Genomic DNA, 56046 nt, shown 5'->3' with positions numbered 1-56046 from the left:
GCGGGTGAAGGCGGCGGGTACGGTCAAAACATCCGCGCCGGACATGGCCTCAGCGCGGAACAGTTGCGGGAAACGCAGATCATAGCAGACCGCGAAGCCAAGCCTGGCGCCCGCGATCTCGGTCACGACGGCCTCGGTGCCCGGTTCGTAAGCGGCGGATTCGCGCCAGCTCTCGCCATTGTCGAGATCGACGTCGAACATGTGGATCTTGTCGTAGGTGGCGAGCGTGGCGCCGTCGGGTCCGAACAGCAGCGCCCGGTTGGCGAGCTTGCCGTCGGCACGCAGGATCGCGGTCGAGCCGATATGCAGGAAGACGCCGAGTTCGCGCGCCAGCCTGCGCGCGGTCGCGACAACGATGTCCTTGTCTTCGGAGGTGAAGGAAGCGGCACGCGCTTCCTTGTCGCGGATCAGCGCTCCGGTCATTTCGGGTGTCTGGATGTAGGTCGCGCCTTGCGCCGCGGCCTCGCGCACCAGCCGTTCGACATCGACCGCATTGCGCTCCGGGCTCTCGCCTGAACGCATCTGGACCGCAGCAGCCTTGAAAACACCCATCGTCACACCCTCAAATCGTCGCGCCGTTGGCGAGAAGCCTGTCCAGCCGGCCTTCGGCCTCCAGCTCATGGAGTTCGTCGCAGCCACCGACATGCGTATCGCCGATGAAAATCTGCGGAAAGGTCGTGCGCCCGTGAGCACGCGAAATCATCTCTTGCCGCAGTTCCGGCGAAAACGAGGCATCGTGCTCGGTATAGGCGACGCCCTTGCGCTCCAGCAGCCGCTTGGCTGCCGTGCAGTAGCCGCACATCATGCGCGTATAGATCGTGACATCGGCCATGACGAATTCCGTAGTCTCTTCCAAGCTCATACGTCCATTGCCGACTTATATAGTCGCGGACTCGTCCGCCCGAAAGTCCCCCGGCAACACACGGGCAAAGGTCAGCACGTCGACTGCGGCAGCACCTCCCTTTTTCAGCGCCTTGGTAGCGGAACGCACGGTGGCGCCGGTGGTGTAGACATCGTCGACCAGAAGCACCCTGCGGCCGGCAATCTCGATCTCGGCTTCCACCGGCACCCGGAAAGCGGCGCGCACATTGTCCTCGCGTTCCTGCCGCTCCAGCCCCACCTGCTGCCGCGTGAGCTTGACGCGCTGCATCGCCGAGGGTGCGAAAGACAGGCCGCTGAGTTCGCAGACCGCGCGCGCCAGTTCCGCCGACTGGTTGAACCGCCGCCTGAAGAAACGCCGCCAGTGCAGCGGCACCGGCACCACCACATCGGCCTCGGCGATGAGGTCGGCGCCGGCGCGCACCATCCAGCGCGCCATCCATGGCGCAAGATCCGTACGATCCTGGTATTTCAGCCCCTGCACCATCTGGCGGGCAACGCCGGAATAGGCAACGGCCGCCCGCGCCCGGTCGAAGGGCGGCGGATCGGCAATCGCCTCGGCCGACAGAAAGCCTTCGCCCATGTTGTGCGTGAACGGCGTGCCCATCACCGGGCACCAGGGCCGCTCCAGGAGCCGCAGCTTCGGCCAGCAGGCGCCGCACAGCACGCCGGGCTGCGAGACATGCCGGCGGCAGCCGGCGCAAACCGGCGGAAACAGGATGCGCGCCGGCCAGCCGAGGGCCGAGCGGGCCAGGCTTCCGATCTCGACGGACTTGATCTTGGACCTCGGATCGGCCACGTGGTTGGTTCTCCGTACCGGCTATACCAGGTATATCAGGGCGCGGACAAACAAGGATCCGCCCGTTGCAGCTGATAATGGATACCTCTCTGTGGCTGGCGCACAAGCGGCGCGCGCTTGACGCTCCGGTCGACGGTGCCGATTTCCTCATGAACCGCACTGCCGAGGATCTTGCCGACCGGCTGGGTGCCGTCGAACGCAGGTTCGGCAAGGCGGCGGTGCTGTTTTGCCAGACACAGGCCGCGGCCAACGTCCTCGCCGCGAGCGGCAAGGTGACGGAGATCGTCCGCGTCGAGACGGACGCGGCTTTCCTGGACGGTGCCGCAGGCATGATCGCACCGCTGGAAACCGTGCCGTTCGAGCCGGAAAGCCTCGATCTGGCGGTGTCGCTTCTGTCGCTGCAGGCGATGAACGACATTCCAGGTATGCTGATCCAGATCCGCCGCGCGCTGCGGCCGGACGGACTTTTCCTCGGCGCCTTCGCGGGCGCCGGCACGCTCGGTGAATTGCGCGAAAGCCTGCTTGCGGCCGAGACCGAGCTTTACGGCGGCGCCAGCCCGCGCGTCATCCCATTCACCGACGTGCGCGATGCCGGTGCGCTTTTGCAGCGGGCCGGTCTCGCCCTGCCGGTCGCCGATGTCGAAACCGTGACAGTGCGCTATGCCAACCTGTTTGCCCTGATGGCCGACCTGCGCGCCATGGGCGAAACCAGCGCGCTTGCCGACCGCAGCCGACGGCCGGGTTCACGCAAGCTGTTCGCGCGTGCCGCCGAAATCTACGCCGAGCGGTTTTCCGACCCTGATGGCCGGATAAGGGCGAGTTTCTCGATCGTCTGGATGTCCGGCTGGGCGCCCGATGCGTCGCAGCAAAAACCGCTGAAGCCTGGTTCGGCAAAGGTCTCGCTGAAGACTGTGCTGGAAGGGCCTGAAAAGCATTGAACTGTCCGCGACGCGGACAAGCCAAGATCAATGCGCGCCAAGATCAAAGCGCGCCAGGGTCAATGCGCGCCAGGATCAATTCGCAAAAGCGTTGGCAAGCCTGCTGCCATTGTCGCTGAACAGCCAGGTGATCGAGTTGAAGACTTGGCCGATGCCGCCAATGATGGTCAGCGACAGCACGCAGACAATCAAGGCGTATTCGACGGCGGTGGCGCCGGTCTCATCCGTCAGAAAACGCAGCAGCACTGTTTTCATCGCCTCGATCCCTCTTGCCGGAACCCTACCGCCGATCTGTTAAGAAAGGTTAACGGCAAAGGCTTAACGGGCGGTGAAATCACCGCCCTCTGGTAAATCTCTTAACCATATCAGCAGTCGCCGCTGCTCCTGCCGTCGGACCGAATGATGCAGACTGAACTTGGCTGAGCCTGCAGCACGCTGCGACGCACCGTATAGATGCTGCGATGACTGACCGAACCCGTGGCCGTCATGTCGAGACCACCGGAAAAATCGTCACGAACCGATTGCGAGCGCGTCCGGCTGTCGAGGAAAGGTGTCGCGATCAGCGCCAGTGCCACCGCGGCCGAGCCGAACAGCAGCGTGATGCGCAGCACCCCCATTCCGGCATCGGCGACACGAAAGCTGCGGTCGGACCGGATCGAGTCCCAATCCCTGTCTAGGCTCATGCTGTCGCTCCCCAGCGAATCGGCGGCACGGCCGCGACAACACGGCCACGCATCAACTTTTCATGATGAGATAAATCTTCCATTAACGCCGGCTGATATGGCCCGATACCGTGGATCTGGCTCGGCCACCGGCGGCATGTGGCCTTGCCCTGCTCACAGAAGATCGATGAGGAACGGGATCAGCGGAGCATCGGCCGGAGGCATCGGATAGTCGCGCATCTGCTTGGGCCGCACCCATTTCAGCGCCTGCCCTTCCCTGGGCTGGGCAATGCCGCGGAAACGGCGGCAGATGAACAGCGGCATCAGAAGATGGAAGTCGTCATAGGAATGGCTGGCGAAGGTGAGTGGCGCCAGGCATGGGATCTCGGTCTCGATGCCGATCTCCTCCTGCAGTTCGCGGATGAGGCATTGTTCCGGCGTCTCGCCGGGCTCGACCTTGCCGCCGGGGAATTCCCACAGGCCGGCAAGCTGCTTGCCTGGCGGTCGCTGCGCCAAGAGCACGCGGCCATCGGTATCGACCAGCGCACAGGCCGCGACCAGCAGCAGGCGCTTGCCCGTGCTTGCTAGATCATTCATGTATTCACCAGCTCATTCCTGCCCAACGTCACTCATGACCGGGCGGCCGGCGGTAGTGGTAGCGATAGACTTCCTCGAAGCCGAGCGAATGGTAGAGTGCCAACGCCGGCACGTTGACGGCCTCGACCTGCAGCCAAGCCTCCCGCGCGCCGCGCAGCCGTGCCCATTTCAGCGCCGACAAGATCAGGTTGCGGCCATGGCCCTTGTTGCGCGCCGACCTGTCGGTCGCCACCTCGAACAGCCCGGCAAGATCGCCATCATGCACGCAGATCAGCGTCGCCAGCGGTTCTGCCCCGTCTTCGAGCGCGAACAGCCCGGCTTCGGGCTGAATGGCGCCGATGATCTCCGACAGGCCGGGCCGCAAGGAAACATCCGAGCCGCTGACCTTCAGCGAGGCGCCGATGAAGCGGCTGATGTCCTTGAGCGGTATCTGGTCCATGGCGGTGTCGAGCTGCGCGGCCGCCAGCGGCAGCCGCATGACCAGGGATTCGTCGAACCGGTTCCAGCCCTCCTTGTCGAGATGACTGGCCAGATCAGGCCCAGACAGCGGCGACATGCGGAAGGTCAGCGGCCGGCCATAGGCGTCGAAACGGCGGCTGGCGCGGCCGATACGGTCGGCCATGTGCTGCGTGTCGCCGGGATCGAGCGGATTGACCGAATTCAGGCGCTTGGCCGGATGGCCGGCGGTCAGCCGCACCACCCAGGTACCGTCGTAATGGACCGCGGCCGCCGGCCAGGCGCGAAAGCCGGCCGCCTCGTAGCGGCGCACGGTTGCGAGCATGCTTGCCGGATGGCGCGAAACCAAGGCGATCAGCTCCTGTAGTCGCCGTTGATGGCGACATATTCCTTGGTGAGATCGCAGGTCCACACCGTCGCCTTGCCGCGGCCGATGCCGATATCGGCGCGGATGCGGATGTCGTCGCGCTTCATGTAGGCCGAAGTCTTCTCTTCCGAATAGGCCGCATCGCGTTCGCCCTCATGCGCCAGCCGGTTGTCGCCGAACCAGATCGACAGCCTGTCGCGATCGGCTGGCTCGCCGGCCTTGCCGACGGCCATGACGACGCGGCCCCAATTGGCGTCCTCGCCGGCAACCGCCGTCTTGACCAGCGGCGAATTGGCGATCGACAGCGCGATGCGTTTGGCCGAGCGCGCCGATTTCGCGCCGGTGACGGTGACTTCGACCTGCTTGCGGGCGCCCTCGCCGTCACGCACCACCTGCAGCGCCAGCGACTTCAGCACCTTGCCGAGCGCCCGGCGGAACGCGCCGAGACGGGCATCCCTGGGATCGGTGATTTCAGGCGCGCCGCGTTGGGCGGCCTTGCCGGTGGCAAAGATCAGCAGCGTGTCGCTGGTCGAGGTGTCGCTGTCGACGGTGACCGCGTTGAAGGTCTTGGCGGTGCCGCGCGACAAAAGATCCTGCAGCACGGGAGCCGCGATCGGCGCATCGGTGGCGACGAAGGACAGCATCGTCGCCATGTCCGGCGCGATCATGCCGGCGCCCTTGGAAATGCCGTTGATGGTGACATCGGTGTCGCCGAGCTTGACGGTCTGCGTGGCCACTTTCGGATAGGTGTCCGTGGTCATGATGGCCTTGGCCGCCTCGGTCCACAGATCCGGCTTGCCGTCATTGACCAGGCCGGCGAGCAGATGGCTGAATTTCGTGGTGTCGAGCGGTTCGCCGATGACACCGGTCGACGCCAGAAAAACCTCTCCCGCCGTGCAGCCGGCCGCCTTGGCCGCCGCCTCGCCTGTCAGCGCGGTGGACTCGCGGCCCTTCTTGCCGGTGAAGGCATTGGCGTTGCCGGAATTGACGACCAGCACCCGGGCCTTGCCGGGGCCGAGGTTCTGCCGGCAGAAATCGACCGGCGCCGAGGGGCATTTCGACTTTGTGAACACGCCGGCGACCGTGGTGCCTGCGTCGAAGACCATGGCCAGGAGGTCGGTGCGGTTCTTGTACTTTATCCCCGCTTCGGCGGTGGCGATGCGCACCCCTTCGACAACAGGCATCTTGGGGTACTTCTTCGGCGCGAGCGGCGAAATCGTCGTGGACATGGGGACCTCGGGCGGGAAAATCGCAAGGGGAAGGCCGGTTTGCCCGATACGAAGCCCGTGCGCAAGGGCGTTTTCGCCGCGCCTGCCGGGCGTGAAATCACCACGGGTCAAGCTTGCGTTTCAAATCTGTTGGCATCGCCGGGGACTGTGGCGCTATCATCGCTTCCCATGGGCAGGCTTGCGATCCTCGCTTGGGCGTTTCTGGGACTTTTGCTGCTGAGCGCCGACGCTGAGCCGCAACGGCGCGTCGCGCTCGTCATCGGCAACGGCACCTATGCCGAAGCCGGCACTCTGGCCAATCCGGTGAACGACGCGCTCGATATCGCCGACAAGCTGCGCTCGATCGGCTTCGAAGTCATCGAAGGCAACGATCTCGGCAAGCGCGAGCTCGAACGCAAGATCGGCGAGTTCTCGGATGCCCTGCAGGGCGCGGGCGCCGGGCTTTTCTACTATGCCGGCCATGGCCTGCAGGTCGACGGCCGCAATTATGTCGTGCCGGTCGATGCCAGGCTCGACATGCCGGTGAAGCTCCAGCTCGAAGCGGTGCCGATCGACGAGGTCCTCGACATCATGGAACAGCAGACCAAGGTCAGCCTGGTGTTTCTCGATGCCTGCCGCAACAATCCGTTTGCCCGCAGCTTGAGCCGTACCGTCACCACCCGCTCGGCGACCGCTCTGGCGGGGCTGGCGCAATTCGATTCGACGCGCGGCTCCTTCATCGCCTTCTCGACCGCGCCGGGTGCGGTCGCCATGGATGGGACCGGGCGCAACTCGCCTTTCGCCGCCGCATTGCTGCGGCACATCGCCGAGCCCGGCCAGAGCATCAACGACATGATGATCGCGGTGCGCCACGATGTGATCTCGCAAACGCGCGAGGCCCAGCGACCATGGGAACAGGGTTCGCTGCTCGAACGCTTCGAGTTTGTGCCGGGCGGCGAGCCGATGCTGTCGCCCAAAGTGGCGGCGGCACCCGCGCCGGCCCCGCAGGTCGCTGCACTCGAGCGCTCCGTGGGCGACGACAAAGCCTCGATCGAAAAATTCCTGCGCCAGGATTATCTGGCGCCGGACACCAGGGCGATGGCCGACACCGTCCAGCGGCTCTACGGTTCGTCCGCCTCCATTTTCGGCGCACGCTACGACGCCGCCGCCATCCTCAAGATGAAGGCCGACTGGTTTGCGCAATGGGCTTCGTGGTCGCTTGGCCTGGAATCCGGCAGCCTGGAGATCACGCCGCATGGGGAGGATCGCGCCGATGCCGCTTTCGCCATGCGCTACGACTATGTGCCGAAGGACAAGTCGGCGGCACGGCTGACCGGCAAGGCGCGCATCACGCTCGGGCTGGTCAAGGCCGAGGACGGGTGGCGCATCGAGTCGGAAACCTCTCAAGCGGTGCAATGAACGGCGGGACGATCGCCCTGCGGCTTCGCCTGATTCGTTGAAAAACGGCCCGTTTCGTTTCATCGCGTGCTCACCTATGATTGCCGCGAAAGTGTTGGCGAGGACGACGGGAATGGCCGAGGACGCGGATCCGGCACGCAAATCGATTGGCGCCAGGCGCAATCCCGACAGCGCCGAAGCCATTCTGGAAGCCGCCGAAGCCGTGCTGGTCGAGGCCGGCTATGCCGGTTTCTCGATCGAAGCCGTGGCGCGCCGCGCCCGTGCCGGCAAGCCGACCATCTACCGCTGGTGGCCGAGCAAGGCGGCATTGCTGCTCGACGTCTACCAGCGCCAGAAACGCGTTGACGTGCCCGATACCGGAAAACTGGAGGAGGATCTCGTCGGCTTCCTGGAGAACCTCTTCGCGCATTGGCGCGAGACATCGTCGGGGAGCGTGTTCAGGTCGCTGATCGCCGAGGCGCAGACGGACGAAACCGCGGCGACAGCCCTTGCCGGCTATGCCGGCGGACGCCGCACCCATACCGGGCAGATCATCGAGCGCGCCAAGGCCAGGGGCGAGATCGCCAACGATATCGATCCGGCCGTGGTCGCCGATCTCGTCGCTTCCTATGCCTGGCGGCAGCTCCTGACCAACCGGATCGATGAGCCCGAGGCGACGATACGCAAGGTGGTCCACTATCTCCTGCAAGGCATAGCGGCATCAGGCAGATAGCGGCGGCTAACAAAAAGGGCGCGGCAACCCTTGGCTGCCGCGCCCCTTTGAAAACGTCGTTCAGGCTTACTTGCCGGCTTCCATCGTATCGACGGCCTGCTTCAGCTTGGCATCGGGGATCTCGACCTTGGCCCCGGCGCGCAGTGACTTGACCAGGGCGAAATACTTGTCTCGGATGACCGCCTGCTTGGCCTGGTCCTTGACGTCGTCGAAGGCCGGCGGCTGCTTGGTGCGCTTGTCCTCGAGCTTGATGACATGCCAGCCGAACTGCGTCTGCACCGGCTGCTCGGTGTATTTGCCGACCTCGAGCGCGAAGGCAGCCTTGTCGAATTCCGGCACCATCTGGCCAGGTCCGAACCAGCCGAGGTCGCCGCCACTGGTCTTGCCCGAGGGATCGCTGGTGTGCTCGTTGGCGAGTTTCTGGAAATCGCCGCCGCCGTCGAGCTGCTTGATGATCGCCTCGGCCTCTTCCTTCGTCTTCACGAGGATGTGACGGGCATGCACCTCGTTGACCGGTGGCGTGCTGGCGATCTCCTGGTCGTAGCGGGCGCGGACTTCGGCATCGGTGACCTTGGCAACGACGCCCTTCTCGACCATCTCGCCATGCAGGGCGCGCTGCTGCAGGAAGGCCATGCGTCGCTGGAAGTCGGGATCCTTGTCGAGACCGTCGGTAACGGCCTTGGCTGCCATGACGCGGATCTCGATGGCCGCCGAAAGTGCCGCGGCGCGGCGCTGTTCGGGCGACAGCTGCGCGAACTGCTGCGACAGCTCGCCTTCGGCAAGCGTGAGGTCGGCTTCGGTCAAGGGCTGGCCGTTGACGGTGGCGACCACGGCATTCGGGTCGACCGGTGCCGCCGCGGGTGCTGGAGCCGCCGCATCGGCCGGCGCGGGAGCAGGAGCGGTCTCCTGCGCCATCAGCGGCGACAGGCTAAGAGCCGACAGCCCGAAAGCCAGACCAAGGCTGGCAAGCGACGCACGGCGGAATAACAAGGACATAAGGATGACTCCGGTGGAGGATTGTAAGGAGGGACGGCTTCCAGATCAGCCAGATTGTGGCGGAATTTGGCGCGACCGGCAGGGCCAGCGCGGCGTTGACATCAGTTGAGCCCCCTCTTATCTGTCCAACGACTTGGCGTCCAGAACCGTTTTCCGGGCGCTTTTTGTGTTTGCCCGCATTCAAGCGGTGCGTTCACGCGGATTTGATGGGGCCGGCCGGCGCCTGTCTCAAGATTGAGAATTCTATCGAAAGGACCATTGGATGGTCAGTCTCGGCGGTCTCGCCCGTAAGGTTTTCGGTTCCTCCAACGACCGTCGGGTCAAATCGACCCGGCCCCGCGTCGAGGCGATCAACGCCATGGAAAACGAGATGCGGGCTCTTTCCGACGCCGAGCTTGCCGGCCGCACGGCAAAGTTCCGCCAGGATATCGCCAATGGCGCCAGCCTTGACGACCTTCTGGTCCCGGCCTTCGCCACCGCCCGCGAGGCGGCGCGCCGCGTGCTCGGCATGCGCCCCTTCGACGTCCAGCTGATCGGCGGCATGGTGCTGCACAATGGCGGCATCGCCGAAATGCGCACCGGCGAAGGCAAGACGCTGGTCGCGACGCTGCCGGTCTACCTCAACGCACTCGCTGGCAATGGCGTCCATGTCGTCACCGTCAACGACTATCTCGCCACCCGCGACTCCGAATGGATGGGCCGGGTCTACAAATTCCTCGGCCTCTCGGTCGGCGTCATCGTCCACGGCCTGTCGGACGAAGAGCGCCGCGTCGCCTACGCGTCCGACGTCACCTACGCCACCAACAACGAACTCGGCTTCGACTATCTGCGCGACAACATGAAATACGAGCGCGCCCAGATGGTGCAGCGCGGTCACAATTACGCGATCGTCGACGAAGTCGATTCGATCCTGGTCGACGAGGCGCGCACGCCGCTGATCATTTCCGGTCCGCTCGAGGACCGTTCGGAAATGTACAACACCATCGACACCTTCATCATCCAGCTGCAGCCGCAGGATTATGAGATCGACGAGAAGCAGAAGACCTCGATCTTCACCGAGGAAGGCACCGAGAAGCTGGAGAACCTGCTGCGCGACGCCGATCTTTTGAAGGGCGAGTCGCTCTACGACGTCGAGAACGTCGCCATCGTCCACCACGTCAACAACGCGCTGAAGGCGCACCGCCTGTTCCAGCGCGACAAGGACTACATCGTGCGCAACGGCGAGATCGTCATCATCGACGAGTTCACCGGCCGCATGATGCCGGGCCGCCGTTATTCGGAAGGCCTGCACCAGGCGCTGGAAGCCAAGGAGCATGTGGCGATCCAGCCGGAGAACCAGACGCTGGCCTCCGTCACCTTCCAGAACTACTTCCGTCTCTACAAGAAGCTTTCCGGCATGACCGGCACGGCGCTGACCGAGGCCGAGGAATTCGGCAACATCTACGGCCTCGAGGTCACCGAAATCCCGACCAACCTGCCGGTCATCCGCATAGACGAGGACGACGAGGTCTACCGGACGGTCGAGGAGAAGTACAAGGCGATCGTCAAGGAGATCCGCGAGGCCAGCGCCAAGGGCCAGCCGACGCTGGTCGGCACGACCTCGATCGAGAAGTCCGAGCAGCTGGCCGAACGCCTGCGCAAGGAAGGCTTCAAGGACTTCGAGGTGCTGAACGCCCGCCACCATGAGCGCGAGGCGGCCATCGTCGCCCAGGCCGGCAAACCCGGCGCTATCACCATCGCCACCAACATGGCCGGCCGCGGCACCGACATCAAGCTCGGCGGCAATGCCGAGATGCGCATCGCCGAGGAACTGGGCGACATGCCTGAAGGCCCCGAGCGCGAGGCGCGGGAAAAAGAAATCAACGCCGATGTCGAACGGCTGAAGGAGAAGGCGCTGGCCGCCGGCGGCCTCTACGTGCTGGCCACCGAACGCCATGAATCGCGCCGCATCGACAACCAGCTTCGTGGCCGCTCAGGCCGCCAGGGCGACCCCGGCCGGTCGAAATTCTTCCTGTCGCTGCAGGACGACCTGATGCGCATCTTCGGCTCCGAGCGGATGGACGGCATGCTGCAGAAGCTCGGCCTCAAGGAAGACGAGGCGATCATCCATCCCTGGATCAACAAGGCGCTGGAAAAGGCGCAGAAGAAGGTCGAGGCGCGCAACTTCGACATCCGCAAGAACCTGTTGAAATATGACGACGTCTCCAACGACCAGCGCAAGGTCGTGTTCGAGCAGCGCATCGAACTGATGGACGGCGAAGGCCTGTCGGAAACCATCGGCGAGATGCGCGAGGGCGTCATCGAAGAGATCGTCGCCAAGGCCATCCCCGAAAACGCCTATGCCGAGCAATGGGATGTCGCCGGCCTGAAGGCCGAAGTCGCCGAATTCCTCAATCTCGACCTGCCGATCGAGGACTGGGCCAAGGAAGAGGGCATCGCCGAGGACGACATCCGCGAGCGCATCACGCAGGCCGCCGAGGCCGCCGCCAAGGAACGCGCCGAGCGCTTCGGCCCCGAGGTGATGACCTATGTCGAGCGTTCGGTCGTGCTGCAGACGCTCGACCATCTGTGGCGCGAGCACATCGTCAACCTCGACCACCTTCGCTCCGTCGTCGGCTTCCGCGGCTACGCCCAGCGCGATCCGCTGCAGGAATACAAGAGCGAGGCCTTCGAGCTGTTCCAGGCGATGCTGGGCAATCTGCGCCAGGCCGTCACCGCGCAGCTGATGCGCGTCGAACTGGTCCGTCAGGCCGCCGAAGCGCCGCCTCCGGAAGCCCCCGACATGTTCGGCAGCCATATCGACGGCACCACCGGCGAGAATGATTTCGGCGACGGCGAGACCGCCCTCCTGGTGCGCCAGGAGCAAAACGCCATCGTCGCCCCCGAGGACCGTGACCCGAACAACCAGGCCACCTGGGGCAAGGTCGGCCGCAACGAAGCCTGCCCCTGCGGCTCCGGCAAGAAATACAAGCACTGCCACGGCGCGTTCGCGTAAGGACCGCGCTCTTCCTTCTCCCCGTTCCACGGGGAGAAGGTGCCCGAAGGGCGGATGAGGGGCGGCGCTGACGTCTGCGATTGTCACACGCAGCCCCATGAAACCATTTCGTCCGGGATAATTTCCCTGCCCTGCCCGCATCAGCGCAAATCTCCCAAACCCAGCGCTGCCCCTCATCCGCCTGCCGGCACCTTCTCCCCGTATAGGGACGGGGAGAAGGACACCCCCGCCCACGTTTTCTTAATGTGTCTCCGCTACACCCAACCCTGAAAAAGAGGCGGAAAACGGAGAAAATTCGGGGTGCGCTTTTCCGCGGCCACGACTGCCGGGCGGTTCTTGCCGCAGCGCTTGGCGCTGCGCATGGGACCGTTGCTCGACCGCATCGACACCGTGCTGTTCACCGCCGACGAGCGCGGCGAAGCCGGCCGCATGTCAGTCATCGCCTTCTCCATCCGCATCGTCAGTGCCGTCATCGCCTTCGTGAGCCAGGTGCTGATGGCGCGCTGGATGGGCTCGTTCGAATACGGCATCTTCGTCCTCGTCTGGGTGACGATGGTCATCGTCGGCAACCTCGCCTGCCTCGGCTTCCACACCTCGGTCATCCGCTTCATCCCCGAATACCGCGAGCGCGGCCTGATGGATGAGCTGCGCGGCATCGTCGTGGCCAGCCGCCTGTTCGTGCTGATCGCCTCGACGATCATCGCCGGGCTCGGGGCGCTTGGCGTCTGGTTGGCCGCACCATGGATCGAGAACTACTACGTGATACCGTTCGTCCTGGGCGTCATCTGCCTGCCGATGATCGCGCTGTCGGACCTGCTGCAAGGGCTGGCGCGGGCCAATTCATGGGCGCTGTTCGCCTTGTCGCCGACCTACCTGATACGCCCCGTGCTGATCCTGCTGTTCATGGCGCTGATGCTTTTCGCCGGCTACGCGCCCGACGCCAAGACAGCGATCTTCGCCTCGATCGCCGCCACCTACGTCACCACGCTCGCGCAACTCATCGGCGTCACCCAGCGCATGGAGCGGAAGATCCCCGCCGGGCCGATGAAGGTGCATTTCGCGCAATGGTTCGTCGTCTCGCTGCCGATCTTCCTGGTCGAAAGCTTCTTCTTCCTGCTCACCAACGCCGACGTGCTGATGGTCGGCGCCTATATGAATCCCAACGACGTCGCCGTCTATTTCGCCACGGTCAAGACGCTGGCGCTGGTGCATTTCGTCTATTTCGCGGTCAAGGCCGGCGTCGCCCAGCGCTATGCGCAGTTCACCCATGGCGAGCCGGAAAAGCTTGCCGCCTTCGCCCGCGAGACGGTGTCGTGGACCTTCTGGCCGTCGCTTTTGATGGCGCTGCTGGTGCTGGCGCTGGGCGAACCGATGCTGGTGCTGTTCGGCCCCGAATTCACATCGGGCTATCCGCTCTTGTTCCTGCTCGTCTTTGGCGTGGTTGCGCGCGCCGCCGTCGGGCCTTGCGAGAGCCTGCTCACCATGAGCGGCAACCAGAACATCTGTGCCGCCGTCTATGCCATGACATTGGCCTTCAACATCGGCCTCAACGTCGTGCTCATCCCGCTCTTCGGCTTGTGGGGCGCGGCGATGGCCACCGCCTTCGCCATGATCTTCGAGGCCAGCGCGCTGTCTTTCACGGTCTGGCGCAAGCTCGGCATCGTCATGGCGATCTTCGTGCCAGCCAAAGGAGCCGTGTGATGGCCGCAGTCCCCCTGCTCGAGGAAACCAGCGGCGGTACGGCCGGCGCCATGGTGTCCGGCCTTGCCGGGCTGGCGCGCGATGCCGACCCCGCCCATATCGAGATCCTCGCCAACAACCGGCCCGAGCGCAAGCTCGCCATCTATCCGGCATCGGCCGGCTTCGACCTGGTCGAGGAGCTGGATTATCTCTGCGCCCGCACGATCGAGCCGAACGTCTTCTTCAACCCGCGTTTCCTGGCCCCGGCCATGCCCCGGCTGGAGGATCGCGAGGTACGGCTGGCGGTGATCCGCGACGGCGACGAATACCGCAACCGGCTGCGCCTCCTGGTGCCGTTCTCGGTGGAACGCCCGGTGGTGCCGCTTGGCGTGCCTGTGATGCGCACCTGGTCGAGCCCGTTCGGTCCGCTCGGCACGCCGCTGATCGACCGCGACGATCCGGTCGGCGTCGTCGAGGATTTCTTCGCGATGCTGTCGCGCCCGCACCTGAAACTGCCGAAAGTCTTCGTCCTGCCCGACATCAGGCTCGACGGTCCGGTGGCGAGCCTGCTCGGCACCGTGGCCGAGACGCGTGGCCTGATGCTGGTCACCACTGGCCAGACCCAGCGCCCCGCCCTGGAGAGCGAGCTCGACGGCGACGACTATCTGAAGGCCTCGCTGCGCGCGCACCACCACCGCGAATTCCGCCGCCTGAAGCGGCGCCTCGGCGACCTCGGCAAGCTGGAGCATGTGGTGGCGCGCGGCCCCGAAGAGATCCGCCACGCCATCGAAAGCTTCCTGACGCTGGAAGCGTCCGGCTGGAAGGGCCGCGAGCGCACCGCCATGGCGATCGACCGTTTCCGCGCCGCCTTCGCCCGCGAGGCCGTGCATCGGCTCGCCGAGCAGGACATGTGCCGCATCCATTCGCTGACGCTCGACGGCCGCACCATCGCCTGCCTGATCGTCTTCGTCGAAGCCGGCGTCGCCTATACCTGGAAGACGGCCTATGACGAGACGTTGGCCGCCTATTCGCCGGGCACGCTGTTGATGATCGAAGTGACGAAGCAGCACCTCGACGATCCCAACATCATGATGACCGATTCCTGCGCCGTACCCGACCATCCGGTGATGAGCCGGCTGTGGACCGAGCGCAAGCCGATCGGCACGCTGGTGATCGGACTGACGCCCCACGCCGACCGCCTGGCACGCCAGGCTGCTTCGCAACTGCATCTCTACCGCGAGACCCGCAACATGGCCCGCCTGCTGCGCAACCGCATGAGGAGCCTGTTGCGGCGGCGGTGATCCTCCTTCGCCAAGGCCACGGAGGACACTCTCTCGTCCATCGAGCTTCGAAGCTCCAAGAGGGTGGCGTGCCACCCGAAGCTCAAAGAGCGAAGGGTGGTGCCCCTAGCCGGGATCGAACCAGCACTCCTTGCGGAACTCGATTTTGAGTCGAGCGCGTCTACCAATTCCGCCATAGGGGCTCAGGCCGGACGGCCTGGATGGGCGCGGACTATACGGTCGGAGGCCTGTTCGTCAACTGGCCAAATCTCGGGATCGCCCGGATGCGACCAAACTGCGCCTTTCGATTTCGTGGCTGTGCTGCCATTGTGCAGCGCGGAAAATCTTTCTAGACAGGCGGCGTGTCAAAGCGATGCCCATCTGAACACGGATGGATGCCCTGCGCTTTGGGTCCTTGTTCTGTCCCGAAACCGATACATAGCTTGCGGGCGACATGCATTAGGAGTGCCTATGCTTCGTGGACTGTACGACTGGACCTTGTCCCTGGCTGCCCGCAAATCCGCCGAATGGTGGCTGGCCTTCATCGCTTTCGTCGAAAGTTCTGTGTTCTTCATCCCGGCGGACGTACTGTTCCTGCCCATGGCGTTGGCGCGGCCAGAACGCGCCTATCGCTACGCGCTGACCGCCACTGCCGCGTCCGTGCTGGGCGGTATTGCCGGCTGGCTGATCGGCTACTATGCCTACGACACGATAGCACGGCCGATCCTGGAGCACTTCGGCGGCATTGCCACATTCGAGAAGTGGCAGTCGTCCGGCACCGGGCTGATGCTGGTGCTGCTCGTCACGTCCGGCGTTGCGCACCTGCCGCCGATCAAGGTGGTCACTATTCTCGCCGGGGCGCTTCACATCAATCTTGTGGTCTTCATCGTCTCGGCGATCTTGGCGCGAGGCGCTCGTTTCCTGCTGCTTGCCTGGCTGCTGCGCCGCTATGGCGAGCCGATCAGGGAGTTCATCGAGAAGCGCCTGGGATTGATCGTCGGCGCCGGCGCGGCTGCCCTGATTTTGCTCTATATATTGGTCAAATACGCGTTCTGATCCATGTCGCCCAAAACTGTGTAGCGGCTTTGGGACAACGACACGGACAAGGAAATAGCCCGACGAATTCAGCGGACGAAAGACCCCATGACAGCCATCATGAATGCCGACACCGGACGCCAGCGGACGCGAACCGCCCTGTTTCTCGCCGTCGCCATGGCCGCCACCGTCGGCTCGGCGCTCTGCTTCCAGTATATCGGCGGCTACATCCCCTGCCATCTCTGCCTGGAGCAGCGCACCCCCTACTATATCGGCGTGCCGTTGATGGTGCTGGCGGTGATTGCATCGATGCTGCGCGCACCCGCCTGGCTGACGCGCGGCCTGCTGGGCATCGGCGGCCTGCTGATGCTCTACGGCCTCTATCTCGGCGTCTACCACTCCGGCGTCGAATGGCAGTGGTGGGCGGGCCCGACCGATTGCACGGCGGGCGCCGGGCCTGTCGACACCGGTGGCAAGGGCGTGCTCGACGCGCTCGACAAATTCGTGCCGCCCTCCTGCGACAAGGCCGCCCTGCGCATCCTCGGCCTGTCGCTGGCCGGCTGGAACGCCATCGCCAGCCTTGTCCTCGCCGCCGTCGCCTTCCGCGGCGCACTTTCCCGCGACTGAGCCTATTCGCGTGAGTGGCGCGACGCAGAGTTAGAGCGAAGATTCAGCAGGCTGAATTGCATGGCTCGGCTTTCGACGTCCGAGCAGGTCGACCCCCACTCCGTCGCTGCTTCGCAGCGCCACCTCTCCCCCGATCGACGGGGTAGAGGAAGGGCGCGAGCTTGTGTGCCGGGAGGCTCCCTTCCTCTCCCTCCGGAGGGGGGAGAGGTGGCGCTGCGAAGCAGCGACGGAGTGGGGGAAGCCGGTCCTTAAACGCGAAGGCGCTGATAAGCGAGACGGCCAGCCTCCCGATCTCGAACGATCTCAGGGTTCCAGTTCGACGTCCCAATAGAGATAATCCATCCAGCTTTCATGCAGATGGTTGGGCGGGAACAGGCGGCCGTTGTTGTGCAGATCGTGCACCGTCGGCTGGTAGGGCTTCTGCAGCGGCCACATCTTGGCATGCGCCGGCATCATGCCGCCCTTCCTCAGATTGCAGGGCGAACAGGCGGCGACCACATTTTCCCATGTCGTCGCGCCGCCGCGATGGCGCGGGATGACGTGGTCGAAGGTCAGGTCGTCGGGCGTGCCGCAATATTGGCATTGGAAGCGGTCGCGCAGGAAGACGTTGAAGCGCGTGAAGGCCGGATGCCTGGACGGCTTCACATAGGCCTTCAGGCTGACCACGCTCGGCAGCTTCATCGAGAAGGTCGGCGACGACACCGCGTGCTCGTATTCGGCGACGATGTTCACCCGGTCGAGGAAGACGGCCTTGATGGCGTCCTGCCAGGACCAGAGCGACAAGGGGTAATAGCTGAGCGGACGGTAATCCGCATTCAGCACCAGTGCTGGAAGCCCATCCGGAGATACGGCAACCGTCACGTGTTTACCTCCTTGGTTCTAGACCCGAACGGCGGGGATACTGTAAGCCTGACATGACAGGGATGTGAAGCGGATTGTCGCGTCGCCGAAGCGTCAAAAACGCATGATTTTAATGCTTTTTTGCAGATTCAGGCCGGCGGCGCGGCGTCCCGGCCCCTGGTTTCGCGATAATAGGACCAGAAAAGCCGCGATGCGACACCTCGCCAGGGGCTCCATGATTCGGCCAATGCGATCAGTGCTTTCTCGGGTGGGCGCGGGTCGATGCCGAGCGCATGACCGACCGCCGTTTGCAGCGCGACATCACGCGCGGGGAAGATATCGGGGTGGCCCGCGGCAAACAACAGATAGACTTCCGCCGTCCAGGGACCAATGCCCGGCACCGCCGTCATCGCCGTAATGGCTTCGACAGCGTCGAGCGAACAAAGGTGATGAAGGTCGAGGCCGTCGGCCACGGCCTGGGCAACCGCGACCAGGCCGCGCTGCTTGGGCCGTGACAGGCCGGCTTCACGAAACACGGCCTCGCCGGCGGCCAAGATCGCCTGCGGCGTCAGCGGGTCGACAAGCCTGGTCAGCCGGCCGAAGATCGCATCTGCACTGGCGCGCGACACCTGCTGCGAGACGATGATCGAGGCCAGGCTCCTAAATCCAGGCTCGGAAAGCCTGAGCGGCACCTCGCCCGCCATGCCGCGCACCTTGTCCAGGCGCGGGTCGATCGCGCAAAGCGCGTCGAGCCCGCGGGCGATGTCGTCGAGTGTGCCGATGCGTTGCATGGTATCCTTGTCCGCGAATGTGCCGCAAGGTAGCAACTGCCAAAACCGCCGCACAACCCGATTGCCGCTCGAGACATGACGCTCCTGACATTCCGCTTCGCGCCCAGCCCCAACGGCGAACTGCACCTTGGTCATGCCTATTCGGCGCTGCTCAACCAGAAATTGCAAAGGCGAATGACGGTCGCCTGCTGCTGCGCATCGAAGACATCGACACGACGCGCTGCACGCGGCAATTCGAGGCGGGCGTGCTGGCCGATCTGGAATGGCTGGGTCTCGATTGGGAGGAGCCGGTGCGCCGCCAGTCCGGGCATTTTGCCGAGTACGGGACGGTGCTCGACCGGCTGATGAGCGAGGAACTCGTCTATCCGGCCTTCATGAGCCGTGGCGAGATCCGCGCCTTCATCACCGACAGCGAAATGCGCGGGCGCGACTGGCCGCGCGACCCTGACGGCGTGCCGCTCTACCCCTCGGCCGACAAGGCGCTGCCGGTCAGGGAACGCAAGCGGCGGATAGCCGAAAATGCTCCCTTCGCCTGGCGGCTCGATGTCGGCGCCGCCATGGCGCGTGTCGGCAGGGATCTCGCATGGGCCGAATTCACCGACGAGACGCTGTCGGCGACGCGCGCGGTCGCCGCCCGCCCGCGGGACTGGGGCGATGTGATCGTGGCGCGCCGCGACATCCCGACCAGCTACCATCTTGCCGTCGTCATGGACGATGCCCTGCAAGGCGTCAGCCATGTCGTGCGCGGCCAGGACCTGTTTTCCGCAACGGGCGTGCAGCGCCTGCTCCAGGAGCTTCTGGGGCTACCGCAGCCCACCTATTTCCACCACCGGCTCATCCTCGGGCCGGATGGGCGAAAACTGTCGAAGAGCCTCGGCGACACCGGCCTTGCCAAGCTGCGCGATGCCGGCGCATCACCTGATGATATCAGGCGAATGGTGGGGCTTTGACCTCTCGGCTGGTCCAGAAAATCGCACTGCCCGTTGAATTCCAGTGATGCATGGATCAATCGTTTCGTTTTGCGCGCCGGTTTGAACGGTACTAGAGCAGCGCCACGGTCAATTCTCACCAGCGTGGCGGTCTCCGGAAAAATGCGCAGCATCAAGCGGTTCATCCCCGCCACCTTCGTCGTCTTGTGGGCGACCGGCTTCATCGGCGCCCGCTACGCCATGCCATGGGCGGAACCGTTCACCTTCCTTGCCGCACGGTTCGTGATAGCCGCGATCCTGCTGGCCGTCCTGACGCTTGTGCTGGGCTCGAAACGAGCCACCCGCAAGCAGGCACTGCACGCCACCGGCGCCGGCGTGCTGATGCATGGCGTCTATCTCGGTGCCGTCTTCTGGGCCATCCACAGGGGCATGCCAGCCGGTTTTTCAGCCTTGATCGTCGGCCTGCAGCCGCTGATCACGGCCGTGCTTGCCGGGAAGTTCCTCGGCGAGGCCATCCTGCCGCGCCACTGGCTTGGCCTCGGCATCGGCCTGATCGGCATCGTCATCGTGCTGTGGCCCAAGCTCGGCGCGCTCGGCGGCGGGGTGACGGCGGCGACATTGATCGCTTCGCTGGTCTCGGTGCTCGGCATGAGTGCCGGCACCATCTGGCAGAAGCGCTTCGCTTCCGGCGGCGACCTCGTCGTAGCCACCATGTGGCAATATGTCGGCGGTGCCTGCCTGATGATCCTTGCCGCGCTCGCCATCGAAACCCACACCGTCATCATCAACGGCGAACTGATCTTCGCCATGGCCTGGCTGGTGCTGGTGCTGTCGCTCGGCGCCATTTTCCTGCTGATGGTGATGATCCGCGACGGCGAGATGTCGAAAGTCGCCTCGCTCTTCTACCTGGTGCCAGCGGTGACGGCGATCATCGCCTGGGCACTCTTCGACGAGCAGCTCAACGCCCTGCAGATCGTCGGCATGGCGATCACGACCTTCGGCGTCGGCCTGGCAACGGCTCGGCAGGCCAAGGGAAGAACTGTGGAATTGAGGAATTGAGGAATTGAGGAATTGAGGAATTGAGGAATTGAGGAATTGAGGAATTGAGGAAGAAGCATACAGCGCCAGATATGGCCCGCTTTTTCTTCAATTCTCCAATTCTTAAATTCCTAGTTCCTCAGCCGTCATCCCACCCGCGCACGTGCCTCCAGATAGCGGCTGATCGCGGCATTGAGCTCGCCACCGAGGATGAAGATCGCCGAGACGATGTAGAGGAAAACCACCGCGATCATGATCGAGGCGAGACCAGCATAGGTCGTCACATAGGACGAGAAATGGTCGAGATAGGTGGCGAATATGGTCGAGCCGATAAGCCATGCGGCCAGTGTGAAGATGATGCCGGGCACCAGCGAGACGAAACGGCGCTGGCCGGCCGGCAGCCAGTAGTGGACGGCAAACAAGCCGCCGATGATGACGGCTGAGGCGATGACGTAGCGCCACAGCGTGATCGTGCCGGTATAGGGCTTGATCCACTCGAAATGGGCTTCCGCCAGCCGCGCCAGCAGCGGCGCGAACACCAGGAGCACGCTGATTGCCAGGAACCCGGCGGTCGCGATCAGCACGAAGAAGATGCTCTGCACCCGGCGATAGATGATGCCGCGCGTCTCCGTGACGCGGTAAGCCCGGTTGAGCGACGTGCGCAGCGCCTCGATGCCGTTCGAGGCGAAATAGGCCGCCAGCAGCACGCCGTAGGTCAACAGGTCGGTGCGCCTGACGGTCAGCACGTTCAGCACCTCATGCGCGATCGGCTTGGCGATCTGATCCGGCCAGGTGTCGAAGACCAGATGCACGGCCGTGTCGGCGAAGGCCTGGGCGCCGAGGAAGCTGCCCAGCGTGGTGGCGAAGATCAGGAACGGAAACAGCGCCATCAGCGAGGTGATCGCCAGATGGCTGGCCATCGCCCAGCCGTCATCGGTATTGAAATGGCCGATCGCGTCGTAGAGCACGCGGCGCAGGGCGACAATATTCCGCAGCAAGAACGCGCGCTCCCTTCGATTGTCTCGACGCCGCGAATATGGGAAGTGAATGCGGCAAATGGCAACCCTTCGTCAAACCACGAATTCGCCCGCAACAGAGTTGCGCACCATCATCGTCACCGGTGCGTCCTCCGGCATAGGCGCTTATTGCGCACGCGCATTGAAGGCCGAGGGCTGGCGGGTGTTCGCGACGGCGCGAAAACCCGAAGACATCGCCGCTCTCGAAACCGACGGCATCGAGGCCTTCCATCTCGACTACAGCGATCCGGGTTCGATCGCCGCCCTGGTGACTTCAGTGCTCGAACGCACCGGCGGAAGGCTGGACGCGCTGTTCAATAACGGCGCCTACGCGCAGGCCGGCGCCGTCGAGGACTTGTCCGTGGCGGCGCTCAAGCAGCAGTTCGAGGTCAATTTTTTCGGCTGGCATGACTTGACCCGCCGTCTGGTGCCGGTGATGCGCCGCCAGGGCCATGGCCGCATCGTCCATTGCTCGTCGATCCTTGGCCTGGTGCCGGTGCGCTTTCGCGGCGCCTATTCGGCATCGAAGCATGCGCTCGAGGCCCTGATGCTCTGCCAGCGCCAGGAACTGGAAGGCAGCGGCGTCCATGTTTCGCTGATCGAGCCGGGGCCGGTGAAATCGAAGATCGCCAGCAACGGCCTGCCCTGGTTCCTGAAAAACATCGACCTCGAGAATTCCGTGCATCGCGTGGACTATGCGGCACAGTTGGAGCGGCTGCGCGCCGGCGGCAGCCAGTCGGCGCTGAAGCCCGGGCCGGAAGTGGTCTACAAGGTTCTACGCCATGCACTTCTGTCGCGGCGCCCGCGCCCGCACTATGTGGTAACAGTGCCGGCCAGGATCGGCGCGGCGCTCAAGCGCTTGCTGCCGGCATCGATGCTCTACCGCCTGATGGCCAAACGCGCCTAACCCGAAACAACTGGAACGCAACATGGCAACCGTCTTCAACATCCTCGCCATTCTGGTCATGGTCGCCGTGGCAATCGTGCTGGTCCGCGGCCTCATCAACATGATGCGCGGCGGTTCCGGCGTCACATCGAACAAGCTGATGCAGGCGCGCGTCATGCTGCAGGCCGTGGCGCTGTTGCTGATCCTGCTGGCGGTGTATTTCACCCGCAAGTGACGTCGTTCAGGAGGCGATGTGGTCAAGCTCAACAAGATCTACACCCGCACCGGCGATGACGGCACAACGGGCCTCGGCACCGGCGAAAGGCGGCTGAAATCCGATCTGCGGGTGGATGCCTACGGCACGGTCGACGAAGCCAATGCCTGCATCGGCATGGCGCGCGTGCACACGGCGGGAACCCACCCGGCGATCGATGCCATGCTTTCGCGCATCCAGAACGACTTCTTCGACCTCGGCGCCGACCTGGCGGTGCCCGACGACGGCAAGCCGCTCGGCTATGAGCCCTTGCGGATCACCGCCGCGCAGACCGACCGTGTCGAGAAGGACATCGACCTCCTCAACAAGGATCTCCAGCCGCTCAAATCCTTCGTGCTGAACGGCGGCACGCCGGCGGCGGCGGCCCTGCATCTCGCCCGCACGGTGGCGCGGCGGGCCGAACGGCTGATGGTGGCGCTCGCCCAGGATCCGGCGGAACACGTCAATGGCGACGGGCTGAAATACATCAATCGCGTCTCGGATTTCCTGTTTGTCGCCGCCCGCGCGGTCAATGACAACGGAAATGCCGACGTGCTATGGGTTCCCGGCAAGAACCGCTGAACGGATCGAAAAGCGGAAGGGAACCAGACACGCATGTTCATCCCGCTTTACGACACCAACAGGCTTCGCCATATCCGGCTGCAATATGTGACGATCGGCCTGATCGTGGCCAACGCGCTGGTTTATTGCGCCACCGCACTCGGCGGCGAGAACTTCACCAATGCCGCCGTGCTCGGCCTCGGCTTCATCCCGTCCGTCGTCCACAACACGGCGGAACTCGACCCGCGCTTCATCGTCATCCCGGAAAGCCTGAGCTACCTCACCTACTCCTTCCTGCACGCCGACATCTTCCACCTCGGCGGCAACATGCTGTTCCTGTGGGTGTTCGGCGACAATGTCGAGGACGCGCTCGGCCATATCCGCTACCTGATCTTCTATCTCCTGTGCGCCGTCGCCGGCGCCGCCTTCCAGGGGCTGGTCGCATGGGACTCCCAAGTGCCGCTGATCGGCGCGTCCGGCGCCATCGCCGGCGTGGTCGTCGCCTATCTGATCCTTTATCCCAGGGTGAAGGTCTGGGTACTGGCCTTTGCCCGCATACCCCTTCGCATTCCGGCCTTCATTCCGCTCATCCTGTGGGTGCTGTTCCAGATCGTCATGTTCGCCGCTGGTGGCGAGGACCAGATTTCCTGGGCCTGCCACATCGGAGGCATCATCGCCGGAGCCGTACTGGTGCTTGTCCTGCGCAGCCGTGGCGTGCCGCTGTTTGCAGTCGCCGACGAGGATATCCCGGCCGCCGCTCCCGAGCCGCCGCCGCTCGCGGCCCGGCCGGCAACGCCCGAGCCGTCCGCCGCGACGACGCGCTGGGGCCGGGGAAACCCTTCCGGCCCGAACTGAACCGATTTGAGCCGCTTGCGGCGTATTGACGTCAAGGGTTGCCGCAACTACGGAAACGTCTCCGCCGCAGCCTAAAGGCGGGCAAAGACCAGAATTTCCATCCGGCCAGAATTCCGTCTGGCCGGAATTTAGTCAGGAATGTCGGCTTTCGACAACTCAGAAGGGGCGCAGGCTGTTATAGCGCGCCCAACTAGCGTGAAGAGGTGACAGGCAAATGAAGATCCTTGTGCCCGTGAAGCGGGTTGTGGATGCGAATGTGAAGGTTCGCGTGAAGGCTGATGGTTCGTCGGTTGAACTCGCCAACGTCAAGATGGCGATGAACCCGTTCGACGAGATCGCGGTCGAAGAGGCGATCCGGCTGAAGGAAGCCGGCAAGGCCGAAGAGATCATCGTCGTTTCTATCGGACCGCAGCAGGCGCAGGAAACCTTGCGCACCGCGCTCGCCATGGGCGCCGACCGCGCCATCCTGGTCAAGACCGACGAACAGACCGAGCCGCTCGGTGTCGCCAAGGTGCTGAAGGGCGTGGTCGATGCCGAGCAGCCCGGGCTCGTCATCCTCGGCAAGCAGGCGATCGACGACGACAGCAATCAGACCGGCCAGATGCTGGCCGCGCTTCTGGGCTGGGCTCAAGGGACATTCGCCTCCAAGGTCGTGCTCGACGGCGACAAGGCCAAGGTGACGCGCGAGGTCGACGGCGGCCTGCAGACGGTGGAACTGAAGATGCCGGCGATCGTCACCGCCGATCTTCGCCTCAACCAGCCGCGCTATGCTTCGCTGCCCAACATCATGAAGGCCAAGAAGAAGCCGCTCGACGAGAAGAGCCCGGCCGATTACGGCGCCGACGTCAAGCCGCGCCTCAAGGTCATCAAGACCGAGGAGCCGAGCGGCCGCAAGGCGGGCGTCAAGGTCAAGAGCGTCGCCGAACTTGTCGACAAGCTGAAGAACGAAGCCGGCGTGCTCTGAGATCGGAAGGAACAGATAACATGACCATTCTCCTCATCGCCGAACACGACAACGCCACCCTTTCCGACCAGACCGCCAAGGCGCTTTCGGCGGCCCTGCAGATCGGCTCGGACGTGCATGTGCTGGTGGCCGGCAAGAGCGCCAAGGGCGCGGCTGACGCCGCCGCCAAGCTCAAGGGCGTGAGCAAGGTGCTGCTCGCCGAGGCCGACGAACTCGCCGAGCACCTCGCCGAGCCGACCGCGGCACTCGTCGTGTCGCTGGCTGGCGGCTACGACACCATCATCGCGCCGGCGACCTCGTCGGGCAAGAACGTCACGCCGCGCGTGGCGGCCCTGCTCGATGTCGCGCAAGTGTCCGAGATTATCGAAGTGGTGTCGCCTGATACTTTCAAGCGGCCGATCTATGCCGGCAACGCCATCCAGACCGTGCAGTCGACCGACGCCAAGAAGGTCATCACCGTGCGCACCGCCTCCTTCCAGGCGGCACCCGAGGGCGGCTCGGCAGCGGTCGAGACGGTGAAGGCCGCAGCCAACCCCGGTCTGTCCTCCTTTGTCGAAAACAAGCTGTCGGAGACCGACCGTCCGGAACTGACCTCGGCCAAGATCATCATCTCGGGCGGCCGTGCGCTCGGCTCCTCGGAGAAGTTCCAGGAGGTCATCCTGCCGGTCGCCGACAAGCTCGGTGCCGCCGTCGGTGCGTCCCGCGCCGCCGTCGACGCCGGCTATGCGCCGAACGACTGGCAGGTCGGCCAGACCGGCAAGGTCGTCGCCCCCGATCTCTATATCGCGGTCGGCATTTCCGGCGCCATCCAGCACCTTGCCGGCATGAAGGATTCCAAGGTCATCGTCGCCATCAACAAGGACGAGGAGGCGCCGATCTTCCAGGTTGCCGACTACGGCCTCGTCGGCGATCTCTTCGTCGTCCTGCCGGAGTTGCAGAAGGCGCTTTGACGCTCTCTGGCAAAGCGTATTAAATACCAGGGGTGGGGTAGACGAAGTCGCCCCGCCCTTTTAGTTTGCACCGCACAAAAAGCAGGCCGCAAAGGCTAAAAGCAATTCCAGCAAAAGTGCGCAGCGGTTTTGCGTCCGGAATTGCGGTAAGACAAAGAGGTGGAGCGCTTTCGCGGTTCAGGCGGAAGGGCTCCGGACGGGATCGGTGTAATGAGCAAGATCGAGACGATCGGCATCATCGGCGCAGGCCAGATGGGCGGCGGCATCGCCCATGTCTCCGCGCTATCGGGCTATAAGGTGCTGATCTACGATATTTCGCCCGACCGCATCGAGAAGGGCATCGCCACCATCAGCGGCAACATGGCCCGCCAGGTGGGGTCCGGCAAGCTCGACGAGAAGCTGCGCAACCAGGCGATGGCGCGCATTGCGTCCGCACCGGCGATGGCCGATCTGGCCGGCGCCGATCTGGTGATCGAGGCGGCCACCGAGGACGAGACGGTCAAGCGCAAGATCTACGCCCAGCTCTGCCCGCAGCTCAATCCTGAAGCCATCCTGGCGACCAACACCTCGTCGATCTCGATCACGCGGCTCGCCGCGCAGACCGACAGGCCGGAACGCTTCATCGGCATACATTTCATGAATCCCGTCCCGCTGATGAAGCTGGTCGAACTGGTGCGCGGCATCGCCACCGAGGACCAGACCTTCGAGGCGGCAAAGACCTATGTGAAGCAGCTCGACAAGACGATCACGGTCTCGGAGGATTTCCCGGCCTTCATCGTCAACCGTATCCTGCTGCCGATGATCAACGAGGCAATCTACACGCTCTATGAGGGTGTCGGCTCGGTCGATGCCATCGACACCGCCATGCGGCTCGGCGCCAACCACCCGATGGGACCGCTGCAGCTGGCCGATTTCATTGGGCTCGATACCTGCCTGTCGATCATGCAGGTGCTGCATGACGGCCTGTCGGACTCGAAATATCGCCCCTGCCCGCTGCTGGTCAAATATGTCGAGGCCGGCTGGCTCGGCCGCAAGACCGGACGCGGCTTCTATGACTATCGCGGCGAGCACCCCGTTCCGACGCGCTGACGCAATTCCAGGAAAAAGTGTGACGCGTCGGCCGTTCAGGATGCTGCGGCGAGCGGCTTGGATGGTTCCGACCTGTCGTCGTTGATCTTATCGTCCAGCGCCACGGAAACGCATCCGCGGCCGGCCGCCTTGGCCGCATAGCAAGCGGCGTCGGCCCTTGCGATGATCTCGTCGACTTCGCCGCAATCGGCGCAGATCGCGGTAAGCCCGATGCTCGCGCCGATCGCGTGCGGCCGATCATCCCAGGTGAAATCCAGGCCGGCTATCGCATCGATGATCGAGCGTGCCGCGATCCCGGCGCTAGCGGTCGAAGCCGATTTCAGGATGACTGCGAATTCGTCGCCACCCAGCCGCGCCACGATATCTTCAGGGTCGAGCACGCCGCGAACAGCCTCGGCGACCCGCTTCAGCAAAGCGTCTCCGGCAGCGTGACCGCCGGTGTCGTTGACCAGTTTGAAGTGGTCGAGGTCGATGAACATGAACTGATGCCTGCCGCCTCCAGCCGCCGCGGCGTCCTTACGGGCCTGATCGACCAATTCCTCCATGGTGCGGATGAAGCTCGAACGATTGGCAAGGCCGGTCAGCGCGTCGTGCGCGGCGGCATGGGCAAGCTGCCGCTGCAGGGCCCGCGCATCCGTGAAATCCTGGAAGACGATGACCAGCCCGCAGAATTCGTTGCGCTCGTTGATGATCGGCGACACCACCTGGCGGATGCTGCAGCGCGTGTCGTCGCGCCGGATGAGCACGGCTCGGCTGTTCTGGTCGGAGGGCGCCGCCGCTCCGATCGCCGGCCGTGCCACGCCGATCCTCTGCCCCGTCTCCTCGTCGACCGCCCAATAGACATGGCCGAGCGTCTTGCCGAGCGCCTCGTCGCCGGAAACGCCGGTCAGCTTCTCGGCGACCGGGTTCATGAAGGTGACGCGATTTGCGGCATCGGTGCAGATGACCGCATCACCGATGGACTGCAGCGTCACCCTGAGCCGTTCCTTCTCGTCGGCCAGCATTGCCGCTGAGACCGTCAGGCGCTCTTCGGCCTCCTTGCGCCGGGTGATGTCGGTCAAGCTGCCGATGGCCCTGGTCAAACGCCCGGCCGCGTCGCGTTCGATGGCTTTGCCGCGGTCGAGGATCCACACCCAGTGGCCGTCCTTATGACGCATCCTGAACTCGGCTTCGAAGAATTCCGTGTTGCCGTCGAGATGCGCCCGATCCGCAGTGGCAACAGCCTCGCGATCGTCGGGATGGATCATCGTCAGCCAATGGTCGGGGTCGCCATCGAGTTCGCCGTCGGCATAGCCGAGCATCTTGACCCAGGTCGAGGAGTAGGTCGTGCCGCCCTTGCGCATGTCGAGGTCCCAGACGCCTTGACCGGCGCCGGCCAGCGCGAAATTCCAGCGCGTTTCGGCCTCGGCAATACGCACCTCGGCCTGCTTGCGCGCGTCGATGTCCTCGATCTGCGACACGAGATAGAGCGGCCGCCCGCTTGTCTCGTCACGAATGACGGAGCCGGCAAGATGAGCCCAGATGGGTGTGCCGTCCTTCTTGAGGTAGCGCTTCTCGAACTGGAAGGCGTGGACGGTGCCCGCCTTCAGGCCGTCCATCGTTTCGCGCCCGATCTGCAGGTCGTCGGGATGCGTGATCTGGAAGAAGGTCAGCGCCTCGATCTCCTCGCGGCTGTAGCCAAGCATGGCCGCGAAGGCCGGATTGGCCTCGATGATGCGCCCGTCCAACCCGACGACCGCGATGCCGATCGCCGAATCTTCCATGGCCCGGCGGAACCGCTGCTCGCTCTCCGCGATCTGCCGCCGGTCGTCGGAGATGCGGCGAATGAACAGGCCGGCGAGGAAAAGCGCGCCGACCGCCACCGCGACCGACACTTGCAGGGAGAGCTTGAGCGCCTTGGCATCGAGGCTCAGCCTCGCGAGCAGGATCGAGGCCGCCACCATGGCAACGCAGGCCACAAGCAGCGCCAGCGCTGCCTGCCTGTAGACTCCTGGCCCGATGGTTCCTCGCAATGTCACGATCCGTGCCACCCCCGTGGGCAATCGCTTCTTCCCGTGAAAACCTTGAAGGATCGATTTTAAGGAAAGGTTGCGTCTGGGGTACTGGCGGCAGGGGAAACCGGCAAACAATTGCCGGCATGATTAAGGATCGGTATGCATCGGCCGGGACGCGGTATCGTGCTACCAGCGCACGAAAAACCGTCCGCCGAGCGCGCCAAGCAAGGCGAGCGCCGCGATCGCGATCGTATACCAGGTGGCAACGAAAAGCGGCGAATCGTCGAAACAGTGCGCGGCATAGAAGGTCGCGGCCAGCCCCCCGGCGAGCAGGCCCGCGACCGTGCCGGCTAGCACGGGCCGCGTCGGCGCGCCGTAACGCAGCATCCAAAGGAAGATCGCAAGCGGGCCGATCCCGATCAGCGGGATGAAGCCCATGCAGATCATCATGTTGGAGCCGACCATGCGAGTGCCCCACAGCGCCTCCGGCACCATGAAGAGCTCCAGGCCCACCGCCACGGCCACCAGCAGCGGCGCGGCAATCATGCCGGCCATGGCCCGGCCTGTCGCGGCACCTGGCGTCGATAGGGCGCGGATCAGGGCAAAGGCGCTGATGGCCAGCACGATGGTGAAAACGAATTTGGACAAAAAGCGCATCGTGTGCGCGGCCGCCATGAAGTCGGGACGCGGACCGATCGTGAGCAGGAAAACGACAGCCGCGATGACAATGGCCGCACCGGCGGCCAGCCACCACGCCGAGCGCAACGGCATCGCCTTGCTGCCTGCATCGGCGTCCAGGGCCTTGATGAGATCGTCCGTCCTCATGTCATTCCCGCCCGAATCGCCCCTGCCCAAATCTCTTGGCTATCGCGGCAAGCCCTCGATGCAGCGACACGCGCACCGCCGTCTCGCTGATGCCGAACTTCGCCGCCGTCTCGCCGATCGAGCGGCCTTCCACGGATATGGCCGAGACCACGGAACGCTGTGCCGGCGGTAGTCCGCCCAAGGCCCGGTTGATGTCGCGTTCGCTGACGGTCTCGGTTTCCGGCTCGGCGAACGTCTCGGCGATGTCGTCGACGTCGATCTCGATGCGCCGTCCGCGCCGCCGGAACGCATCGATAAGCTTGAAGCGGGCGATCGCATAGACCCAGGGCAATACCGGCGCGTCCTGGCGCCAGGTATGCCGTTTCACATGAATGGCCAGCAAGGTTTCCTGCACGACATCCTCGGGATCGACCCCGCCCTGCACGATCTTGCGCCTGACAAAACCGCGCACCAGCGCGGCGATCCGGTGCAGAAAGTCGGCGTAGGCCCTTTCATCTCCCGCGATCGCGGCCCGCAACAGCCGGGAAAGCTCGGCCTCGTCCTTGCCGCTCACAAGAGTTCACTCCCCGATTTTCGCGCTTCGGCACTGATTTGTTACGTGGCCGGCGAAATAATGTCCAAGCCAAACTACGGGCAAGTCACGAAAGTTTGCGGGTCCTGAAGCCCGGCCGCCCACCCCCTTACAGGCGCTGCGAGTACGCTTGGCGAAGAAGCCGCCTATCCGGCCTTCCATCACGTGGAATTGTCCCTGTCGTAGCTCAGCGACCGATTGAAGCAGATCGACAATGTTGACTACCGATGTCAGGTATAGATAGGTGCAGCGTGCCAAGACCAACGAGATCGAGGATGACGCCATGAAATACACCCTTTGCGCCCTTGCCGGTGCCACCGCGCTTGCAATCGGCCTGGCCGCCGGTCCGGCCATGGCCGAAGATGCCGGCATCATCGTCTACAACGCCCAGCACGAAAGCCTGGCCAAGGAATGGGCCGCAGGGTTCACCAAGGAGACCGGCATCAAGGTTACCTTGCGCAATGGCGGCGACAGCGATTTCTCCAACCAGATCGTCGCCGAAGGCACCGCCTCGCCCGCCGACGTGTTCCTGACGGAGAATTCGCCCGCCATGGTGCTGGTCGAGAATGCCGGCCTGTTCGCGCCAGTCGACGCCGACACGCTGGCCCAGGTCCCGCAGGACTACCAGGCGGCCAGCGGCAAATGGGTGGGTGTGGCCGCGCGCAGCACCGTTTTTGCCTACAACACCACCAAGCTCAAGGCCGACCAGTTGCCCAAGTCACTGCTCGATCTCGCCGACCCGAGCTGGAAAGGCCGTTGGGCCGCGTCGCCCTCGGGCGCCGATTTCCAGGCCATCGTCAGCGCATTGCTGCAGCTCAAAGGCGAGGCCGCCACGGCGGACTGGCTGAAGGCGATGAAGGCGAACTTCACCGCCTATAAGGGCAACAGCACCGTGATGAAGGCGGTCAACGCCGGCGAGATCGAAGGCGGCGTGATCTATCACTATTACTATTTCGGCGATCAGGCCAAGACCGGCGAAAACAGCAAGAACGTCGCGCTGCACTATTTCAAGAACCAGGATCCGGGCGCTTTCGTCTCCGTTTCCGGTGGCGGCGTGCTCGCCTCCAGCAAGCACCCGAAGGAAGCCCAGGCTTTCCTGAAATGGGTGACCGGCAAGGGCGGCCAGGACGTGCTGAAGAACGGAACCTCGTTCGAATACGCGGTCGGCAAGGGCGCGGAGTCCAATCCCAAGCTGGTGCCGCTGGTCGACCTGCAGGCGCCGAAGGTCGACGCCGCGACACTGAACTCCAAGAAGGTCACCGACCTGATGACGGCAGCCGGCTTGCTTTAGTTGCCGTTCGTCCTAATAAGGGCAACCGACCGTGCTCCCGCGGGACTTTGCCTTCCGCGGGAGCGTTTTGTTTTCGAGATGCATTCGTCCATGACGACACGCTGCGTTCCTGACCGCGACCGTGGTCCCATGATTGCCGCCGCCGCGCCGCAACCGATCGGCGCCTGAGCTGATGCAGTCGGCAGTCGATTTCGCGCGCCCGGGCCTGCCGCCGAAGGTGCGCCGAAAGGCGCGGCGACGCGCGGCACGCTGGCTCGTCGCCGCCGCAATCTTCGTCTCCCTGATGGCGCTGCTGCCGCTCGCCTTCATCGTATGGACCGCGATGCAAACGGGCTGGGAGACCGTCTCAGCGCTGGTCTTCCGGCCGCGGGTCGGCGAGCTGCTCGTCAACACCGGCCTGCTGGTGCTGTTGGCCGTGCCGATCGCCATCGTCCTATCGGTGGCGCTCGCCTGGCTGACCGAACGCAGCGACCTGCCCGGCGCCCGGTTCTGGGCCTGGCTGTGCGTGGCCCCACTCGCCATCCCCGCTTTCGTGCACAGCTACGCCTGGATCACCATGGTGCCCGGGCTGCACGGCCTGTGGGCCGGCGTGCTGGTGTCGGTGATCGCCTACTTCCCCTTTCTCTATCTGCCGGTGTCGGCGGCGCTGCGTCGCCTCGATCCCGCCCTCGAGGACGCGGCCGCGGCACTTGGCCTTGGACCCTGGCGCGTCTTCCAGCGCGTGGTGCTGCCGCAGCTCAGGCTCGCGATCTGCGGCGGCTCGCTGCTGGTCGGACTGCATCTGCTGGCCGAATATGGCCTCTATGTCTTCATCCGCTTCGACACCTTCACCACGGCGATCGTCGATCAGTTCCAGTCGACCTTCAATGGACCGGCCGCCAACATGCTGGCCGGTGTCCTGGTGACTTGCTGCTTCGTGCTTCTGGGGCTGGAAGTGCTGGTGCGCGGCGAGGAACGCTATGCCCGGGTCGGCTCCGGCGCGGCGCGGCATCAGCAAAGGGCGCGCCTTGGCCATGCCACCATCCCGAGCCTGGCCTTGCTTGCCGTCGTCACGCTGCTGGCGCTTGGCGTGCCGTTCGTGACCATCGGCCGCTGGCTGCTCGCCGGCGGCGCCGATGTCTGGCGGCTCGACGAGATCGGCCTGGCTCTCAGCCAGACGCTGTTCCTGTCGCTTGCCGGCGCTTTGCTTGCCACCGTCGCCGCCATGCCGATGGCCTGGATCTCGATCCGCGCGCCGGGGCCATTGCAGCGCCTGCTCGAAGCTTGCAACTACATCGTCGGCTCGCTACCGGGTGTGGTCATTGCATTGGCTCTGGTCACCATCACCGTGCGTATCGCCATGCCGCTCTATCAGACGCTGTTCACCATCCTGGTCGCTTATGCGCTCATGTTCCTGCCACGTGCCCTGGTCAGCCTGCGGGCGTCGATCGCCCAGGCACCGGTCGAGCTCGAGCGCGCCGCGTCCAGCCTCGGCCGGCGTCCGCTCAACGCGCTGTGGTCGACGACCATCCGCCTGTCTGCGCCGGGTGCGGCGGCCGGCATGGCCCTCGTGGCGCTCGGCATCATGAACGAGCTGACCGCGACCCAGATGCTGGCGCCGAACGGCACCCGCACGCTGGCGATGGCGTTCTGGTCCTACAGCGGCGAGATCGATTACGCCTCGGCCGCCCCTTACGCCTTCATCATGGTGGCGATGTCGCTGCCGCTGACCTGGCTGCTCTATGTCCAGTCGAAACGGATGGCCGGACGATGAGCTTTCTTGAACTCCGCGATCTGCACAAGCACTACGGCCCGGTCGCCGCACTGGCCGGCGTCGACCTCAGCATCGCCAGCGGCAGCCGCACGGCGATCGTCGGTCCATCCGGCTGCGGCAAGACGACCTTGCTGCGGCTGATAGCCGGCTTCGAGGCGCCGGACCAGGGCCGCATCGTGCTCGACGGCGAGGTGCTGGCCAATGGCGGCGTTGCCGTTCCGGCACATCGCCGCGGCATTGGCGTGGTGGCGCAGGACGGCGCCCTGTTCCCGCATCTGACCATATCGGACAATATCGGTTTCGGCATGAGCCGCAGCGAGGACAGGCGCGCCGAACGCATCGTCGAGCTCGCCTATATCGTCGGGCTGGACAAGGCGATCCTCAAGCGCCGCCCGCACGAGCTTTCCGGCGGCCAGCAGCAGCGTGTGGCGCTCGCCCGCGCCATGGCGATGAAGCCCAGGCTGATGCTGCTCGACGAGCCGTTCTCGGCGCTCGACACCGGCCTGCGCGCCTCGATGCGCAAGGCGGTGGCCGAACTGCTGGAGGCCGCCGGCATCACCACCATCCTGGTGACGCACGACCAGGCCGAGGCGCTGTCCTTCGCGGCCCAGGTGGCGGTCATGCGCGACGGAAAATTCTCGCAGGTCGGCACGCCGCGCGAGCTCTATCTTCGGCCGAAGGACAGGATGATCGCCGAGTTCCTCGGCGATGCCATCATCCTGCCGGCCAGGATATCGGGCGGCTTCGCCAGCTCGCCGCTGGGCCGCATCGCGGTCGACTCCCCGGACAGCCGCGATGTCGCCCGCATCATGCTGCGGCCGGAGCAGATCGCGCTGAAACGGACATCGCGCGAGGGCATGTCGGGCACCCCTGACATGCTGTTCGGCGAAGTGACGGAATCCGAATTCGCCGGCTCGACATGCACGATCGCGGTGCGGCTCCTCAACAATTTCGATCCGCCGGACGCCGCCGCCATCGGCAACACGCCGCTGATCCTGCGCAAATCCGGCATGGACGCACCGGCGGTCGGCGAGATCGTGCGGCTCACCGTGTCAGGCAAGGCGCACGTGTTCGCCTGAGGCTCCTATGCGGATGCAGCCTCAGTCCATCTCCGGTGCGATCCCCGGCAAGACGAGCGCGCCGGTCTCGGCTGAATAGACCGGCCACCGCTCGAGAAAATCGCAGCCATGCACGACCACGCGCTGGTTGGCGCTGTCGATGAGGATGACCGCATAGGAGGGCGGCGCCTGCTCGACGGTCTCGCCCGATCGGTCAAGCGCAAGTTCGAACCGAGCGTGCAGGCCGCGCTGCGCCGAGAACGGAATGCCGGCAACCGAGCCGGCGATGTCGCGATGGACATGGCCGAAGAAGATGTGGCGGACATTGCCATGGTCCCGCAGCAGTCCCAGCAGCCGCTCGGGTTGTTCGAGCGCCAGCGGGTCGAGCTGCGGCAGGCCGAGCGCGACCGGCGGATGGTGCAGGAAAATGTAGGCGGGCCTGCCGGCTGATTGTTCGAGCCGGGCTTCCAGCCAGGCAAGCCGCGTTCCGCACAGTTCGCCTTCGACGCGTCCTTCCGCCAGGCAGTCGAGGAACAGCAAGACTTCATCCCCGCTGTCATGGATCGACTGCACGAAGCCGTTCCCGTCGACCGGAATTTCCGGAAACGCAGCGACGAGATTGGCCCTCCTGTCATGGTTGCCCGGCAGCAGGCGCCAGGGCATCGGCAGCGTGCTCAGAGCCGCCCTGAGATCGGCATAGCTCTCCGGCGCGCCGGTCTCGGTCAGGTCGCCGGTGAAGACGCAAAGTGCGGCATCGGCGTGATGCGCATTGATGTGTGCGATGCATGAGGCCAGCCGCTGATGCAGGTCCGCGCCGAAGCGGCGCTCGCCTCTACGGCCAAGATGCACATCCGTGACCTGAATGATTTTCATGATGCTTTCCTGGAGGTGTCGAAGGCGAAGTCTGTCTCCGGCGATGATGGAGGCTTCGGGGTCAGAGCGCCGGTTCGGGAACGGAAGCCTTGAAGACATCGAGCCGGGTTCCCGTCTCCGACGAGAAGAAATGCATGTCATTGGGCGAAAGCATCAGGCCGACGGCACTGCCGGGCTCGGGGTGCACGGCCTCCGACGTCATCACCGAAAACGGCGCCCCGTCGAGATCGACATAGATGACACGCCCGGCGCCCAGTTCCTCGACCAGGTCGACTGAGGCCTTGAGGGAGCCCGTCGTGCCCGGCGCCACTAGCCGGACGGCTTCCGGCCGGATGCCCATCGCCACCTTGGTGCCGATCGGCAGGCCAGCGCGGGCCATGGTCAGGCGCCGGCTGCCGTCGAGCAGCGACAACCCGTCGAGTTCGACCGTGCCTTCGAGCATGTTCATTGCCGGCGCGCCGACGAAGGTGGCGACGAAGCGGCTGGCCGGGCGGGTATAGATCTCGCCAGGCGTGCCGACCTGCTCGACCCGTCCGCCATTCATCACCACCAGCCGATCGGCGAGCGTCATCGCCTCGACCTGGTCATGGGTGACGAAAACGGAGGTGGCATTCAGCCGGCAGTGCAGCTTGCGGATTTCCGACCGCATCTGCACGCGCAGCTTGGCATCGAGGTTGGACAACGGTTCGTCGAACAGGAACACTTTCGGTTCGCGGATCATGGCGCGCCCCATGGCGACGCGCTGCCGCTGGCCGCCGGAAAGCGCCATCGGCTTGCGGTCGAGCAGTTGTTCGAGTTCCAGCGTGCGCGCGACCGCCTGGATGCGCTGGGTACGCTCGGCGGCGGGAACGCCGGCGACCTTGAGCGAATAGCCGATGTTCTGCGCCACGCTCATATGCGGATAGAGTGCGTAGTTCTGGAACACCATGGCGCAGCCGCGCTCGCGCGGCTCCAGTCTGTTGACCACCGTGCCGTCGATCGCGATCTCGCCACCGGAGATATCCTCCAGCCCGGCGATCATGCGCAGCAGCGTGGACTTGCCGCAGCCCGACGGCCCGAGGATGACGACGAATTCGCCCGACGCGATATCGAGGTCGACGCCGTGCACGACCTGCGTCTTGGCGTAGTTCTTCTTGACGCCGCGTATTGTTATGGAGGCCATGTTTGTCTCCTTATTTTTCGGTGGCGATCAGGCCGCGCACGATCCAACGTTGCATGAGCACCACGACGGCCAGCGGCGGCAGCATGATGATCAGCGTGCCGGCCATGGCGATGTGCCATTCCGGAGTGCCGCCGACATTGGGAATGAGTTGCTTCAACTCGGTCACTGCCATCGCATGCGACTGGTCGGTTGTGATGAGCAGCGGCCACAGATACTGGTTCCACGCCCACAGGAACATGATGGTGCCAAGTGCCGCCATGTTGTTGCGCAACAGCGGTAGAAGGACATCGATGAAGAAGCGTAGCGGCCCGGCGCCGTCCATGCGCGCGGCCTCGGTCAGCTCGTCCGGCACGGTCAGGAAGAACTGCCGATAGAGGAACGTGCCGGTGGCGGTGGCGACCAGCGGCAGGATCAGTCCGGGGTAGGAATTGAGCAACCCAAGGCTGAGCGAGACCTGCACCCCCGACACCTTCTCGATCAGCCAACTCAAGCCTGTCACGTCGAGGATGGTCTGATAGGGCGACAGCACGTTGGCGACGACCGCGTAGGTCGGCACGATGCGCACTTCCAGCGGCAGCATCAGCGTCACGAAGATCAGCCAGAAGATGAACATCCGGCCGGGAAAGCGGAAATAGACGATCGAGAAGGCGGTGAGCGCTGAAATGATCACTTTGCCCGCCGCGACGCCGCCGGCGACGATGAAGCTGTTCAGTAGCTTGGGGCCGAGATCCGCCGTCACCCACGCTGTCTTGATGTTGACCCAGAAGTCGCTGCCCGGCAGCAGCGACATCGGCACGTCGTTGACGTCTTTCAGATTGTGCGATGCCGCGATAGCGACGATCAAGAACGGCGCGACGCAGAAGACAAAGCCTATGAACAGGATCAGATGCGTGAAGAAATTGAGGAATGGGGTGCGCTCGACCATGTCATCCTCACCCGTAGTGTACGCGCCGCTCGATGAAGCGGAACTGGAAGATGGTGAGCACGATGATGAGCAGCATCAGGATGATGCTCTGCGCGGCCGCGCCTGAATAATCGAGGCCTTTGAAGCCGTCGGAATAGATCTTGTAGACCATCAGGTTGGTCGCGTTCGCCGGGCCGCCGGCGGTCATGATGTCGACGATGCCGAACGAATCCTGAAAACTCTCGGTGATGTTGATGACCAGCAGGAAAAAGATCGTCGGCGTGATCAGCGGGAACTGAATATCCCAGAACCGCCTGATGACACCGGAGCCGTCCATCGCCGCCGCCTCGATCAGCGAACGCGGGATGGCCTGGAACGCGGCCAGGAAGAAAATGAAGTTGTAGCCGACATATTTCCAGGAGAAGGCGACGATGATCGACGCCATGGCATCCGCGCCATCGAGACCCGGATCCCAGATCCCCGGCCACATCCGGTTGATGACGGAAAGGAACCCCGCCTCCGGCGCCAGAATGAAGCGGAATGCCAGCGCCAGTGCCGGCGCGGCGATGCCGTACGGCCAGATCAGCACCACGCGATAGAAGCGCGAGCCGGTGAGTTGCCGATCGGTCAGCGCAGCGAGCACGAGCGCGATGAACATCGCCAGGCCGGTGCTGATCCCGGCAAAGACCAGGCTGGCGGTGATCGAGTTCCAATAGTCGGCATTGGACAGGATCGAGCGGAAATTATCGAGCCCGACCCAGATATTGCCACCGCCCCAGGGCTGCTGCAGCGTCAGCGACCAGTATACGGCCTGGCCTGCCGGCCAGTAGAAGAACGTGAAGATCAGCAGCAACTGCGGCACCGCGAAGAGGATACCGATCGTCCATCTGCTGAAAGTAACGCGTTTTTCCATCGGTCCGCCGGCGCCGCTAGACAGCTAGCTCAAAGCAAAAGTGAGATTAATAACGAAATGGCCGCCCGTCGACCCAAGCGTGATCCCGAAACGGGAGGTCAAGCCTGGAAGCGTCCGCGGGCGGCCATGAGTTCGTCGCGATCAGGGCAAGGTCTTGCCCGGATAGGTCTGCTGAAAGCGGTCGAGGATGGCGTCGCCATTCTTGACCAGCGTGTCGAGACCTTCCTGGACACTGACCTTGTTGGCGAAGATCGCCTGCATCTGCGTGCCGAACTCGGCTCGGATCTGAGTGAAATTGCCCAGGCGGATACCGCGGGTGATCTCGGTCGGCTCGGACGCGATCAAACTGGCGATCGCGACCTCACGCCCCTTATAGGGCGCCTTGTCGTAGAACCCCTGGCCCTTCATGTAATCGAAGCCCGACTTGGTCACCGGGATGTAGCCGGTGTTGGTCGACCAGAACAGCGCCGTCTTCGGATCGTGGATGAAGTTGAGGAACGCCGCCGCGCCCTTGTATTCCGCATCCGACTTGCCCGAGAGAACCCAAAGCGAAGCGCCGCCGACGAGCGAATTCTTGCGCTCGGTGCCGGCATAGACCGGCAGTTCGGCGACATCCCAGTTCATGCCTTCCTTTTGGGTCCTGCCGACGGTGCCGTGGTCGCCGACCGAGGTCAGGATGACCTGGCAGGTGCCGGAAGCGAAGGCCTGGACCATGTCCTGCCCAAGATCCTTCGACTTGATCTTGATCAGGCCGGAATCATACCACTTCTTGAGATCGGTGACATATTGGACGAACTTGGTCTTGTTGACTTCGAGACGGGCGTCGAGGCCGTCATAGCCGTTGTTCTTGGTGGCGATCGGCTGGTTGTGGATCGCCGAGAACTGTTCCATCAACTGCCAGCTTTCGTTGGCCGAGATGTTGATCGCCATCGGGCATTCATAGCCGGCGTCCTTCATGGCCTGAAGGTCGGCGCCGACGTCTTCCCAGGTCTTCGGTGCTTCGGTCTTGCCGATCTTGGCGAAGGCGTCCTTGTTCCAGTACATCAGCGCGGTCGAGGAATTGAACGGGAAGGACAGCATCTCGCCTTTCGACGTCGCGTAGTAGCGCGCGATGCCGGGGAAATAGTCCGCGTAGTCGATCTTGTAGCCATTCTCTTCCATCAACTTGTCGGCGGGCTTGTAGGCGCCCGACAGCATCATGGTGGCGGTGCCGACGTCATAGACCTGGACGACGGTGGGCTGTTTGCCGGCCCGGAATGCGGCGATGGTGTTCTGAAGCGTGGCGTCGTAATTGCCCTGGCTGGTGCAGACGACTTCATAGTCCTTCTGCGATTCGTTGAAGTTCTTGCACATCGTGTCGACGACGCGGGCGAGGTCGCCCGAAAGGCCGAACCAGAAGTCGAATTTCACCGGCTCCGCGAAGGCAGGAACCGCCAGCGCGCTGCCGAGCGCGCCAGCGGCAAGGGCAGCGAGGCCCCGCTTGAAGATGGTCATGATTTCTTCCCTCTTGAATGGCTGTTGACAAGGGTCTTGCGCAAATCCTTGCCCGCTCTCTTAGAGAAGGTATGTGACAGTTCTGTTGTGGCCTCTCGGGCCTGTGGACAGCCAGTCTTTCCTCCCCCTCGGCGGTTGCCCCGGCATGAAAACGTCACACCGGCGCCCTAGGTAGCTAGGGCGGCTGTCGAGGACGTAAAGACCGTCAAGGGCCGTCATGATTAACCGGCTAAAGGGATGATGAAATGCTGGTGCGGAAGCTGACGCATGTACCCGTCGCCAACAGGCAGGCCATGTGCGACAGGCAGGCCATGTGCATGAAGCCCTGGCAGTGACCGTTCGCCTGAAATAGCTGGCTTCGGCCGGAATATCCCGTTGCCGCGGCGCGGCTACGTCCGTGGAGCACGCTGTGGTTGCAGGCGTCTTCATAGATCCTTCAACGGCCAAGCATTAATCAGTCATATCTCCGGTTTTATTTCCAAGGGGTTGGGGGAAATAAGATGTTGACGGTCTATAATTGTATCGTGAACCAGCACGATCTGAGACTGGTCGCACTCGCCGCGCTGATCTGCGGTATTTCCTGTTTCTCCGCCGTCAACCTGCTTCACCACATCAGTCGCTCGACCGACCGGAACCGTCTGGTCTGGCTGATGATCGCGGCGACCTCGACCGGCTTCGGTATCTGGGCAACGCATTTCATCGCCATGCTTGCCTTCACGCCGGGCATACCGAGCGCCTACGATCCGGAGCTCTCCGTGCTCTCGCTCGCTGCCTCGGTCGCACTGACGGCGGCCGGCATGTGGATCGCCACCTTGCGGGACGAGTTCGACCATCATCTCGTCGGCGGCGCCATCCTGGGCGGCGGTATCGCCGCCATGCATTACATCGGCATGGCGGCATTCGAGGTCCAGGGCCGGATCGAATGGAACCTGCTGCTTGTCGCCGCTTCCCTGCTCTCCGGCGTGGCGCTCGCGGCGCTGGCGCTGCGTACCGTTCTGCGCCGCCCCTCTCTGTCGGCGACATCGGTCGGCGCGCTGCTGCTGACGCTGGCGATCTGCATCTTGCATTTCATCGGCATGGGCGCGGTCTCGATCTTTCCCGATTCCTCGATCGTCATATCCGAATACACCATCGAGCCGACCTCGCAGGCTTTCGCGGCCGCTGCCGCCACGCTGGTGATCCTGGTGTTGTCGGCATCGGCGCTGTTGATCGATCTGCGCTTTCGCCGCCAGAAGCTCGAGGTAGACCGCATGCACGGCCTGGCCAACGCCGCCGTGGAGGGCCTGATCGTCTGCGACGGCAACCGCATCGTCAGCGCCAATGACAGCATGGGCAAGCTGACCGGCACGGTGGCCGCAATGCTGAACGGCACGGAGCTGGACGGTCTCTTCGACGAACACGCCGTATCCGGCACGGCCAGCCTGGAGGGCCAGCCGCGAGAGGCGGAGTTGAAAAACCGCGACGGAACGCGAATTCCCGTCGAGCTGATCGCCCGAAGCATCGATTATTGCGGCAAGCCCCACAATGTCATTGCCGTCCGCGACATCCGCGAACGCAAAAAGGCGGAGCAGGAGATCCTTCGCCTCGCCCATTTCGACCCCTTGACGGGACTTGCCAATCGCCGCTCCTTTTCCGGCCGTCTCGACGCGGAAATCGCGTCCATGAACCGCATCGGGAACACCGGCGCAGACGTCAAGGGCAGGCATCTTGCACTCCTGCTGCTCGACCTCGACCGCTTCAAGGAGGTGAACGACCTCTATGGACACGGCGCCGGCGATGCGATGCTGCAGAGGGTGGCAAGCTGCGCTGCCGGCGTTCTGCGTCCCGGGCAAATGCTGGCGCGCCTCGGCGGCGACGAATTCGCCATCATCGCCCCCAACCTGCCCGACCCGCAGGCGGCGGGCCGCATCGCGGGCGCAGTGCTCGCCGCCATGCGCGAGGAAAACCGGGCAGCCGTCGGCGGCGGTCTGGTCTCGGCCAGCATCGGCATAGCGATCTATCCGCTCGATGCCGATGACCAGACCAGCCTGATCAGCCATGCCGACACGGCACTCTATCGCGCCAAGACCGAAGGCAGGGACACCTATCGCTATTTCGAGGCGTCGATGGGTGCCGAGGCCCGCGACAAGCGTGTGATGGAGCACGAATTGCGCCAGGCCGTGGCGCGTGGCGAATTCTATCTCGTCTATCAGCCGCAGAAGGAGATCAGCAGCGGCAGGATGGTTGGCTTCGAAGCCCTGATCCGCTGGCGCCATCCCGAGCGTGGCGAGGTCTCACCCGCCATATTCATCCCGGTGGCCGAGGACAGCGGCGCCATCGGGCAGATCGGCGACTGGGTACTCGAGGCTGCCTGCGAGGAGGCCGTCCGCTGGGAAAACCCGCTCATGGTCGCCGTCAACGTCTCCGCCGTACAGCTCCACAATCCCAATTTCAGCCGCAGGGTCCATGAGACCTTGCTGAAGACAGGCCTTGCAGCGACAAGGCTGGAACTCGAGATCACCGAAACCGCGCTGGTGAAGGACATGCCGCGCGCCCTGGCAACCCTGCGGCAGGTCAAGGCGCTTGGCGTGCGCGTGGCCATGGACGATTTCGGAACCGGCTATTCCTCCCTCTCCAACCTGCGCGCCTTCCCCTTCGACAAGATCAAGATCGATTCTTCCTTCATCAAGGCGGTGGACACCAACGGCCAGGTCGCGGCGATCGTGCGCGCCGTGCTGGGGCTGGGGCGCGGCCTTGGCCTGCCGGTCCTGGCGGAGGGCGTCGAGACGCTTGGCGAGTTGAAGTTCCTGGACGCCGAGGCCTGTGAGATCGGCCAGGGCTATTATCTCGGCAAACCGGCGCCGATCGAGGCATTCGACGACCTGACCGGCCTCGGCAAGCGCGCGTCGCTGCGCGCCGACCGCCAGGGTGGCAGCCTCCTATTGCTCAAGCCAAACGTGCGTTCGGCGTAAAGCGGTCGCTTGAAGCCGAATTCTGTTGGCGTCACGATCCGAGTGCCGTCTCGATCAGCCGTTTGGCATCAGGACCCGACCACTCGGCCGGCCCGTTCATATGGGCGATCAGGCAGCCATCGCCGTCGATCAGCATGGTGACGGGAAGGCCGAGCGCCAGACCGCGCGACTTGAGGTCGTTGAACAGCGCCATCGTCGAATCGCGGTAGTAGCTGAGCGTCTCGACACCGGTATCCTTGAGGAATTTCTTCGGCTTCACATCGTCGCCTGTATCGACATTGACGGCGACCACCTGAAAGGCGTCGCTGCCTTTTTCCTTCTGCAGGGCATCGAGCGCCGGCATTTCGGCACGGCAAGGCGCGCACCATGTCGCCCACAGATTCAGCAGCACCGTCTTGCCGGCATGGTCGGCGATCGTCATCGGCTTGCCGTCCGGCCCGTTGAACGCGAGGCGCTTCATGGATTGCGGCGGATCGGCCGGCAACAGCGCCGCAACCTCGCCGGTGGCAGCGGCGGCGACCTTCTTGGCACGGTCGCTCTTGGCGGCGCAGGCGACGTCGTCCTTGCCGTCGTCGGCGGCCGCTTGCGGCGCGGCGTTGTTGCCAGACCGGCTCTCGCTGACATATACCGCGACCGCGCCGGCCAGCACTCCCGCCACCAGGGCGGCGAGGATCAGGCGCGGGGCCGGGAAAAATCTGTTTCCGTCTGCCATTTTCTCAAAACTGCTCCGAAGCACGGGTTTTATAGCGATGAGCGACAAGAAGACCAGCAACCAGATGTGGGGCGGACGATTTGCCTCGGGTCCGGCCGCGATCATGGAAGCGATCAACGCATCGATCTCGTTCGACCGCAAACTCTATGCGCAGGACATCAGAGGCTCGATCGCCCATAGCGAGATGCTGGCGCAAACGGGCATTATTTCGGCGGCCGATCAAGAAAAAATCGCTCACGGCCTGAACACGATCCTGAAAGAGATCGAGGCCGGCAGCTTCGAGTTTTCGACCCGGTTGGAAGACATCCACATGAATATCGAGGCTCGCCTCGCCGACCTCATCGGTCCGGCGGCAGGCCGGCTGCACACCGCCCGCTCGCGCAACGACCAGGTGGCGGTCGACCTGAGGCTCTGGGTCAAGGACGAGTGCTTTCGCGTCGCCGAAGCATTGAAGGGCCTGATCGGGGCGCTGCTGGAACGCGCCGAGGAACACGCGGCGACCGTGATGCCGGGCTTTACCCATATGCAGGCGGCGCAGCCGGTGACCTTCGGTCACCACTGCATGGCCTATGTCGAGATGTTCGGGCGCGATCTGTCGCGCGTGCGCGACGCCATCGAACGGATGGACGAGAGCCCGCTGGGTGCTGCCGCCCTGGCCGGCACCAGCTTCCCGATCGACCGCCACCAGACCGCCAGGGCGCTCGGCTTCCGCGAGCCGATGCGCAATTCGCTGGACAGCGTTTCGGACCGCGATTTCGCGCTGGAGTTCCTGGCGATGGCGGCGATCTGCGCCACGCATCTGTCGCGGCTCGCCGAGGAGATCATCATCTGGTCGACGCCGCAGTTCGGCTTCGTCAGGCTGTCGGACTCGTTTTCCACCGGCTCCTCGATCATGCCGCAGAAGAAGAACCCCGACGCCGCCGAACTGGTGCGCGGCAAGACGGGCCGCGTCAACGGCCATCTGGTCGGCCTGCTGACGGTAATGAAAGGCATGCCTTTGACCTATGGCAAGGATATGCAGGAAGACAAGGAATCGGTCTTCGATGCCGCCGAGACGCTCGACCTGATGCTCGCCGCGATGACCGGCATGGTCTCGGACATGACGGTCAACGCCATGGCGATGAAGAAAGCCGCCGGCTCCGGGCACGCCACCGCCACCGACCTTGCGGACTGGCTGGTGCGCACGCTCGGACTGCCGTTCCGCGAGGCGCATCACGTCACCGGCCGCGCGGTGGCGCTGGCCGAGGAGAGGAAGGTCGGGCTGGAGAAGCTTTCGCTGGAGGATCTGCAGTCGATCAACCCCGGCATCACCTCGGATATTTTTTCGGTGCTGGCGGTGCAGAACTCGATCAAGAGCCGCACCAGTTTCGGCGGCACGGCGCCATCGGAGGTGAGGAAGCAGATCCGCGCCTGGAAAAAGCGCATCGCAAAGGCGTAATACCCGGATATTGCGATCGGCAATATGCCGACATTGCGATCGGCAATATCAGGATATTGCGAACAACAATATCCGGGGTGCAATGCGCCGAGAACTCGGCTAAAAGCGGCGGCTGGCAAACGTTTCGGACGGATGGATCGATGACCGGAAGCAGGATTTTGGTGACGCTGACGCTTCTGGTGGCGGTCGCCGCGGTGACGGCCTGCGGCCGCAGGGCCGGTCTCGATACACCCTACGAGGCGGCCGTGCAGGCCCGCAAGGATGCCGAGAAGGCCAAGCAGCCCGTGCCGCCGGAGCCGGAAAAACCGGTCAAGGACAAGAAGTTCTTCCTCGACCCGCTGATCTAGAGCCGAAGAGAGCGGGTTTGGTCTTCCAAACCTGATCTCACAGTGCCCCAACTTTCCGGAAAACACTCTCGTGAACCATTTCGATTACCGCGACGGCGTGCTGCATGCCGAGGACGTGGCGATACCAGATATCGCCGCGGAGGTCGGCACGCCGTTCTATTGCTATTCGACGGCCACGCTGACCAGGCACTACCGCGTATTCGCCCAGGCCTTTGCCGGGCTCGACGCGCTGGTCTGCTATGCCATGAAGGCGAATTCCAACCAGGCGGTGCTGCGGACGCTGGCGAGGCTCGGCGCCGGCGCCGACGTGGTGTCGGAAGGCGAGTTGCGCCGGGCACTGGCCGCCGGCATCCCGGCCGGCAAGATCCTGTTCTCAGGCGTCGGCAAGACGGCGCGTGAAATGGATTTTGCGCTCACCGCCGGCATCCTTTGCTTCAATGTCGAATCCGAGCCGGAACTCGAACTCCTGTCCTCCCGCGCCGTGGCTCTCGGCAAGGTGGCGCCGATCTCGTTGCGCATCAATCCCGATGTCGACGCCAGGACCCACAAGAAGATCTCCACCGGCAAGGCGGAGAACAAGTTCGGCATTCCGTGGCAGCGGGCGCGTCAGGTCTATGCCCGCGCTGCCGAATTGCCGGGCATCAAGGTCACCGGCATCGACACCCACATCGGCAGCCAGATCACCGAATTGCAGCCCTTCGACGATGCTTTCGCGCTGCTTGTCGATCTGGTCGGTGCACTGCGCGACGACGGCCACGCCATCGAGCATATCGATGTCGGCGGCGGCCTCGGCATTCCCTACCGCGTCGACAACAACCCGCCTCCGCTGCCCGATGCCTATGCCCAGATCGTCAGGAAGCATGTCACCAAGCTTGGCCTCAAGGTGATGTTCGAACCGGGCCGGCTGATCGTCGGGAATGCCGGCGTCCTCGTCTCGGAGGTGATCTTCGTGAAGGAAGGCGACGCCAAGAATTTTCTGGTCGTCGATGCCGCCATGAACGACCTGATCCGGCCGACGCTCTACGATGCCTTCCACGACATCAGGCCGGTCGTCCAGCCGCCGGCCGACACGCCGCGCATGATGGTCGATGTGGTCGGGCCGGTCTGCGAGACCGGCGATTATATCGGGCTCGACCGCGACCTGCCCAGGCTGAAGGCCGGCGATCTGGTAGCGGTTTCCACGGCCGGCGCCTATGGCGCGGTGCAGGCCGGCACCTACAACACGCGTCTTCTGGTGCCTGAGGTGCTGGTCGATGGCGACCGTTTCCACGTCGTGCGTCCGCGTCTGACCTATGACGATTTGATCGGGCTGGATTCGGTGCCCGATTGGCTGGCATAGAGCGTTTCACCGTTTCACCGAAACGGCGAGCCGCTCTGTCTCCTTGTTTTGACGCAATTCCGTACGGAAAACCGCGCACACTTTTCCTGGAATTGCTCTAGAAGCCGCACCGCCTGTCGAGCTATAGCCGGTTCTGGATGAGCGCCCTTGTATCGGCGATCCTGTCTTCGTCACGCCGATAAAACGTCCATTGCTTGATGCGCTTGGTGCGCAGCAGACCGGCATGGGTAAGCACGCGCATATGCTCGGAGAGCGTCGCTTGCGTAATGCCGAGCTTCTCCGCGATCAGCAGCGCGCAAACGCCGTCCTCGACAAGATCGCCGTCTGCCTGGGCCGGGAAATGCGCGCGCGGATCCTTCAACCAGTCGAGGATTTGCAGCCTGCGCTCGTTGGCAATCGCCTTGAAGATATCAACCTCTTGCATTTAGCTATTTTGCCAAGTTACTAATTACAGTCAATCCCGAGGAGATCGCCATGCCGCAAGGCAACACCGTCACACGCGAACGCATCGCCGCGATGGAGCCGCGCATTCGCCCCTATATCAGGCGCACGCCGGTGCTGCGCGTCGATATGGCCGACTTCGACCGGCCGCCGCTGGCGGTCGACCTCAAGCTTGAATGCCTGCAGCATTCCGGCTCGTTCAAGGCACGCGGCGCCTTTACCAATCTTCTCGAACGCCAGGTCCCCGAGGCTGGCGTCGTCGCCGCGTCGGGCGGCAATCATGGCGCCGCCGTCGCCTACGCCGCCATGCGGCTTGGGCACAAGGCGACCATCTTCGTTCCCGAAGTCAGCCCACAGGCCAAGCTGGAGCGTATTCGCTCCTATGGCGCCGAACTGGTCGTCGGCGGCGCCCGCTATGCCGAAGCGCTGGCCGCCAGCGAACGTTTCGCCGAGGAAACCGGCGCTCTGCAGATCCACGCCTTCAATCAGGAAGAGACGCTGGTCGGCCAGGGCACGCTCGGGCTGGAGATCGAGAGCGACCTGCCCGAGATCGACACGCTGCTGGTCGCGGTCGGCGGCGGCGGCCTGATCGGCGGCATCGCCGCCTGGTATGCAGGCCGCATCCGCATCGTCGCCGTCGAGCCGGAAGGCGCGCCGACACTTCACCGCGCCTTCGAGGCGGGTCACCCCGTCGACGCGCCGACGGAAGGCATCGCCGCCGATTCGCTGGCGCCAAAGCGCGTCGGCGAAATGATGTTCCCGATCGCCGAAGCCTTCGTCGAACGCTCCATCCTGGTCAGCGACGACGACATCATCGCGGCGCAGAAAGCGCTGTGGAACAGCGTGCGCATCATCTCCGAGCCGGGAGGTGCCGCCGCTTTCGCCGCGATCCTGTCCGGCCGCTACGCGCCGGCATCGGGAGAACGCGTCGCCGTGCTGGTCTGCGGCGCCAACGCAAACCCCGCCAATTTTTGATTGCAACCATTTCGGCCGGCTTCACGTTTTTTCAAACTGCCTCGCCTTTGCCGTGTTTGCTGGTATTCTTCGAGTCGTGAGGCTTGGGCTATTTTGCCCGTCCCCTGGAAGGGCCGATGACGCAACGACCCACCTTCAGCAACGACCACGGCTTGGCCGGGCGCCTCGCCTTGAGCCGGCTGGCGACACGGGTCTCGATGGTGGTCGAGCGTGGCTGGCCGCTGCTGCTCCCGCTCGTCATCCTCGCCACCCTGTTCCTCAGCGCCTCCTGGTTCGGCATTTTCTCCCGGCTGCCGGATACGCTGCGCATCGGCCTTGTCGCCGCCTTCGGCGTCGCCGGGCTCGCCGCCCTCTATCCGCTGCGCTTCTTCCGCGTGCCAGGTGCTGCCGAGATCGATCGCCGCATCGAGGCCGCCAACAGCCTGCTGCACAGCCCCGTGCTGACACAGGCCGACCGGCCAAGCGGCCGGGAAAGCAGCTTCTCCCAGGCGCTCTGGCGCGAGCATCAGAAGCGCATGGCCGCAAAGCTCGACAGCCTCGGCGCCGATTTGCCGCGCACTCGCGTGCCGGAGCGCGATCCTTGGGGGCTGCGCGCCGTGGCGGCACTTCTGCTCGTCACCGCCTTTGCCTTCTCCTTCGGGCCGACGGGCGGCCGGCTAAGCGATGGGTTCATCGCCCATGGCACATACGACATCGTGCCGCCGCGTATCGATGCCTGGGTGACGCCGCCGGCCTATACCGGCAAGCCGCCGATCTTCCTGACCGCCGACGCCAACCAGGCTATGCCGACGTTTCATGTCCCCGAGGGTAGCGAGGTCTCCTTGCGCGTCACCGGAGGCTCGGGCGAGGAAACGCTCGCCTATGCCGACAAGGACGGCAACGCCCGCGCCATCGACCCGTCCAGCCAGCAGGCTGCCTCGGCCAAGCCGGCAGCAACCCCAGCGCCATCCTCCTCGCCTTCGAAGATACGCCAGTTCATCGGCAAGCTGACCGGCGACGGCACGCTGACGCTGAAGTCGGGTGAGGATCAGCTCGGCCGCTGGGCCTTCGCCGTCGTGCCCGACAAGCCGCCGCAGATCCGCTTCGTCGGCGAGCCCAAGCGCGCCGCCAACGGCGCTTTCGAGCTCAACTACCAGATCGACGACGATTACGGTGCCGCCAACGCCAAGGCGGTGTTCACGCTGGCCGACCCGCAGGCGCCGGGTGCACGCCCGCTCTACGGCCCGCCCGAGATGCCGCTGACGCTGCCGCGCCGCGGCGGCAAGTCGAATGCGGCCAAGACCTCGAAGGACCTGACAGAGCACGTCTGGGCCGGCAGCAGCATCAAGCTGACGCTCGTCGCCACCGACGACGCCGGGCACACCGCGTCGAGCGAGACCAAGACGCTGGTGATGCCCGAACGGCCGTTCTCCAACCCGCTCGCCCGGGCGGTGATCGAACAGCGCCGGCTGCTGGCGCTCGACGCCAATGCCAAGCCGCGCGTGCTCGACCTGATGGACGCCATCACGCTGCGGCCGGAAGACACGTTCGACAACATGTCCCACTACCTCGCCATCATGAGCGCGCGCAGCCGGCTGAAGCTGGCCGAAAGCGACGATCAGCTGCGCAGCGAGGTCGCCTATCTCTGGGAAATCGCGCTCGGCATCGAGGAGGGCAACCTCTCTGCCGCCGAAAAGCGGCTGCGCCAGGCGCAACAGGCGTTGCAGGACGCCATCAAGAACGGCGCCAGCGACCAGGAAATCGAAAAGGCGATGAAGGAACTGCGCGAGGCGATGAACCAGTTCCTGCAGGAATTCGCCGAACGCGCCAAGCAGAACCCGAATGCACCGCAGATGCAGCAGAATGGCCAGGAGCTGCGCCAGAGCGACATCGACCGCATGATGGACCAGATCGAGAACCTGGCGAAGTCGGGCGATCGCGACAAGGCGCAGCAATTGCTGTCGCAGCTGCAGGACATGATGAACAACCTCCAGGCCGGCCGTCAGCAGCAGGGCGGCCAGCAGGACAGCGAGATGCGCCAGCAGATGGACAAGCTCGGCGAAATCCTGCGGCGCCAGCAGGAGATGATGAACGACACCTTCCGCATGGACCAGATGCAGCGCGGCGAACGCCAGCGCGGACAGAACCGCGACGAGCAGCTTGGCCAGGGCAGCGGCGAGGACCAGGACAAGCCGGGCGTTGGCGAGGATCGCGACCCGCTCGCCAGGCAGAAGCCGATGACGCCACAGGAATTCGCCGATGCGCTGAAGCAGCTGCAGGAAGGCCAGGGCCAGCTGAAAAGCGATCTCGACAAGCTGAAGAAGGGCCTCGAAGGCATGGGCATGGAGCCCAACGAAGGATTTGGCGAGGCCGGCAAGTCCATGGGCAACGCCGAGCAGGCGCTCGGCGAGGGCCAGGGCGACGAAGCCGTCGGCCACCAGGGCCGGGCGCTGGAGGCGCTGCGCAAGGGCGCCAAGGACATGATGAAACAGATGCAGGCCATGCAGGGCGACCAGGGCGGCAGCGAGCAAGGCGGCCGCCAGCAGAATGCCGACCGCGACCCGCTTGGCAGGCCACGCGCCAGCAAGGGGCCGGATTTCGGCGACTCGGTGAAGGTGCCCGACGAAATCGACGTCCAGCGCGCGCGCCAGATCCTGGAAGCGATCCGCAAGCGGCTCGGCAATGCGCTCAGCCCCGATGTCGAGCGCAGCTATCTCGAACGGCTGCTGGAATTGAAATAGGACAGCCGGAGCAACCGGCTGCTTTATGCAACGGCAGGCTGGGCTTGCCTGTTGACGAACGCTTCGCGGATCGCCTCTTGCATGCCGTCGATCGCCTCGCCTGATGCATTCGGGTTGCGATGCATCACCACATTGGAGGAATCGATGTCGCCGAACCCGTCGGCCGACGTCAGCTCACGGCAGCCGTCCGGAATGTTGCTGCGCGAAATCGGCGCGATCGCCAGCCCCGAGGTGACGGCAAGCTTCAGGCCGCCATTGGTGTCGCTGGTATAGGCGACGCGATAGGCAAGGCCACGCTGCTCCAGCGATTTGATGGCGAAATCCTTGCACCAGCCGGCCCGGTTGTAGAGCGCGATCGGCACCGGACGCTCCTCATGCATGTGATGCAGGGTCGATGTCACCCACACGGTCGGATCGTGCATCAGCACTTCTCCGCCGGAAGCATCCTGCCATTCGAACACCACGCACAGATCGAGTTCGCCGGCTGCGAGCGACGCCATCTGCGCCCAGGAATGGGCATAGCGCACGGTGACCTCGACCTGTGCGTGGCGCTTCGAAAACGCGCCGAGCGCCCGCGACAGGATGGCGTGGCCATACTCCTCCGGAATGCCGATGCGCACCGGCCCGCCGAGCGGCGCGGCCGTCATCGACGCCGCCGTTTCCTCGAGCAGCGCGACGATGCGGCGGGCGTTGACGATGAGTTCGCCGCCGCGCCGCGTCAGTGCGACGCCGCGCGAACCGCGCTCGAACAGGCTGTCGCCGACCAGGCTTTCGAGCCTCTTCATCTGCATCGACACGGCCGACTGGGTGCGGCCGGCCAACTCCGCCGCCTTGGTGAAATTGCCGGCATCGGCAATGGCCACGAAGGTGCGCAGGAGATCGCTGTCGAGGGTCGGCCGCATGGAATCCGCCATAAGAAAATTTGATCGCTGATATCATTCCAATTCGTTTGCAACATGTCAAACACCGGACGATAGTCGCCTCACCCATTGGATATGCGGCTGCGGAATCAGCCGCGGACCAATCAAGAGTCCTCACTCGTGCCCGCTGCCCGAAAAGGTGGCGGGTTCTTTTTGATCTGCAGGCGGGGGCCTCCGATCATACGCGCGGGAGCCTGAACGCGGATGCAAAATAGGATGGTGCGCGGCATCCTGAGCCTGTGCCTCGGCGTGCTGGTCTTCTCGCTGCAGGATCCGCTCGTCAAGGCGGTGTCGAGCGGCTACCCGGTGACCGAGGTGATGGCGATCCGCTCGATCGTCGCCTTGCCGATCCTGATCCTTCTCGTCCACGCCGATGTCGGCCTGCGGGCAATCCTGTCGCGGCGGTTCGGCCTGCTGACGATACGCGCCTTCATCCAGTTCACCTCCTACACGATGTACTATTTGGCCATCGCCGCCCTGCCGCTGGCCGATGCCGTGGCGCTCTACTTCATGGCGCCATTGTTCATCATGGCGCTGGCCGGGCCGTATCTTGGCGAGCGCGTCTCCTGGCGCACGCTGGCGACCGTGCTGATCGGGCTGCTTGGCGTCGTCGTCATGGTGCGCCCTGGCGCCGGCCTGTTCGACTGGGCGGCACTGCTGTCGCTGGGCTCGGCGACGCTCTACGGCTTCTCGCAGTTGATGGCCCGCAAGATCGGCGATACCGAATCGTCCACCGTCATGGCCTTCTATCAGAACGGCGCCTATCTCCTCGGTGCTGCCATGGTCGCCGGCTCGTTCCACTCTGCCGGCATCACCCACGCCGTCCACCCGAGCCTGGAATTCCTGGTGCGGCCGTGGATATGGCCGACGCTGGCGGATTTCCTCAAGATGGCGGCCTGCGGTTTCGTCGCTTCGGCCGGCATGATCCTGTTGTCGCAGGGCTACCGGCTGGCGCCGGCCAACCGCGTCGCCACCTTCGAATACACCGGCATCCTGTGGTCGCCGCTGTGGGGTTTTCTGTTCTTCGCCGAAGTGCCGCGGTCGACGACCGTCATCGGTGCGGCCCTGATCATTGGCGCCGGCCTGCTGGCGCTCAACAGCGGATTGCGCAAGAGCCCGGCAGCTGCGTTGGCTGCCACCGACCCAGCCTGATCAGGCGAAGCAGATCAGCGCCCGTTCGACCCGGGAGCGGATTTCAGCCAGCGTGAAGGGCTTTTGCACGACATCGAGGATGATGCCGTTCAACTCCTCGGCGCGCTCGCGCTGGTCGGCATAACCGGTCATCAGCAGGATCTTCATCGCCGGGAAATGCGCGGCCGCCGCGATCGCCATCTCGATGCCGTCCATCTCCGGCATGCGGATATCGGAGACCACGAGGTCGTAGCCGCCATTCGCGGCGCGGATCAGCGAAAGCCCTTGCGCGCCATCAGCGGCGATATCGATTGTGTGGCCGGCGCGTTCGAGCGCGCGGGCGGCGAGGGTGCGGACGGATTCATCGTCCTCGACGATCAGAAGCTTTGCCATGGCCGGCATATTTGGCGGCCAAACGTTGACTTTTCCTGAAAGTCCCGGCTGGCCGGCGGGCTAATTTTCTTGGACGCCGTTAAGGCCTTTTTCAGAATCGCCAGGGCGAGGCAAAGGCCTTACGCATCGCCTTTCACAACACCCACGAACGGCAATTCGCGAAAAGCATGTGCTACGTCCATACCATAGCCGACGACGAAATAATCCGGGCAGTCGAAGCCGACATAGTCGGCATTGAGCGCGGTCTGGCGGCGCATGCGTTTGTCGAGCAGCACGGCGATGGAACAGCTTTTCGCGCCACGCGACAGCATCAGGTCACGGGTGAAGCTCAGCGTCTTGCCTGATTCGAGGATGTCGTCGATCAACAGCACGTCGCGGCCGGCGACCTCATTGTCGATGTCGCGCAGCACCCTTACCTCGCCGCTGCTGGTGCCGGCGCCATAGCTGGAGATGAAGATGAACTCGACCTCGGGCGACAGGCCGACATCGTGCATGGCGCGGATCAGATCGGCGGCGAAGATGAACGACCCCTTCAGCACCGAAATCACCAGGAGATCGTGATAGTCGTGCTCGGCGATCTCCTTGGCCAGCTCAAGATTGCGCCGTGCAATCGCCGACGCCGAAAATAGGACCTCGATGTCCTTGTCGCGTACGATGGGCATTGCTCGTCTTCCCCGGTGATCGCCTACTGCGCAAAAGTGACCAAAACGGTCCTTACGCCGTTCTTAGGCACGTCGAGCCGGCTGGCAAAGCCAAATCTTTCTCCCGACGCCAGCGAATGGCCGGATGTCCCCAACGTATAGCGGGTCGTGCACCCATCATTGCCGGTCACCCGGATCTCGAGCGGCGGCAGCTGTGCCGGCTTCGCGCCGTCATTGGCGGCCTCGCCATCGACGAACAGCACGGGATTGGGTCCGGAGGCGTCGACGCGAGAGGTGACGCCTGAAATCGTCAGCGCCGATGTTTGCCCACCGGAGACAAACGACGCCTGGCGCACCAGCGCGTGCCCGCCGGAGACCCAGAAGGCGGCAAGGGCAGCGGCAATGCCGGCGATCCAGAAGATTGGCCCGCCGCGCGAGGCTGGCGGCCGTTCCACCGGCGCCTCGGGCTTGCGCAGCATATCCATGCCCTCGATGGGCGGCGTGACGATCGCGCGCGGCGGCGGTGGGACGCTTTCGACCGGGGGCCGCGACATCACCACATAATCGGCATCGACGACGTCGGCCGCTGGACCGCGCATGAACCGGTCCGCCGCGGCAATTGCCGGGGGATCGGTCATTATTTCGCCGGAAACCGGGCGCGCGGTTCGTTCGTCAGCCATCATGGCCCCAGCGTTGCAGCACGTGTTCGCTTTTCGTTTCTTTTGCGTAAACAAAAATGGTTAACGCTTCCCCACCGGAGCCCTTGTGACGAGCCGAAAGAACCCGGGAATTAACCGCCGGTTAACCATGCCGGCCGATGGTCTTTTCGCAGAACAGGCAGGTTATGCGCTGCCACGAAATTCAGGTCGTCGAAATTGATTCGCTTCGAAAATGTCGGCCTCCGCTATGGCATGGGTCCGGAAATCCTCCGCGACATTTCCCTGCATATACCGGAGCGCTCGTTCCAGTTCCTGAGCGGGCCGTCGGGCGCCGGGAAGACGACCTTGCTGCGCCTTTTGTTCATGTCGCTGAAGCCGACGCGCGGGTTGATCACCATCTTCGGCAAGGACCGCTCGCGCATCTCGCGCACCGAACTGCCGCATTTGCGGCGCCGCATCGGCGTGGTTTTCCAGGATTTTCGCCTGCTCGACCACATGACCACCTACGAGAACGTCGCGCTGCCGCTGCGCGTGCGCGGGCGCGAGGAAGCAAGCTACCGCACCGATGTCACCGAGCTGTTGAAATGGGTGGGGCTGGGCGAGCGCATGCATGTGCTGCCGCCGGTCCTGTCGGGCGGCGAGAAGCAGCGCGCCGCGATTGCGCGCGCGCTGATCGAGCAGCCGGAGATCCTGCTCGCCGACGAGCCGACCGGCAATGTCGATCCGCCGCTGGCGCGGCGGCTGCTGCGACTGTTCATCGAACTCAATCGTCTCGGCACCGCCGTGGTGATTGCGACCCACGATCTCGGCCTGATGGAACAGGTCGACGCGCGCCGCATGATCCTGGCCGGCGGAAGGCTGGACATCTATGACTGATTTGTCCGTCGAACATCTCCACGAGCACGAACAGGAAGCCGACACGGCCGAGGCAAGGCCACGCGCCCAGCGCAAGATGGCGCCGATCGTGCCGGCGCAGAACATCGCCGGCCGCGCCCTGGTGCTGGTCATCGCCATCATGACCTTCCTGTCCTGCCTGACCTTCGGCGCGGTGACGCTGGTGCGTGATACGGCCTCCGTCTGGGAGAACCAGATCTCGCGCGAGGCGACGATCCAGGTCAAGCCGGCCGACGGCCTCGACATGGAGGCAGCGCTCACCCAGGCCTCGCAGATCGCCGGCGAGTTCCCCGGCGTGAAGTCGACGCGGATCATCGACCGCGAGGCGACCGCCAGGCTGCTGGAACCGTGGCTTGGCTCGGGCCTCAACATCGACGACCTTCCGGTGCCGCGCCTGATCATCGTCACCATCGACGAGAACAGTCCGCCCGATTTCGCCGCCATGCGCGCCGCGATCACGCCGAAGCTGCCGAGCGCCTCGCTCGACGATCACCGCACCTGGGTCGACCGGCTGGTGGCCATGGCCCGCACCACGGTGACCATCGGCATCGCCGTTTTGGCACTGATGCTGGCGGCGACCGTGCTGACGGTCGTGTTCGCGACCCGCGGCGCCATGGCTGGCAACGGCCATATCATCGAGGTGCTGCATTTCGTCGGCGCCGAGGCGGCTTTCATCGCGCGCGAGTTCCGTCGGCATTTCCTGGTCACCGGCATGAAGGGCGCGGCCGCCGGCGGGGCGGCCGCAGTGCTCGTCTTCATCGTCTTTTCCTGGTGGTCGTCACGCAACATGGCGACGCCGCAGGCCGACCAGGCCACTGCCCTGTT

At 64.3% G+C, this 56046-nt stretch carries 54 protein-coding genes, 1 tRNA gene and 1 pseudogene (2 of these 56 cut by a window edge); 29 read left to right on the top strand and 27 right to left on the bottom strand.

From position 1 onward, the window contains the following. The 3 genes in view from AC0NIH_RS07940 to AC0NIH_RS07930 are tightly spaced (at most 45 nt apart) and all read right to left on the bottom strand, a layout consistent with a single transcriptional unit that may run on beyond the window. Positions 1 to 552 carry the 5' portion of a carbon-nitrogen hydrolase family protein gene (locus tag AC0NIH_RS07940; RefSeq protein ID WP_473463646.1) on the bottom strand. Its footprint begins 315 nt before the window's first position, so the window shows 552 of its 867 coding nt (coding positions 1-552); the start codon lies at positions 550 to 552; the stop codon falls past the left edge of the window. 10 nt (positions 553 to 562) lie between these two features. Then, the gene (gene grxC, locus AC0NIH_RS07935; RefSeq protein ID WP_352707346.1) at positions 563 to 832 is read right to left on the bottom strand and encodes a glutaredoxin 3; all 270 of its coding nucleotides are present in this window, start codon (positions 830 to 832) and stop codon (positions 563 to 565) included. A 45-nt stretch (positions 833 to 877) separates the two neighbouring features. Continuing rightward, positions 878 to 1678, bottom strand: a complete 801-nt coding sequence (locus AC0NIH_RS07930; RefSeq protein WP_224686606.1) for a ComF family protein — start codon at positions 1676 to 1678, stop codon at positions 878 to 880. Positions 1679 to 1743: 65 nt separating this feature from the next. Here AC0NIH_RS07930 and AC0NIH_RS07925 point away from each other — a divergent pair, with 65 nt between their 5' ends. Beyond that, positions 1744 to 2616 (top strand): methyltransferase domain-containing protein, encoded by an 873-nt coding sequence (locus AC0NIH_RS07925; protein WP_473463642.1) that lies wholly within the window; start codon positions 1744 to 1746, stop codon positions 2614 to 2616. Between the two features lie 75 nt (positions 2617 to 2691). On the opposite strand, the gene AC0NIH_RS07920 is transcribed toward AC0NIH_RS07925, so the two are convergent. The 5 genes from AC0NIH_RS07920 to argJ form a co-directional block, all read right to left on the bottom strand. Beyond that, positions 2692 to 2871 carry a Flp family type IVb pilin gene (locus AC0NIH_RS07920; RefSeq protein ID WP_287276628.1) on the bottom strand — a complete coding sequence of 60 codons (180 nt, stop codon included), beginning with the start codon at positions 2869 to 2871 and terminating at the stop codon, positions 2692 to 2694. Between the two features lie 110 nt (positions 2872 to 2981). Continuing rightward, entirely contained in the window at positions 2982 to 3299 is a 318-nt protein-coding gene (locus AC0NIH_RS07915) for a hypothetical protein (protein WP_023763921.1), read from the bottom strand. 153 nt (positions 3300 to 3452) lie between these two features. Next, positions 3453 to 3875, bottom strand: a complete 423-nt coding sequence (locus AC0NIH_RS07910; RefSeq protein WP_023763920.1) for a (deoxy)nucleoside triphosphate pyrophosphohydrolase — start codon at positions 3873 to 3875, stop codon at positions 3453 to 3455. A gap of 28 nt (positions 3876 to 3903) precedes the next feature. Beyond that, positions 3904 to 4656, bottom strand: coding sequence for a GNAT family N-acetyltransferase (locus AC0NIH_RS07905; protein ID WP_473463916.1), 753 nt, complete (start codon positions 4654 to 4656; stop codon positions 3904 to 3906). 29 nt (positions 4657 to 4685) lie between these two features. Then, on the bottom strand, positions 4686 to 5927 hold the full coding sequence (gene argJ, locus AC0NIH_RS07900; protein WP_473463639.1) for a bifunctional glutamate N-acetyltransferase/amino-acid acetyltransferase ArgJ: 1242 nt from the start codon (positions 5925 to 5927) through the stop codon (positions 4686 to 4688). A 168-nt stretch (positions 5928 to 6095) separates the two neighbouring features. Here argJ and AC0NIH_RS07895 point away from each other — a divergent pair, with 168 nt between their 5' ends. Both AC0NIH_RS07895 and AC0NIH_RS07890 read left to right on the top strand, forming a co-directional pair. Further along, positions 6096 to 7325 carry a caspase family protein gene (locus AC0NIH_RS07895; protein WP_473463636.1) on the top strand — a complete coding sequence of 410 codons (1230 nt, stop codon included), beginning with the start codon at positions 6096 to 6098 and terminating at the stop codon, positions 7323 to 7325. A 112-nt stretch (positions 7326 to 7437) separates the two neighbouring features. Next, entirely contained in the window at positions 7438 to 8037 is a 600-nt protein-coding gene (locus AC0NIH_RS07890; protein WP_473463634.1) for a TetR/AcrR family transcriptional regulator, read from the top strand. 66 nt (positions 8038 to 8103) lie between these two features. Here the strand turns inward: AC0NIH_RS07890 and AC0NIH_RS07885 are convergent, their stop codons facing one another. Continuing rightward, the gene (locus AC0NIH_RS07885) at positions 8104 to 9033 is read right to left on the bottom strand and encodes a peptidylprolyl isomerase (RefSeq protein ID WP_023763916.1); all 930 of its coding nucleotides are present in this window, start codon (positions 9031 to 9033) and stop codon (positions 8104 to 8106) included. A 262-nt stretch (positions 9034 to 9295) separates the two neighbouring features. Here AC0NIH_RS07885 and secA point away from each other — a divergent pair, with 262 nt between their 5' ends. The 3 genes from secA (at position 9296) to AC0NIH_RS07870 (ending at position 15009) form a co-directional block, all read left to right on the top strand. After that, a complete protein-coding gene (secA, locus tag AC0NIH_RS07880) occupies positions 9296 to 12028 on the top strand; it encodes a preprotein translocase subunit SecA (RefSeq protein ID WP_224730422.1) in 2733 nt (910 codons plus the stop codon). 300 nt (positions 12029 to 12328) lie between these two features. Then, on the top strand, positions 12329 to 13729 hold the full coding sequence (locus tag AC0NIH_RS07875) for a lipopolysaccharide biosynthesis protein (RefSeq protein ID WP_473463631.1): 1401 nt from the start codon (positions 12329 to 12331) through the stop codon (positions 13727 to 13729). Next, positions 13729 to 15009, top strand: a complete 1281-nt coding sequence (locus tag AC0NIH_RS07870; protein WP_473463628.1) for a GNAT family N-acetyltransferase — start codon at positions 13729 to 13731, stop codon at positions 15007 to 15009. Before AC0NIH_RS07875 ends, AC0NIH_RS07870 begins: the two co-directional genes overlap by 1 nt. A 97-nt stretch (positions 15010 to 15106) precedes the next feature. Here AC0NIH_RS07870 and AC0NIH_RS07865 read toward each other — a convergent pair. Next, positions 15107 to 15191 (bottom strand) — tRNA-Leu (locus AC0NIH_RS07865). A 268-nt stretch (positions 15192 to 15459) separates the two neighbouring features. Here AC0NIH_RS07865 and AC0NIH_RS07860 point away from each other — a divergent pair. Then, positions 15460 to 16044, top strand: a complete 585-nt coding sequence (locus AC0NIH_RS07860; RefSeq protein WP_023763912.1) for a YqaA family protein — start codon at positions 15460 to 15462, stop codon at positions 16042 to 16044. Between the two features lie 87 nt (positions 16045 to 16131). Beyond that, entirely contained in the window at positions 16132 to 16650 is a 519-nt protein-coding gene (locus AC0NIH_RS07855; RefSeq protein WP_224730425.1) for a disulfide bond formation protein B, read from the top strand. A gap of 303 nt (positions 16651 to 16953) precedes the next feature. Here the strand turns inward: AC0NIH_RS07855 and AC0NIH_RS07850 are convergent, their stop codons facing one another. Together AC0NIH_RS07850 and AC0NIH_RS07845 are read right to left on the bottom strand one after the other, a co-directional pair. Then, entirely contained in the window at positions 16954 to 17511 is a 558-nt protein-coding gene (locus tag AC0NIH_RS07850; RefSeq protein WP_010911702.1) for an HNH endonuclease, read from the bottom strand. Positions 17512 to 17639: 128 nt separating this feature from the next. After that, positions 17640 to 18281, bottom strand: coding sequence for a DNA-3-methyladenine glycosylase family protein (locus AC0NIH_RS07845; RefSeq protein ID WP_473463625.1), 642 nt, complete (start codon positions 18279 to 18281; stop codon positions 17640 to 17642). A gap of 75 nt (positions 18282 to 18356) precedes the next feature. On the opposite strand from AC0NIH_RS07845, the pseudogene gluQRS reads away from it, so the two are divergent. Both gluQRS and AC0NIH_RS07835 read left to right on the top strand, forming a co-directional pair. Next, a pseudogene (gluQRS, locus tag AC0NIH_RS07840) lies at positions 18357 to 19231 on the top strand (tRNA glutamyl-Q(34) synthetase GluQRS). A gap of 141 nt (positions 19232 to 19372) precedes the next feature. Then, positions 19373 to 20269: a DMT family transporter gene (locus tag AC0NIH_RS07835; RefSeq protein WP_473463623.1), complete on the top strand. Its 897-nt coding sequence runs from the start codon at positions 19373 to 19375 to the stop codon at positions 20267 to 20269. Between the two features lie 125 nt (positions 20270 to 20394). On the opposite strand, the gene AC0NIH_RS07830 is transcribed toward AC0NIH_RS07835, so the two are convergent. Further along, positions 20395 to 21246 carry a YihY/virulence factor BrkB family protein gene (locus AC0NIH_RS07830; protein WP_031250575.1) on the bottom strand — a complete coding sequence of 284 codons (852 nt, stop codon included), beginning with the start codon at positions 21244 to 21246 and terminating at the stop codon, positions 20395 to 20397. Positions 21247 to 21304: 58 nt separating this feature from the next. Between AC0NIH_RS07830 and AC0NIH_RS07825 the strand changes: the two genes are divergently transcribed. The 7 genes from AC0NIH_RS07825 (at position 21305) to AC0NIH_RS07795 (ending at position 26822) form a co-directional block, all read left to right on the top strand. After that, positions 21305 to 22171 (top strand): SDR family oxidoreductase, encoded by an 867-nt coding sequence (locus tag AC0NIH_RS07825; protein WP_473463620.1) that lies wholly within the window; start codon positions 21305 to 21307, stop codon positions 22169 to 22171. A gap of 22 nt (positions 22172 to 22193) precedes the next feature. Beyond that, positions 22194 to 22385 carry a twin transmembrane helix small protein gene (locus AC0NIH_RS07820; RefSeq protein WP_013892839.1) on the top strand — a complete coding sequence of 64 codons (192 nt, stop codon included), beginning with the start codon at positions 22194 to 22196 and terminating at the stop codon, positions 22383 to 22385. A gap of 18 nt (positions 22386 to 22403) precedes the next feature. Continuing rightward, the gene (locus AC0NIH_RS07815) at positions 22404 to 22985 is read left to right on the top strand and encodes a cob(I)yrinic acid a,c-diamide adenosyltransferase (RefSeq protein ID WP_023780291.1); all 582 of its coding nucleotides are present in this window, start codon (positions 22404 to 22406) and stop codon (positions 22983 to 22985) included. A 33-nt stretch (positions 22986 to 23018) separates the two neighbouring features. Continuing rightward, positions 23019 to 23819, top strand: coding sequence for a rhomboid family intramembrane serine protease (locus AC0NIH_RS07810; RefSeq protein ID WP_473463618.1), 801 nt, complete (start codon positions 23019 to 23021; stop codon positions 23817 to 23819). A 214-nt stretch (positions 23820 to 24033) separates the two neighbouring features. Further along, positions 24034 to 24783: an electron transfer flavoprotein subunit beta/FixA family protein gene (locus AC0NIH_RS07805; protein ID WP_473463615.1), complete on the top strand. Its 750-nt coding sequence runs from the start codon at positions 24034 to 24036 to the stop codon at positions 24781 to 24783. Between the two features lie 20 nt (positions 24784 to 24803). After that, positions 24804 to 25733, top strand: a complete 930-nt coding sequence (locus AC0NIH_RS07800) for an electron transfer flavoprotein subunit alpha/FixB family protein (protein ID WP_224686586.1) — start codon at positions 24804 to 24806, stop codon at positions 25731 to 25733. 210 nt (positions 25734 to 25943) lie between these two features. Next, positions 25944 to 26822, top strand: coding sequence for a 3-hydroxybutyryl-CoA dehydrogenase (locus AC0NIH_RS07795; RefSeq protein ID WP_013892834.1), 879 nt, complete (start codon positions 25944 to 25946; stop codon positions 26820 to 26822). A 35-nt stretch (positions 26823 to 26857) separates the two neighbouring features. Here the strand turns inward: AC0NIH_RS07795 and AC0NIH_RS07790 are convergent, their stop codons facing one another. The 3 genes from AC0NIH_RS07790 to AC0NIH_RS07780 form a co-directional block, all read right to left on the bottom strand. Further along, positions 26858 to 28840 (bottom strand): PAS domain S-box protein, encoded by a 1983-nt coding sequence (locus AC0NIH_RS07790; RefSeq protein WP_473463611.1) that lies wholly within the window; start codon positions 28838 to 28840, stop codon positions 26858 to 26860. A 162-nt stretch (positions 28841 to 29002) separates the two neighbouring features. Then, positions 29003 to 29641, bottom strand: coding sequence for an NrsF family protein (locus tag AC0NIH_RS07785; RefSeq protein ID WP_473463609.1), 639 nt, complete (start codon positions 29639 to 29641; stop codon positions 29003 to 29005). Position 29642: 1 nt separating this feature from the next. Beyond that, the gene (locus AC0NIH_RS07780; RefSeq protein WP_013892831.1) at positions 29643 to 30194 is read right to left on the bottom strand and encodes a sigma-70 family RNA polymerase sigma factor; all 552 of its coding nucleotides are present in this window, start codon (positions 30192 to 30194) and stop codon (positions 29643 to 29645) included. Positions 30195 to 30495: 301 nt separating this feature from the next. Between AC0NIH_RS07780 and AC0NIH_RS07775 the strand changes: the two genes are divergently transcribed. From AC0NIH_RS07775 to AC0NIH_RS07765, 3 genes are all read left to right on the top strand, one after another. Further along, positions 30496 to 31503, top strand: coding sequence for an iron ABC transporter substrate-binding protein (locus AC0NIH_RS07775; protein WP_041164568.1), 1008 nt, complete (start codon positions 30496 to 30498; stop codon positions 31501 to 31503). Positions 31504 to 31675: 172 nt separating this feature from the next. Beyond that, entirely contained in the window at positions 31676 to 33256 is a 1581-nt protein-coding gene (locus tag AC0NIH_RS07770) for an ABC transporter permease (protein ID WP_473463606.1), read from the top strand. Beyond that, positions 33253 to 34335, top strand: coding sequence for an ABC transporter ATP-binding protein (locus AC0NIH_RS07765; protein ID WP_023763897.1), 1083 nt, complete (start codon positions 33253 to 33255; stop codon positions 34333 to 34335). Before AC0NIH_RS07770 ends, AC0NIH_RS07765 begins: the two co-directional genes overlap by 4 nt. Before the next feature lie 21 nt (positions 34336 to 34356). Here AC0NIH_RS07765 and AC0NIH_RS07760 read toward each other — a convergent pair whose 3' ends face one another. The 5 genes from AC0NIH_RS07760 to AC0NIH_RS07740 form a co-directional block, all read right to left on the bottom strand. Beyond that, positions 34357 to 35187: a phosphodiesterase gene (locus AC0NIH_RS07760; protein WP_473463604.1), complete on the bottom strand. Its 831-nt coding sequence runs from the start codon at positions 35185 to 35187 to the stop codon at positions 34357 to 34359. 61 nt (positions 35188 to 35248) lie between these two features. After that, the gene (locus AC0NIH_RS07755; protein WP_473463601.1) at positions 35249 to 36349 is read right to left on the bottom strand and encodes a sn-glycerol-3-phosphate import ATP-binding protein UgpC; all 1101 of its coding nucleotides are present in this window, start codon (positions 36347 to 36349) and stop codon (positions 35249 to 35251) included. 10 nt (positions 36350 to 36359) lie between these two features. After that, complete coding sequence (locus tag AC0NIH_RS07750) at positions 36360 to 37274, bottom strand: ABC transporter permease subunit (protein WP_473463598.1); 915 nt, start codon at positions 37272 to 37274, stop codon at positions 36360 to 36362. A 7-nt stretch (positions 37275 to 37281) separates the two neighbouring features. Next, positions 37282 to 38166: a carbohydrate ABC transporter permease gene (locus AC0NIH_RS07745; protein ID WP_352707188.1), complete on the bottom strand. Its 885-nt coding sequence runs from the start codon at positions 38164 to 38166 to the stop codon at positions 37282 to 37284. 141 nt (positions 38167 to 38307) lie between these two features. Continuing rightward, positions 38308 to 39660 (bottom strand): extracellular solute-binding protein, encoded by a 1353-nt coding sequence (locus AC0NIH_RS07740; RefSeq protein WP_473463596.1) that lies wholly within the window; start codon positions 39658 to 39660, stop codon positions 38308 to 38310. 500 nt (positions 39661 to 40160) lie between these two features. Here AC0NIH_RS07740 and AC0NIH_RS07735 point away from each other — a divergent pair, with 500 nt between their 5' ends. Continuing rightward, positions 40161 to 42611 carry a bifunctional diguanylate cyclase/phosphodiesterase gene (locus AC0NIH_RS07735; RefSeq protein ID WP_473463593.1) on the top strand — a complete coding sequence of 817 codons (2451 nt, stop codon included), beginning with the start codon at positions 40161 to 40163 and terminating at the stop codon, positions 42609 to 42611. A gap of 31 nt (positions 42612 to 42642) precedes the next feature. Here AC0NIH_RS07735 and tlpA read toward each other — a convergent pair whose 3' ends face one another. Next, positions 42643 to 43323, bottom strand: coding sequence for a thiol:disulfide interchange protein TlpA (gene tlpA / locus AC0NIH_RS07730; RefSeq protein WP_473463590.1), 681 nt, complete (start codon positions 43321 to 43323; stop codon positions 42643 to 42645). A gap of 37 nt (positions 43324 to 43360) precedes the next feature. On the opposite strand from tlpA, the gene argH reads away from it, so the two are divergent. From argH to lysA, 3 genes are all read left to right on the top strand, one after another. After that, positions 43361 to 44761 (top strand): argininosuccinate lyase, encoded by a 1401-nt coding sequence (gene argH / locus AC0NIH_RS07725; protein WP_473463588.1) that lies wholly within the window; start codon positions 43361 to 43363, stop codon positions 44759 to 44761. Between the two features lie 140 nt (positions 44762 to 44901). Then, the gene (locus AC0NIH_RS07720; protein WP_013892818.1) at positions 44902 to 45108 is read left to right on the top strand and encodes a hypothetical protein; all 207 of its coding nucleotides are present in this window, start codon (positions 44902 to 44904) and stop codon (positions 45106 to 45108) included. 70 nt (positions 45109 to 45178) lie between these two features. Further along, a complete protein-coding gene (gene lysA / locus AC0NIH_RS07715) occupies positions 45179 to 46447 on the top strand; it encodes a diaminopimelate decarboxylase (protein WP_473463584.1) in 1269 nt (422 codons plus the stop codon). 121 nt (positions 46448 to 46568) lie between these two features. Here lysA and AC0NIH_RS07710 read toward each other — a convergent pair whose 3' ends face one another. Next, a complete protein-coding gene (locus tag AC0NIH_RS07710) occupies positions 46569 to 46871 on the bottom strand; it encodes an ArsR/SmtB family transcription factor (protein WP_023763885.1) in 303 nt (100 codons plus the stop codon). Positions 46872 to 46921: 50 nt separating this feature from the next. On the opposite strand from AC0NIH_RS07710, the gene AC0NIH_RS07705 reads away from it, so the two are divergent. Continuing rightward, positions 46922 to 47863 carry a threonine/serine dehydratase gene (locus AC0NIH_RS07705; protein ID WP_287271334.1) on the top strand — a complete coding sequence of 314 codons (942 nt, stop codon included), beginning with the start codon at positions 46922 to 46924 and terminating at the stop codon, positions 47861 to 47863. Between the two features lie 116 nt (positions 47864 to 47979). Beyond that, a complete protein-coding gene (locus tag AC0NIH_RS07700; RefSeq protein ID WP_287271335.1) occupies positions 47980 to 50583 on the top strand; it encodes a TIGR02302 family protein in 2604 nt (867 codons plus the stop codon). A 23-nt stretch (positions 50584 to 50606) separates the two neighbouring features. Here AC0NIH_RS07700 and AC0NIH_RS07695 read toward each other — a convergent pair whose 3' ends face one another. After that, on the bottom strand, positions 50607 to 51485 hold the full coding sequence (locus tag AC0NIH_RS07695; RefSeq protein ID WP_287271336.1) for a LysR family transcriptional regulator: 879 nt from the start codon (positions 51483 to 51485) through the stop codon (positions 50607 to 50609). 222 nt (positions 51486 to 51707) lie between these two features. On the opposite strand from AC0NIH_RS07695, the gene AC0NIH_RS07690 reads away from it, so the two are divergent. Beyond that, positions 51708 to 52655, top strand: a complete 948-nt coding sequence (locus AC0NIH_RS07690; protein WP_352707134.1) for a DMT family transporter — start codon at positions 51708 to 51710, stop codon at positions 52653 to 52655. Here AC0NIH_RS07690 and AC0NIH_RS07685 read toward each other — a convergent pair whose 3' ends face one another. The 3 genes from AC0NIH_RS07685 to AC0NIH_RS07675 form a co-directional block, all read right to left on the bottom strand. Beyond that, positions 52656 to 53027: a response regulator gene (locus tag AC0NIH_RS07685; RefSeq protein ID WP_473463580.1), complete on the bottom strand. Its 372-nt coding sequence runs from the start codon at positions 53025 to 53027 to the stop codon at positions 52656 to 52658. Between the two features lie 119 nt (positions 53028 to 53146). Then, positions 53147 to 53689 carry a hypoxanthine phosphoribosyltransferase gene (gene hpt, locus AC0NIH_RS07680; protein ID WP_023776768.1) on the bottom strand — a complete coding sequence of 181 codons (543 nt, stop codon included), beginning with the start codon at positions 53687 to 53689 and terminating at the stop codon, positions 53147 to 53149. 23 nt (positions 53690 to 53712) lie between these two features. After that, on the bottom strand, positions 53713 to 54351 hold the full coding sequence (locus AC0NIH_RS07675) for a hypothetical protein (RefSeq protein ID WP_352707124.1): 639 nt from the start codon (positions 54349 to 54351) through the stop codon (positions 53713 to 53715). 192 nt (positions 54352 to 54543) lie between these two features. On the opposite strand from AC0NIH_RS07675, the gene ftsE reads away from it, so the two are divergent. After that, complete coding sequence (gene ftsE / locus AC0NIH_RS07670) at positions 54544 to 55203, top strand: cell division ATP-binding protein FtsE (protein ID WP_010911739.1); 660 nt, start codon at positions 54544 to 54546, stop codon at positions 55201 to 55203. Further along, positions 55196 to 56046 carry the 5' portion of a cell division protein FtsX gene (locus tag AC0NIH_RS07665; RefSeq protein ID WP_023763877.1) on the top strand. Its footprint extends 142 nt past the window's final position, so 851 of the gene's 993 nt are visible here — the first part of the coding sequence; the start codon lies at positions 55196 to 55198; its stop codon lies off the right edge, out of view. Before ftsE ends, AC0NIH_RS07665 begins: the two co-directional genes overlap by 8 nt.

Source organism: Mesorhizobium sp. WSM1386, from assembly GCF_055901595.1.
This window is presented reverse-complemented; position numbering and strand designations above follow the sequence as displayed.

Excerpts from the sequence above, each read along its gene's own strand:
- grxC (WP_352707346.1), bottom strand. The coding sequence starts at position 832 with ATGGCCGATGTCACGATCTATACGCGCATGATGTGCGGCTACTGCACG.
- AC0NIH_RS07920 (WP_287276628.1), bottom strand. The coding sequence starts at position 2,871 with ATGAAAACAGTGCTGCTGCGTTTTCTGACGGATGAGACCGGCGCCACC.
- AC0NIH_RS07915 (WP_023763921.1), bottom strand. The coding sequence starts at position 3,299 with ATGAGCCTAGACAGGGATTGGGACTCGATCCGGTCCGACCGCAGCTTT.
- AC0NIH_RS07910 (WP_023763920.1), bottom strand. The coding sequence starts at position 3,875 with ATGAATGATCTAGCAAGCACGGGCAAGCGCCTGCTGCTGGTCGCGGCC.
- AC0NIH_RS07905 (WP_473463916.1), bottom strand. The coding sequence starts at position 4,656 with ATGCTCGCAACCGTGCGCCGCTACGAGGCGGCCGGCTTTCGCGCCTGG.
- argJ (WP_473463639.1), bottom strand. The coding sequence starts at position 5,927 with ATGTCCACGACGATTTCGCCGCTCGCGCCGAAGAAGTACCCCAAGATG.
- AC0NIH_RS07895 (WP_473463636.1), top strand. The coding sequence starts at position 6,096 with ATGGGCAGGCTTGCGATCCTCGCTTGGGCGTTTCTGGGACTTTTGCTG.
- AC0NIH_RS07890 (WP_473463634.1), top strand. The coding sequence starts at position 7,438 with ATGGCCGAGGACGCGGATCCGGCACGCAAATCGATTGGCGCCAGGCGC.
- AC0NIH_RS07885 (WP_023763916.1), bottom strand. The coding sequence starts at position 9,033 with ATGTCCTTGTTATTCCGCCGTGCGTCGCTTGCCAGCCTTGGTCTGGCT.
- secA (WP_224730422.1), top strand. The coding sequence starts at position 9,296 with ATGGTCAGTCTCGGCGGTCTCGCCCGTAAGGTTTTCGGTTCCTCCAAC.
- AC0NIH_RS07870 (WP_473463628.1), top strand. The coding sequence starts at position 13,729 with ATGGCCGCAGTCCCCCTGCTCGAGGAAACCAGCGGCGGTACGGCCGGC.
- AC0NIH_RS07860 (WP_023763912.1), top strand. The coding sequence starts at position 15,460 with ATGCTTCGTGGACTGTACGACTGGACCTTGTCCCTGGCTGCCCGCAAA.
- AC0NIH_RS07855 (WP_224730425.1), top strand. The coding sequence starts at position 16,132 with ATGACAGCCATCATGAATGCCGACACCGGACGCCAGCGGACGCGAACC.
- AC0NIH_RS07845 (WP_473463625.1), bottom strand. The coding sequence starts at position 18,281 with ATGCAACGCATCGGCACACTCGACGACATCGCCCGCGGGCTCGACGCG.
- AC0NIH_RS07835 (WP_473463623.1), top strand. The coding sequence starts at position 19,373 with ATGCGCAGCATCAAGCGGTTCATCCCCGCCACCTTCGTCGTCTTGTGG.
- AC0NIH_RS07825 (WP_473463620.1), top strand. The coding sequence starts at position 21,305 with ATGGCAACCCTTCGTCAAACCACGAATTCGCCCGCAACAGAGTTGCGC.
- AC0NIH_RS07820 (WP_013892839.1), top strand. The coding sequence starts at position 22,194 with ATGGCAACCGTCTTCAACATCCTCGCCATTCTGGTCATGGTCGCCGTG.
- AC0NIH_RS07810 (WP_473463618.1), top strand. The coding sequence starts at position 23,019 with ATGTTCATCCCGCTTTACGACACCAACAGGCTTCGCCATATCCGGCTG.
- AC0NIH_RS07805 (WP_473463615.1), top strand. The coding sequence starts at position 24,034 with ATGAAGATCCTTGTGCCCGTGAAGCGGGTTGTGGATGCGAATGTGAAG.
- AC0NIH_RS07800 (WP_224686586.1), top strand. The coding sequence starts at position 24,804 with ATGACCATTCTCCTCATCGCCGAACACGACAACGCCACCCTTTCCGAC.
- AC0NIH_RS07795 (WP_013892834.1), top strand. The coding sequence starts at position 25,944 with ATGAGCAAGATCGAGACGATCGGCATCATCGGCGCAGGCCAGATGGGC.
- AC0NIH_RS07785 (WP_473463609.1), bottom strand. The coding sequence starts at position 29,641 with ATGAGGACGGACGATCTCATCAAGGCCCTGGACGCCGATGCAGGCAGC.
- AC0NIH_RS07775 (WP_041164568.1), top strand. The coding sequence starts at position 30,496 with ATGAAATACACCCTTTGCGCCCTTGCCGGTGCCACCGCGCTTGCAATC.
- AC0NIH_RS07770 (WP_473463606.1), top strand. The coding sequence starts at position 31,676 with ATGCAGTCGGCAGTCGATTTCGCGCGCCCGGGCCTGCCGCCGAAGGTG.
- AC0NIH_RS07765 (WP_023763897.1), top strand. The coding sequence starts at position 33,253 with ATGAGCTTTCTTGAACTCCGCGATCTGCACAAGCACTACGGCCCGGTC.
- AC0NIH_RS07760 (WP_473463604.1), bottom strand. The coding sequence starts at position 35,187 with ATGAAAATCATTCAGGTCACGGATGTGCATCTTGGCCGTAGAGGCGAG.
- AC0NIH_RS07755 (WP_473463601.1), bottom strand. The coding sequence starts at position 36,349 with ATGGCCTCCATAACAATACGCGGCGTCAAGAAGAACTACGCCAAGACG.
- AC0NIH_RS07750 (WP_473463598.1), bottom strand. The coding sequence starts at position 37,274 with ATGGTCGAGCGCACCCCATTCCTCAATTTCTTCACGCATCTGATCCTG.
- AC0NIH_RS07745 (WP_352707188.1), bottom strand. The coding sequence starts at position 38,166 with ATGGAAAAACGCGTTACTTTCAGCAGATGGACGATCGGTATCCTCTTC.
- AC0NIH_RS07740 (WP_473463596.1), bottom strand. The coding sequence starts at position 39,660 with ATGACCATCTTCAAGCGGGGCCTCGCTGCCCTTGCCGCTGGCGCGCTC.
- AC0NIH_RS07735 (WP_473463593.1), top strand. The coding sequence starts at position 40,161 with ATGTTGACGGTCTATAATTGTATCGTGAACCAGCACGATCTGAGACTG.
- tlpA (WP_473463590.1), bottom strand. The coding sequence starts at position 43,323 with ATGGCAGACGGAAACAGATTTTTCCCGGCCCCGCGCCTGATCCTCGCC.
- argH (WP_473463588.1), top strand. The coding sequence starts at position 43,361 with ATGAGCGACAAGAAGACCAGCAACCAGATGTGGGGCGGACGATTTGCC.
- AC0NIH_RS07720 (WP_013892818.1), top strand. The coding sequence starts at position 44,902 with ATGACCGGAAGCAGGATTTTGGTGACGCTGACGCTTCTGGTGGCGGTC.
- AC0NIH_RS07710 (WP_023763885.1), bottom strand. The coding sequence starts at position 46,871 with ATGCAAGAGGTTGATATCTTCAAGGCGATTGCCAACGAGCGCAGGCTG.
- AC0NIH_RS07705 (WP_287271334.1), top strand. The coding sequence starts at position 46,922 with ATGCCGCAAGGCAACACCGTCACACGCGAACGCATCGCCGCGATGGAG.
- AC0NIH_RS07700 (WP_287271335.1), top strand. The coding sequence starts at position 47,980 with ATGACGCAACGACCCACCTTCAGCAACGACCACGGCTTGGCCGGGCGC.
- AC0NIH_RS07695 (WP_287271336.1), bottom strand. The coding sequence starts at position 51,485 with ATGCGGCCGACCCTCGACAGCGATCTCCTGCGCACCTTCGTGGCCATT.
- AC0NIH_RS07690 (WP_352707134.1), top strand. The coding sequence starts at position 51,708 with ATGCAAAATAGGATGGTGCGCGGCATCCTGAGCCTGTGCCTCGGCGTG.
- AC0NIH_RS07685 (WP_473463580.1), bottom strand. The coding sequence starts at position 53,027 with ATGGCAAAGCTTCTGATCGTCGAGGACGATGAATCCGTCCGCACCCTC.
- hpt (WP_023776768.1), bottom strand. The coding sequence starts at position 53,689 with ATGCCCATCGTACGCGACAAGGACATCGAGGTCCTATTTTCGGCGTCG.
- AC0NIH_RS07675 (WP_352707124.1), bottom strand. The coding sequence starts at position 54,351 with ATGATGGCTGACGAACGAACCGCGCGCCCGGTTTCCGGCGAAATAATG.